This is a genomic window from Legionella drozanskii LLAP-1 (assembly GCF_001467585.1).
Taxonomy (GTDB): Bacteria; Pseudomonadota; Gammaproteobacteria; order Legionellales; family Legionellaceae; genus Tatlockia; species Tatlockia drozanskii.
In genome coordinates this window covers 288358-346028 of the sequence record NZ_LNXY01000003.1, presented here as the reverse complement: position 1 = coordinate 346028, position 57671 = coordinate 288358, and the positions used below count along the sequence as shown (strand labels likewise).

The following is a 57671-nucleotide window of genomic DNA, read 5'->3' as shown; positions in this document are numbered from 1 at the left end:
ATTCGCAACAGCGATTGATTAAACATATTTTCTAGGCGATGGACATTAAAAATAACTTTTTGGCTATTTGCGGTTGTCATAGAATGTTTACGCATAAATACAACGACGTAAAACAGGCGATAAAATTCAAGACGTAATTTTGCTTTTTTATCCAATTTCAAAGCTTCAGCCCAGTAATCAGTGTATAAAGTGTCATGTCCATCATTTTCTAAAGCTGAATAGGTGAGGCCCAAAACAAATAAGGGGTCCCCAAAACAAACTTCATCCACATCAACAATACCTGAAATTTTTCCTTTATAAACAAGTACATTTCTCTCGCTGGCATCCCACAAAAATGGTGTGGCTTTAATAGCAAGAAAATCTTCTTTCATATCAGTGGCAATAGAAATAGCTTTTGATATCTTAGTTGCATCAAAAATATTGGTTTTATTTATAATATCCCAAAATAAATGTAATCGCTGTATCAAAAAGTCATACCATGATTTAAATTCTGGTATATCTTCATAGCTGCTAGTTATGCCAAAGCCTAAACCTTCAGGTAGTGCCTTTGTGCTACTCTGTATTGTTACCATTTCCTCAGCTAAGTTTTTCTTGTCTGAATTGGTTAAGTTTGAATATACATTGCATAAATCATCGCCAGGCAAGCGCATCATGAGCAAAGCAGGAAATTGAGAATATTTTCCATATAAATCTGATCTGATAAATTTAGCTAGAGGGACACCTAAAGGAATTAATTTTGCTTGCCAGTAGAGTGCTGAAATAAAATAGTTTCTATTGGTTTCCTTAGTCATTCGCAGGACATATTCTGCGTTTGAAGTCTTAACAGCAAAAACAAAATGTTGATCTCCGGTTGCCAATCTACTCGAAAATAACACTTTTTCATTCGTCATTGATGCGACTACACTAGCCGCTATATTCTCACTGGGTAAGATTAAGGAGGTACTCATATAATTAACCTATATACCTTCTAAACGCCCAATTTTTGGCTTGTAAGTAGCTGGTATAATGCCAAAATAGGGTTATATTGGCTAGTGCTTTGTAATTGCGTAGTTTTACGTATTGATACATATTTTTATCTGATTGTATAATTATTGAATATCGATGGTTAGGAGAAAATAGAATGACGCAAGCTCAACGAGTTTTTATTGTGGGACATCATGGCGCTGGCAAAGGATTGCTTGCAAAAACAGTAGCACAATCATTAGGCTGGCAATTTGTCGATGCAGATTTAGGACTCGAGTCTCATGTAGGACGGCACTTACATGAGATACTAGGTGAGCAAGGCCAAATTGCTTTCTATAATTGTCAATTCGATATATTAACTTCACTTTGCACTCAAGAGCGCATTGTTGTAACAACCGACTCTAGCGTAGCCTGTGCTGAAAAAAACCGCCAATTGTTAAAAAATGAAATGACTGTTTGGTTAGACGTAACTACACCTATTCAAATTGAACGCAGTTTACGTAATCCTGCAAATTTATTGCCTACACCAAGCTTGGAGGATTTTTTTGATCAATTACATGAGGAGCGAGATAGTTTATACAAGGAAGTAGCCAAACTGACTGTTCAGGGTGATGATGGAAAATTAGAAGAGCACACAAATTATATTGTTAAGACTATTTTTGGAACTGAAATGCCTTTGACAGCCGTAAAACCAATACTTGAGGAAAAAGACTTTATTTTATTTCATAGGCAATTCCATACCCCCGTACATTTATCTGAACAACAAGCTCTACATCTTAAGCTGTTGGCACAAGGAAAAGCAGCAAAAGAAATTGCCCGTGAAATAGATGTTTCCTATCGAACAGTGGAAGGGACTATTGCTAAACTGATGGAATCTTTAGGATGTACTTCCAGTAAGGAGTTAATTGCTCTTTATCATGAGAAGCCTTAAGTGGCAATGGTTGGAGAGTATTAACAATGAACTTTCCTATCTGAGGTTAATGTGGGTATTCATCTATCTCGTGGTGGCAATAGTACTCCAAACCATATTCTATGACTGCTAATAGCAGCAGGTCCTCTAATCTGAACTAAACTTTTATTAATAATAATTATTTTTACCAGTTTGAAAAGGCATTAGGGATAGGGACTTTATGAAAAAAATTACTCCAGAATTAACGTATGACAATATTTTTGAGCAAACACCCAGCGCGATTTTTGTTTGCGATTCGAAGGGTCAATTTATTTTAACAAACAATATCTTCTGCAAGATGTTTGGATATCAACAAAATGAAATTTACAAGTTGAATATCAAAGATATCTATGCAATAGAAAATTTAGATCCTTATATGCATCAAACTGTAAAATTTGGTGAAGGAAAAATTACTGTTTACCATCGCGCCTTACAAGGAAAAAATAAAAATGTCTTTTATGGGCAAGTCACTCTAATTAATATAGGAAATAATCTAACTCAAGGTTTTATAACTACTGCCTCCGTAGATAAAAATATATTAGATAAACTGATCGAAAGTGAACAGCGGTTTAAACAAATTACTGACCATATTCGTGACGTTTTCTTTTTGTTTGACTTGGGCAGCAAAAAATTTATTTATGTAAGTCCAGGTTATATAAAAATTTCTGAGAGAAGTGTTGATAGTCTTTATGCCGACACAAATTCTTGGATGGAAAGAATCCACCCCGAGGACCAAGAACATATACAACAACAGTTTCGTCAACATTTTAAAACCGGCACGTTTGAAGAAACTTTCCGTGTTATCAAGAAAAATGGAAAGATAATCTGGCTCCATGCGCGCGCTTATCCTGTGCGTGACGCACAGAATAAACTATACCGCAGTACAGGATTTGTTGAGGATATTACAGCGCAGATAGCTAGAGTACAGGATAAATTGGCTTATGCCGAGAAGCTAGATAAAAGTTTTAGTGAGATGCTAGCTGCATTTTCTATCGCAATGGAACAAAGAGACCCTTACACCGTAGGGCATCAAAAAAACGTAGCTTATTTGTCGGTTGCCATCGCTCGCGAGTTAGGTCTTTCAGAAGAAGAAATCAGGTGCTTAGAATCCGCAGCATTGACGCATGATATTGGAAAAATTGGCATTCCCAGCGAAATTCTTAACAAACCGAGCAGTTTAACTCCTCTAGAGTATGAAATGATAAAAACCCATGCCCAGGCGGGTTACGATATATTAAAACCAGTTCATTTTCCTGGCCCTGTTGCTGATATTGTTTTGGAACATCATGAAAGATTAAACGGCAGTGGTTACCCCAGAGGACTTAAAGGTAAACAAATAAAATTGGAAACTAGAATTTTATCGGTGGCTGACGTGGTTGATGCAATGACATCACTCAGACCTTATCGAGCCTCACTGGGCCTAGAGGCAGCATTGGCTGAAATCTCCAAGGGGCGTGATACTCTTTTTGATGGACATGTAATTGATGTTTGTATAAAACTTTTTAAGGATAAAAAGGTACCTTTATATAATAAAGAAAGCCATTGAAGTTTCACTGCCAATTAGAGAAGATATGATTGCAACAATTCTGCCGTTGCTATTTAAAATTCTTTTCGCGCTTAAAGATTGAAAGATTGTGTTTTGCGCAAGTTCAATTGTTAATTACTGGTTTTTATCAAAATACTCTCCGATACTTAAAATAGATTCTTTTATTAATCTGATTATTTATGCCGGATGAAATTGATGGAAAAAATACCCTTTAAATCTGTTCTTGATCAGACTGATGATGTTGTCATTATCACTGGAGTAGAGCCTATTGATGACCCATTTGGTCCAAAAATACTTTATGTAAATCAATCATTTACAAAGATTACCGGTTATAAGCAGGAAGAAGTTTTAGGTAAAACACCACGAATTCTACAAGGAGAAAAAACGGATAAACCCACCCTCCAACGTATTCGGAGCGCTTTGGAAAAAAAAGAAGCTATACATGTAGAATTATTAAATTATACCAAAGATCAAACAGAATATTGGCTTGATTTTACTATTGTCCCTATTAAAGATAGCAAGGGAGATATTAAGTATTTTGCTGCGATTGAACATGATATTACTGAGCGAAAAAAACTGGAAGATGCCCAGGCAATGCTTTCTAGTCTTGTCGAGTTTTCCGGGGAAGCAATTATAGGAAAAAACTTGGAAGGGACCATACAAAGCTGGAATAAAGCGGCCGGAAATCTTTATGGCTACTCTGAAAAGGAAGCCATTGGTGCCAATATAAAAATGTTATTCCCGAAAGGAAGACTGGAAGAATTTCAAAATATCATTCATAAAATCGCCAAAGGTGAACACATTAAGAACTTTGAAACACTCAGAATACATAAAGATGGTCATTCTATCCCGGTTTCTATCACGATAGGTCCAATAAAAAATACGCAAGGAAAGGTGATTGGAGCATCAACAACGGCTCGGGATATTACACAACAAAAAATAATCGAAGAAAAATTAAAACACCTAGCGGAACATGACGTTTTGACAGGATTAATCAATCGTCCACTATTTGAAGATCGCCTGGTACAAGCCCTTGCAGTTGCAAAAAGAATGAAATGTTATATGGCCGTGTGTTTTTTGGATATAGATGGTTTTAAAAATATTAATGATAGTTATGGTCATCATATAGGGGATTTATTATTGTGCGCCGCTGCCAAATGTATGCAAAAATGCATACGTGAGGTGGATACTTTAGCACGATTTGGGGGAGACGAATTTGCATTAATATTATCCTATCTTAAGGAAGAAAATGAAGTTATTAAAATAATGAAAGAATTAATTCGTTTGTTCTCAAAAGGATTTTTGATTGAAAACCATAATCTGAGAGTTACTTTAAGTATTGGTATTTCATTATATCCTAAAGATGGCATGCATGATCTTCTTAAGAAAGCTGATGCCGCGATGTATTACGTGAAAAAACACGGCAAGAATAGTTATAACTTTTGGTCTCCTATAGGTTGTTAAATCGTCTTTGGACAAACATAAAAAAATCAATTCTTGGTGTTTCGTTCACGACTCCAGAAAAATTTGTTCTGACAGTATACACTCTCACGTAGCAGTGATAATGTGTTATAAAATATTAGGTTAACGAGGCCTATAAAATGAAAGCAGTAATTTATCAGGGGCCAGGAAAGAAAGCGTTAGAACAGCGTCCCAAACCCATTATTAAAAACCCTTCTGATGCAGTGATAAAACTAAAAAAAACGACTATTTGTGGAACAGATCTGCATATTTTAAAAGGGGATGTAACCACATGTACTCCTGGTCGTATCTTAGGTCATGAAGGTGTTGGAATTGTAGAGAGCATAGGTTCAGGAGTAACAGAATTTTGCCCTGGAGATAAAGTAATTATTTCCTGCATTACATCTTGTGGAAAATGTGAAGCTTGCCGTAAAGGAATGTATTCTCACTGTATTAAAGGTGGATGGATTTTGGGGAATACAATTGATGGTACGCAAGCCGAATATGTGCTGATTCCTCAGGCTGATACAAGTCTGTATAAAATTCCTGAAGGAGTAGATGAAGAGGTTTTAGTGTTGCTTAGTGATATTTTACCAACTGCTTTTGAATGTGGCGTATTGAACGGCAAAGTACAACCAGGAAGCACAATAGCTATTGTAGGAGCTGGCCCTATTGGCTTGGCCACATTAGTCACAGCTCAATTTTATTCACCTGCTGAAATTATTATTATTGATGTCGATGATAATCGTTTAAGCATCGCAAAACATTTAGGCGCAACTCAGATTATAAATAATAATGATGGTAAAGCAGCAACTAAAGTCATGGAGATAACGAATAACCGTGGTGTAGATACAGCTATAGAGGCTGTGGGTATCCCTGCTACTTTTGTTCTTTGTGAAGATCTTGTAGCGGCTGGTGGTATTATTGCGAATATTGGGGTACATGGAACAAAAGCAGATCTCCATTTGGAACGTTTATGGTCACAAAATATCAGCATTACTACCCGATTAGTAGATACTGTGTCCACGCCAATGCTATTAAAAACCTTGTGTGCTCATAAAATGGATCCCCAGCAGTTAATCAGTCATCGTTTTAATTTTGAAAACATTCTTGAAGCTTACGATACTTTTGAACAAGCAGAAAAGACAAAAGCACTTAAGGTTATTATTGATGTTTCTTAGGGAAGCTAAATACAATTGTTGAATCATAATTTCCATTATTGCTATAATTTAGAAAAAGCAAGGAGCTGATTATGCAAAATCCGGAGCTAATAAAACGTTATAAAATAGATGTAATAGATGCTCTATATAATCGCAGAGCTGTACGTAATTATTTGCCCAAAGAAGTTGATTCTGAAATTATCAATCAGCTCCTTGATGCGGCTACACATGCTCCTTCAGCACTTCATGAAGAATCCAGAGGATTTGTAGTGATTCAAAATAAGATTTTATTAAATCGTATTTCAGAAAGCGCTAAATTGTTAACCTTGAATAATAAAAAGAAAAACATAGACTTGCAAGAAGAGCACGTTTTAAAAGTTCTCCAGCAAAAAGAATTTAATGTATTTTATAATGCTCATACTCTGATTGTGATATACAGTCTCTTTAAAGGAAATTTTGTTGGTGCTGACTGCTGGTTAGCTGCTGAAAATTTAATGCTTGCTGCCCTTACTTATGGTCTTGCTTCTTGTGTTATTGGTTTTGCAGTTCCAGCGCTGAATTTACCAGAATGGAAAAAAGAGTTTGGAATACCTAAAAAAATGACCGCCGTAGTGCCAATTATTCTGGGTTGGCCATCAGAACCTACCTTAGCCACTTCTCATAATCCACCACTAATTCTAAACTGGAAAACTTAAGCTGTCGTGTTAGTTTAATTTTAATTATATGGGAAATTATATTGAGGCTATCATAAGAGGATTTTAGGTAAATGTCTTAAAGAAATGTGAATCTATTCTCAATATACAAAGGAAAAAAGCCTTTACTTTCTAATTATATCAACGGGACTGTTCCAATTACCGCTGAGCTATGAAAATCCTAAAATAAAAAAAGCGCCTAGAGTGGTAGCGATAGTCAATACCACGATGATCGGTGATACTTGTTCTTTAAGATGAAAAAGGGAAAGAAGAAGGACGAAAATTATCGATGTGGAACGCAAAGCCAGGACAATGGGAGTTGCTGCATGATTAAAAGCCCAAATCGCCACCCCATAGCCAAATCCAGCTAATAAACCGGCGAAAAAATAATTGTTACTTTCAACAGCCATTGTACGCATTGAGATTGGATGTAAGCATAACATGGGTATAAATAAGATTAAGGCTTTGATAAAAAACAACCAGCTAATATAAGTCAACGGCTTGGTTGCAGTATGAATACCGAAAGTATCAATAAGCGAATAGGAAAAGATAAAGCAACTACATGCAAAGGCATAAACCATGCCTTTGACGCTTAGGTGCTCATTATTTCGTTTTCCTATAAAAGCAAAGCATATAATGCCAAAAGAGAGAAGTAATACTCCAAACTCCTTATAGAAGGATAAAGGAGTCGCTAAAAAAAAATGCCAAAAGAAGAGTGACAACAGAGTTGCTGTGCCCACGGCTAAAGGATAAACTCGGCTCACTAATCCATGCTTGTAAGCAGTGCTAAGAAAAACTATATAGCCCGTTTGTACAAAGGCACTCGCCAAAATATAGTATAAATTAATTAAAGAAGGCATTGGATTCAAGAACATTAAAGGCAAAGAGACTAAAAATTGGGGAATGACCATCAAGGTCACAAAAACCAATCCGTTGTCTGATTTTTTAACATTAATATTCCAAATAGCGCTGCCAAAGGCAGCAACCAAAACCATAAACAGGGTAATTGACTGGATATCCATGCCGTTACTTTAATTCCAAAAGGTAGTATTCAGCATACATTGGCTCCATTGATTAATGGAAGTGGAAGTTTAATAAAGATAGAGAATTTATTGGCTCTGTACCTGCCTATCTAATTTTTTCATATTTGAGTACGGAGCAAGTAGGTTATCTATTTCACCATGAATGGACTAGGCAAAAGCCTACAATTCTAGTGGATGCTTTAATTTTATAGGCTTGTGGATAAAGAGGGAGTCTCTCATACCTAAAAGCAGATCTTAAAAACAGCTTTTAAGTCATTACGAAGCGCAAGCCAAAGCGCTAGGCATTAATAAATTGCATGGTCTAAGACACATACCTATTTATTTAACCTATATTCAGCACAAGGATTCAGCTTTACCGTATTAATACGGTAAAAATAATGACAAAAGCCTAATATAATAAATCTGAATTTTAATCTCTTTGGTGTTGAAAATGAAAAAAATACATAACTTAACCTTTTTAGAAGCTAAGGAAGAAATCAGTTACTCTGACATTAACGGTCTCGCTGAAAGCGTGGGGTGGGGTAACCATTTCTATCCAAGTGAAGAGCAGTGGAAAGCTACCCTCGCCTCATCTTCCTATATCGCTTATGTTAAAGCATTAGACCAGTTAATCTGCTTTGGGCGTATCTTAGAGGATGGTCAAATGTGCATGTTTTACGATATTTGTGTACATCCTGATTACCAAAGGCAATATATCGGTAGCTCCTTGATGAAACATTTAATAAGTAAAATTAAAGATAAAAGTTTAGTTTCTATAGGTTTATTTGTATGGCAAGGCAACTCAAAGGCGACGGAATTTTATCGCAAATTTGGTTTTGAAACCTCAACAGCTATGGAATTAAAAAAATACATGAGGAATGTTTAAGAGATGACTAACATTTTTCCAATCATCAATAACCTGCATGATTTATCTCAAGAAGTAATTTATCAATTTATAGTGGTTGGATTTTGTTATGTCAGACTGCCAGAAATTGGCTCTATTGGGATTATTTAGAGCATAAAAGCGTAAGTTGACTCTCACTACCCCAAGAGTGGAGTAATTTAATGCCTTTTCCTCCCAATTGTGTATTGAAGAATTTAAAAACAAAAGCCCACATAATTTTTTGGTTTAACCTCGAATGCCCCAACTACGTATAGGAAAATAGAAGCTAAGAGTGCTGAATTTACCTGTACTATAATTAAATAGAGTTGCCGAAATGAGCTTTTAAGGAAATATTATGAATGCTATTGAGTTTCTTCTTAAAGAACATAATAAAGTTGAAAAACAACTTATAGAAATTTGTGATAAATCTCATCGCGAAAAAACAAAGAAAAAGATGTTCGATGCCCTGAGCCAAGACTTGATACGCCATGAAATTATGGAAGAGAAGCTATGGTATCCCCATTTCAAAAATAACAAAAAAATTGATGACACAATAAAACATTTGATGTCTCAAGAACATTTTGCTGAGATTGCAATAAAAAAATTTGAAAAAGTTAAAACGGAAAGTGAATGGAATAAAAAATTTTTAAAATTCAAAAAAAATGTAATGCATCATGCCTCTGAAGAAGAACTGAAATTATTTCCCACAGTAGAAAAGATTTTAACTGAAGAAGAATTATTAGCGATTGGCAAAGAAATGCAGAAATTTAAAAATGAGTATGATTCTCATTAACCTTGGCAAGCAGCCTTGAGGGGCTCAGCTTGATGAAGGAAGACTGCATTAGAAGCATTGAATTATATTCAGGCTCTTATCTTGGCTGCCGCAGGTTTGTAATAAACAATAAATGGGGTATACCTTCCTTCATTTTTTTGGTTACCACTTAATGAATAAAAAATAATCAAACTGGATTTATTTAATAATCCCTTAAGAACTTTTTTTTATAATAAAAACCTGATTTGAATATTTCATTAGGTTTTAACTATGCAAGATAAACGTGATGGCAGTTTACTGCCTGAGGTTCAGGAGTGGGAAGACAAACTCAAATATATTATAGCTCAATGTGATCTAATGGCGCAGAGAGGTAAAGTTTCAAAAGAAAAAGAACAGAAACTGAAGAGGGTAGATTTCCAAGGCATTGTTAGAGAAAAGGTTTCTGAATTAGAAACTAATTTAGGTCAAGCAAAACAAGAAGTAAAAGACAGGATATGGGAAGTAGTCGAAGATAAAATGGTAGAAAAGGTGCAAGATATCGTTGTAGGAAGGATAACTGATACACTTTTTTCTCCCATTGAAGAGTTCACAGGGGTTTTAGATGGAAGGATCAAGGCCACTCAAAATGGTTTAGAAACCTTGACATCAATATTAGATACACAAGATAAAGGTATTTTTGAACGAACTATGGAAAATACCACGAAGTTTATTTATGGACAAAAAAGGTCTGTGGTACAAATGTATGAGCAACTTAGGGAAACAGGTTCTATTAGGACAAATTTTCAGCAATTGAAGACGAGCATACCCGAAGCAAAAGAAAATGCTCACTCTTTCCTTAGTCATCCTAGTCAGGAAAAGTTAGATAGTACCTTAACCTCTGTTAATAATACAGCAAGCTTTTTTGTACGTTATTTAGACGATAAATCTGAAGAAACCTTGGATGTTTTGGAGGAGGGGGAGAGAACGTTTGAAAAAAGCATAGAGAAGAGTGGGGGCGTTATCAAATATTCCCAGAGCCTTGTAGAAAAGGCTGATAGAGCTTTAGAGAGAGAAGCTCACAAGATAGAGCGATTAGATAACTTATATTGCTTTTATCAAAATGTGAAGGAGCAAGTACGCGCCGCGTTTACATGCGTATCAGCAGAGGATGATGAGCTAGAAGTTGTTCCTTCCAGTCAATAAAAATGAAATCATGGAAGAGTGTGATGAATTCATCCCTTACAGCATTTAAAGCTAGCCTTGATATGAGCATCTCCATCAAGGCTGCTGTCACTTAGTTAAGCAAAATCTTTCTTCGCTATAATCAAATAAAGTCAAAACCATCACGTTGGTCGTATAGAATAATGTCTAGTAACATCGACAGGTAGGATAAATTCTTCATGCCTAAATCGATTTAAAGCAATTTCTGTCTAATTGAATGACTCCATTGTTGGCCAGATTGCAACAAGCGATTATTCTTAAGCTAGCAGCTGTGGATCTGAGCAAATATAATTCTTACGAGCCATTTTTAGCTGATATCAACAGTGACCATATTATCGTCAATACGTACAGGATAGATCTTTAAGTTTTTAGGTTTGCTAATCTTTCCCAGAACTGTACCAACTGCTGGTGGCCAAGGTGACCAACTTTCGGGCTTGCCTGTTTCAAGATTAAAGGCGCTTTTGTGAAAAGGGCATACAATAGTGTTTTCATCTGTAATCGCGCCTTTGCTCAAAGGTAGTTTGAAATGTGGGCATTGGGAGGCAATGGCATGGACCGAGTTATTATTCCAGATCAATAAAATTTTATGGCCATCGATATTTTCGCAGTGACGTCCTTTTTGTTGGAGTTGACTTAGCGTAATGGTTTGTTTCCAAGACATAATAATTATTCCTTCAGTTTTTTTAGTATTACTCAGGACTTGAGATTTACTATCGGCTATACAATAGTTTTTAACTAGATTTAATACAAGAGGTTTAAAGTAACCTTTAATAGGAGACGTCTCTATCAAGGCTACTCGCTTGCTATTCTTTAAGTGTCAGGGTAGTACATCCTTGACTAGGTTTCTACTAACCAACTCCTTCGATGACGCTTGAGTTTATCTATAACTTTATCGAAACCTATATTTGTCCGCAATATCAATATCGTATTGTCGATCCTGAGGTAAGCAATCTCTCAGCAATTCGCTGCCTAGCATCAGCACAGATCGCTTCGAGCGCAATGATAGATGAGGTTTGAATTCCAAACATACGAGTAAATCTATCTTGTCCTGTAGCAAGTATTTTATATTCATCTGTTAGATCATCATCTACAGTTTTTTTAAAGGCCTCAATTCTTTGCTCAAGTTCCTGAGAGTCATTAATTTTGCTTAATGATTCTTTAAAATCGCAAAGTATGGCAGTTTTTAGTGCATCGCCTCTCAGCTTTTGATACTTAAGATCCATATCAAGAGACGCTTTTGCTTCATGGCTATGCTCCCGAGATATTGAAGGCGTGGCAAAATCATAATGCAAGCCTTGGAACTGTTTAAATAAAGTTAAATGCTTTCTAAACAGTTGAGATAAATAACTAAATAATTCATTTGCTTTTAAAGCGGTACGGGCCAGATTTTGTCTGTCTTCCGTTTCATTTATGTCTATTCTATCTTTGCCGTGTCTAGTCTCAAAATATACCAGCTGCATATTGATTTGGGGTGTTATCCATTCCGCTATATCACTCTTAGTTCCGCTGTCAATAATTTGATGAGTAGCCATATAAGAGGCTAGTTGCTTGCAGAGTTCGTTTATTTGGGATTTTGAATAATTTTTAGGAACATAAAGGGTAAACTGATCGCCGTTTTTGATTCTTTCAACAGCTTCCACCATTTTAAATGCAGCGATGGTACCTAATTCCCTATGTTCTTTAATAAGATCTCTTATTTTATCGTTATGAATCTTATAATCTTCATAACTTAGGGAAATATGAATGATGATGTTGCTCAGTTCTAAATCTTCAGGAGGAGGCACTTGCTCCTGGATTTTTTGCGCTCTTTCTTCATTAAAAGATCCCGATGAGCTACAGAGTGGACTATGAATTTGCATACCCAAAAAACGACATAACTCCTGCTCACGAACTAAGTTCCAGTTTATATTATCGCGTTCTTTTGGGGGTATTTCTTGCTTTATTGCCTCGATTAGCTCCTCATTGGCTAGCTGCCAACTTAGTTGACCATCCTCTGTTTCATCGAAGGTATTGCGATTTTGTACAAGCTCATGAATCAGTTCTGGAGTTATCTTAATCGCGGGATCTTTATCCTTGGCTTTGCCTTTTTCATGCGCAACGCTTGGTTCTATTTGAGTTGCGTGATAGACATTCTTTAGGGGGTGTTCAGGGAAAAAATAAGTAATGATTGCTGTTTTTGTCCTTCTAACATTTGCTTTTTCAGTTATATGGTCAGTCATTTCATCAATTGATTGAGTGTAGGATAACTCTCCGGTCAATGAATCATAGCTAAAATAAAAACCGTTTCGTTTCGTAAGAGATATCGTATGCCCATCCATTCGAATGGTTATTCCTTGATTATTTTCTAATCGATTAACGACATCTAAAAAATGACCTCGTAAGGAAGATTTTTCTCCTTCGCGGAGGTTGAGCATAGCTAATAACTCTTTTTCGCTAATAGTAGACCAATCAATGGTTTTATCAGCTTCTTTCTCAATAGCTTCTATCGCATCAAAATTAAAAACAAAGAAATCGGTTTCTAGTTGACCTGAGGCATCAAGATAACCCGCCCGATTAGCTAATACCTCTCTAACCTGCTCTAAAGTAACGGCTGCGGTTAATTGCTCTTGTCGGGGTTCAGCAAAAAAATGGGCAAAATAGTGTTGATAGGCAACTTGCTCTAAGAGGCCTTCTCCATCTTTAGCCAGGTTAGGAAAATCTATTTTGTATTTTTTTTGATACTTTTGATGACTGTCTTTTATTTTCGAAGAAAGTTCATCGGGGTTAACTGCCACTAAAATTGCTTCAATCACAGCGACACTAATAGCTGTGCATGCATTAACAGTTTGAGCATTATTAAGCTTCTTTGTAAACATTTGAGAAATTCTCTGCTTCTTAATTGTCACTAAATTGCCTTTTTGTGCGAATAAAGTCCAGAGAATGTTTGGGTTTTTTTAATTCCGAAATGGAATGGCTATGCTAAAGCGGGCAAGGCTCTGCATTTTCTCATTTTTCCGTATCTTGACTTAGGACTTCTATTTTTGATAAATAAATGAGAGGGTGATCTGTTCTATTAGGGATGGTTTGGTAAGTTGCAAATTTAACCTCCTGGGCAAACGCGTCCTTGCGTATGATCCATCTGAGAACAAATCCTTGTTCCGCTCTAAATTTGCAACTTCCCAATATCTATACTTTAGCGAATTTAAATTAGAAACACATTAGGTGATTTGCGCGCTAGACTCCAAGAGATTTCTTATAACCCATAAAGAATAATCTTTTGACAAAAGATTTTTTGATTATTTAAACCGATTATTAATAAAGCAATATGTTGTTATCTTATTAGCAGGGCCACAAAACTTAGAGTTGGTATTATGCAAAATGATCTTCCAACCAACCATTAGTGTAACCCGTTGACTTTATGTTGAAAATTTGGGTTAATTAAGGCCCCATTAATTTTTAAAAGGATTTTATAATGAAACAAAAGTTGTCTCAATTTTGGCAGCCTTTGACGATAGCAACACCTTCTTCATCGGAAGCACACTTTAATACCCAGCTCACAAATGGAGCAATAGTAATAGCAGGGCAGACTGCCCAAAGCTTCGTCGGATCAGTAAATCCTTGGGCTAATATTGGCCCTGCATTTGCACAGGGATTCATATCATTTTTTTCAATTTTTCGTTCTGGTACTCTTCCCTATGAAAAACTGATTCTGCTGTGGCAAACTGGGCTAGCAATTACGGAAGCTGGTTTGTCTATCTATTTAGTGTATGGAGGCGAAGCTTGCGGTGCTGATTTTACCAATGATGTTTGTACTAGCCTCGCTATAATGAAAGTCCTAGGTGATACCACAATAGTCGTATCTGCTACTGTTGCTAAGCTCTTAAATCCAAGTTCAACCTCCTCATCCGCTACTCCGGCAACAGCTAGAGCAACAGCTCAAATCCAAAGTCATGAACATGAGGAGGATGAAGAGAAAGAGGAGGAAGATGAAGATGAAGATGAAGATGAAGATGAAGATGAAGAAAAGGGGACGAGACTTAGAAAGATGTAATATAGAACCTCTGATCCACACCGAGAGACTTTATCCTGGATGGTTCGCTTAGCGACATCCAGGTTTAATGAAATCCCAATTAGTTAAACGCAACGCCAGCAGAAATAGGCTCCTCGTTTAGCAAATTTTCAAATTCACCAACACTGTGCGGTTCCGCCCAAAAATGGAAAAAATTTCTTCTTCTTGTGCAAACTTCTCGAATTTCTTGAATATATCGCTGCCGAGCTTCTTCAGTTAGTTCAGTTTCTTCTTTCAGACGATCGGATATCGATTGAAGTAAATCTGTCTTCCAGTCGCTGTACCGTACTGTTTCGCGTCCATTTTTTTGCTGGCTTATATTATCAGTCAGTTGTTCTATTATTCCTATTAATCGACAGGATGAGGATCGAGCTTTGTGCTTGGCTCTTCTTTGGTTCAATTGTTCTTCCTGAGATAACTTTGCTGCTAAAATTTGATCTTCGTTTTGCGGTGCTGACTCTTTTTTCTGCGTTTTCTTTTTTTTCAATGGCTGAAGTCTTAAGGGTTTATTTTCTGCGAACGTAGGCGTTAAGAAGTTCATCGTTCCAAGATTTGGAGGGGATATAGAAGCACTAGCATCTACCCTAGACGTTAAAAGTGCAACTATCGCTTTATTGCCTGTATGATTTGCAAGCTCAAGTGTACTAAGCATTTTATCACTGCTACTATAAACACCCGATTGAATGATTGCACCATAATCAAGAAGCATTTTTACAAGCGTTATATCTTGCGCTATCACTGCTAGATGTAACGGTGTTCGGCCCCTGTTGTCATAAGTGATATTCGGCTCTGCTCCTGATTCTAGAAGAATAGATACCATATCAAGATCTTTATTTTCGACTGCAATGCTCAGTGGAGTTTTTAAATTTTTACAAGGCAGATTGGGCAAAACATCTTTGTAATCGAGTAATTGCTGTACAACTCCATCTTTTCCTTCTTCTACTGCGATTGCCAGTGGGGTATAACCGTCCTCATCGTATTGATTAATAATATTGCTTAAATCTACCCCACGTGCCTCATCGATTAACAATGCTAAAATGTCGTTTTGCCCATAAGCTGCTGCAAGATGAAAAGGATTTCTTCCCTCATAAATACACTTAACAGATACGCCTTTTTCCAGTAGTTTGATGACAAAATCAATTTTATTTTCTCTAATTGCTAAATGAAGAATAGCAGGGAAAAGATGGTTATATTCACCCCAATTATCAATATGACCTAGAAGCTCTATAACTTTTTCTATGTCTTCTGCCTTAACGGCCATACCTAGCCATGACAAGGTTCTTCTACCACAGTCGATAACTTTAAAATTTGCTGTTTCATAAGTCGATAGACTTGATCTTTGCCTTGTTAAATTTTGACGCCAAATCGCAAGACAGTTCGCAACTTTCTTGGCCTGTTCGGTAGGCGCATAAAAGTGACAAGAAAAAAGAATCTGTGATCCTTGGCGACTGTCGGGTAATGAGTCAATGATATTCTTCCCGATTTGCTGATCATTATAATAGCGAGCTTTACCTCGATTAATATTAGCTAATTCCCATCCCTTATCCGGAGAAAATCGAATATTTATCATATGAGTCTGATCAAAAAAACAGATAGAAACATTATCTTGTGAACTGATCTTTGCTTCCTCCAATGCCTCAGTTAGCGTGCTAAAAAAAGTACTTAATTCTTGAGCGGGAAGCACATGAGCGTAAGAGGCAACTTGTTTAGTTTGTCCTACTAATTCAGGATTGAATAAATACATTATTTCTTGATGAATATCCCGTTTTTTATTGCGTGGGAGTAGAAGCGCCTCCCTGATTGTCTTGGAGGCTTGATGAAGGGAAATTTTATCTATAATATCAACGAGTTCGTGTAACGATTCAACTGAAAGCCCATGAACTGGCTCTGTAAATGGAAAGGGAAGCTCTTGACTTACCCTAGCCCTAAGCCGTCGATAGAAATTGGTTTTATCAGCAATATCAGTTCGATTAATCGGTTTCATTTCACGAAGAAGTTTTGCTTTTGCATTTATGAATGCTTGGCGGCGTTCTTCTAGATAATTCTTAATAACATCAAAAATGGGATCATTTTCGTGTATTGAATTAATTTTTTCTAAGAGAGCGTAGTATAATTTTGAATCGCCATGTTGAAAATTGTAATCGACTTTAGTGTAACTTGCGCCAGTACACAAACCATTTAGCGAACTTCGAAACCGACTTAATAGCCATCTTTGTCCAGAGGGTAACATAATAATCCCAAAAAGATTAACAATTGAGCAAATTATAAGCTAGTACTGCATTTTCTCAAAGATTTTTTTAGAACTATGAAGCTGGAAATGAGTGCAAATATTAACCAATAAGTTTAATATTTAGTTAATATTTAAATGATACTATATATTTATGTGGCAACTTGAGAAAAATATTTACTCCTTAGGTTAAAAATCACTTATATTTTTGTCGGTTGCTACACTATTTTTAAACTATTAGGACCGCCATGTTAACCAATAAGTTGAGAGCGCTTCAATATCTCCAGAGCACATAAGTCCCATCACTGGTGTTAAACGTTCAATAGGCCAATCCCACCAGGCCATTTCAAGCAAATTTTGAATCTCCCTTTCAGTAAAACGCTTACGCACGACTTTGGCCGGATTTCCAACGACAATCGAATAAGGTTCAACGTCTTTGCTAATCACGGCTCGAGAACCAATGATTGCTCCGTGACCTATATGGATGCCTGGCATGATGACAGCTTCTGTACCAATCCAAACATCAGAACCAATAATGGTGTCCCCGGCAGCCTTATAACCATCTTCAGCTCCGGCAAATTCAGGTTCACCCGCATAGAAGAAGGGAAAGGTAGATATCCATTCTATGCGATGCCCTTGATTTCCCGCCATTAAAAAAGCAACTCCGCTGCCGATGGAGCAAAAACTACCAATAATCAGTTTATCAACTTCTGGGGAATCAGGAATGAGATAGCGAGCACAGTCATCAAAACTATGGCCGTGATAATAACCTGAATAATAACTATAAGGGCCTACGATAATATTGGGATTGCTTGTTTGATCTGCGAGTGGAATGCCTTTGAAGGGATTTTCGAAGTAATTTTTAAACATTTTTTTATTCTTATTTCTGATTTACTGAGACGAAATCTAGCAAAATTATAAACTAATCAGAGTCTATTGTAATGAGAAGTCATGCCATAAAGCCAAATTATCTGAAAATAATATAAAATTAATAGAACAGTAACACTCTTTGGCTGGCCTGGACACAGGCAATAATGAAGAACCTCAAACTCTATTTGAACACGATCGCATGCTGATGCGTGCCCACTCTACATTAAACGACATCCGCAAGACACTAACAGTACTGCAAAATCTACCCGTTGAGTCACCCTGTTCTCCAGTACATATTGAAGCCACAGTTAAAAAACAGTTGAATTTATTGAGGTGTATTACAGAGATTATGGCCTATTAGGCTCCGGGCCTGCTCGTTGGTTCATCCCACTCATCAGGCTCTTCTTCCCAGTTGTCTTCAGATTCTTCCCAGTTGTCTTCTTGCTGGTTTATGAGCCATTTTTTATTTGCTTTTAAATTCAATTCAATCCCCATAGACGGGAAAAAAAGATGATTCGATTTATTTGAAAGTGTGCTGGCAAAATGGTCCACTTCTGGAGTGGAAGTATGTTTTATATGAGTAACCAAAGATGGAGCAGGAAGGGAAGCATCTTTTTGTAAGTTTTGGGCTTCTATTTGGCTTTTTTCTATTTCGCTTTGTTCCTCAAGTTTGGGCTCTTTTGTCGCTTGTCCTAATTGTCCAAATTTATTATTACCCATCCCAAATAATATATTAGCATTATCTCTCTGTAGATAAAGAGTATGTCTGTCATTAGCATCAAAATTGGCTACATCTGATGCAACGGTTTGAAATTGATAAAGTATTTCACTTGAAGGGGCAAATTGATTTGCGGAATTGATTCCTGTGGCCTTTAATTCATGTGCCTCCGTCAAAATAAGACTCCCTGAAGCAGTTGCTTTGATTTTGCTTACTTTTTCTTCAACTAATTGAGTCCACTGATCACATGAGGGAATTTCATTACCTAATCCTAATTCACCTGATTGATTAGTACCAAATCCATATACCTTACCTCGTTTGTCAAGAAGAAGTGCATGTTCTTTTCCAACTGAGATATCAGCCACATCTATATCAGCATTGGGGAGAGGAACCCAATCAGGCAATAACCTCATTTCGTCACCGAAAAAGTGAGTTGTCATCCCCTCCGTTACACCTACTCTATGTACTCTCCCAGTTTCATCTAAAATAGCAGTTATAAAATCTGAGGTTGTCATTGCTTTTACATTTTGGATTTTTGACAGTTTTTGCAGGGCTATTGTTGTTTCTTCTTCAGGTTGAAATGCGAGTTGCTGGCTGGAGTTATCTCCCATAATCCATATTGTTTTTTTAGCTAATAGGACTGAATGATTAAAACCAGCGCTGATAGATTCTATTCGATCTATGCCAATAATTTCGGTAGGTAAGGTCCGATTATTTGTATCAATAAACCCTGATTGTTTTTTTTGGTTTGAACCCATCGAAAATACACGTCCCCGTTCCAATAAAATCAGGGTATGGTTTTGCCCACAAGCTATTTGTTTTACCCTTAGCTCACGTAAAAGATAATGATCTGCAAATGCTTTTAAATTTTGGTTAACTTTGCGAAGTTGAACGATTGAACTTATGGGAAGTTTATCAAACATTTCATAATAAATTTCCAAAGAAAATTGCATCAAAGGACTTTCAAAATTATCTTGATTATTATCAATGTCCTCTTTTCTATCCTTAGTTTTCCTTCCCATATTAACCTACACTTTTTAGAAAAATAACTTCCAATTATAATCTAATTTGTAAGTCTAGTTCAACTTATGTTCCTGAGGGCTATTGGGTGTAAATTCACGCTCCTCTGTTTTGTTCAATGTATCGACTATTTTTTCCAGCATAGCGTGGTCTATATTTTTAACCTCTTCTTTTGAGCCGCCAATAGATTCTGGAATGTATGCTTTCCAAAATTTCATTATAGATTCAGTGTTAAGTATAGGTAAAATCGAATCATCTATTGGCATTTTGCCTTTCCAAGTGAAGCCTGTTTCCGTTTTTTCTATTGATCGGGCATGGATAGCAAGAGTAGCTTGTTTTATCGCTGTTTTTGCAGTACAGCTCTCATTCATAACTGCATCAATAAGCGTGTTCATTAAGTCTCTTTTAGTCCCATTTTGTAGGGTGTTCTCAGCATATTTCATTAATTCCGTTAAATATTGAATGGCAATTCGTTGCTGGGGAGTTAATTTTACTTCGGTTTGATTTCTTGAATTGGAGGCTGAAAAAAAACCACCTCTTGAGAGACTACGATTTAGTTCTTGAGCAAGAGAATTTCCTTGTTTGGTCGATACAATGGGTGCTTGATTATCGTAAGAACATTCTAAATTGGTTGTCATACCTGGGTAGGGGTAGTTTGCTGTAGTAAAAATTCCGTAAGTGTTTCTATATCCCATAGCGACAGCCCAAGGATCAACAAATAGACATCCTGACAGGTCGGTTAAGTCGTCAGAATTATGATTAATTAACAGAAATGTGTGTGATCCTAATCCTCCTTTATGACTAACCAATTTAATGTGCATAGGGTTTAATTGTCTTTTTTCAATTGAAGTGAGCAGTTGGTCAGCAGCCAATTGAGCAAAGGTATGACATGCACCTATTTGCATTTTTTTGACTTGAGATGCTGTTTTAGCAATGGATTGTCGATCGTAACTTGATTGTACTCCCATCCCTATTACTTGAGGTCCATGATAAGTTTTTTTGGATTTTTCTATGATATCTTCTTTGAAATCAGGATTGATACAATGATCAAATCTTAAGGCATCCATAGATCCATAATTATCAAGTCCTAATTGAGCCATATGAGCGGTCAATGGAGTATAGATAAAGGTGTTAGAGGGTACTACACGATTAATAGAAGGTAGACGATTGAATACAGGGTCATTAGCAACAAATTGTAAAACTTGTAGTTGATGAGCTGTTAAATTTGGATGGCTATTTATATATTTTTGTGGATTTTCGATAAAAGAAAGAAGTTCACTATCGGTATAAATAATTCCTAAAAATTCTCTGAAATGCTCTACAGAAACATGAGATGGAATTTCGACTTTTTTTGCTAGAAACCTTGCTAGTCTTCTTGCCTTTTGTTCTAGGGTAAGTGAGTCTTTGCTCTCGGTTGAAAGTATCCATGCCTTGTCTTTTTCCAATTCTGCACTCGCCGCGATTTTTATAAAGGTGGAATGGAGTAATTCGGCGTTAAGGCCTGATTTATCTGAAGATGCTGCTTTAATTTTTTTTAAATACATCTCAGCAACTAATTTCTCTTCAAATTTGATTAGCCTATCAAGGTCATTAATAAATTGATCAACACGCGGGATCATTGGCGTTGTCTTTTCTGGAGCTTTTGCTTGCGATTTTTCAACTTTAGCTTTCATATTAAATCTCTTTCATGGGCTGATTATTTCAGTATATAGAAAGAAAATTAAGCAATGATTACCTGTTTATTAAGGAAAAATTAAATGAGTAATAAGCGTGAAATAATTCCATTAAAAATAGAAGCCTATGTTAGCAAATTAACGCATTATTAAAGCGTATATTTGCTAACATTTAAAAGAAGTTAAATAATTACCTGTGAGTCGACGTTGAGCTAGTGGTTTTTTCTGGCGGATTGGCGGTTTTAGAGGGAGAAGTTGAGTTCTCAGTGTCAATTTTTTGGGTAAAAAAGTTCTGCGAATTAGTGAGATGTTTTTTGACTGCTTTAAGAGGCTCGGGGCCCATCGTTTCGCCGACAATTGCTATAACTGAAAAAATACCTCCGGTGAGGCCTGCACGAAGAGGGGCTTGTTTTAATGTGTTGACTAAGAATGTTTTTCCCATTTCCCTTGGGCTCTGGAAGAAGGCTTTCCCTAATTCGCCTAACACTTTAAATGTGCTTTTATTTACTAACAGGTTTTGCTCATTCACTTTTGCTTGGATAACAACATAGTCTTTGAGGACGGCAAAAGGATAAGAGGCAAGTCCTGCCGCGATTCCACTGAGTGCCCCTGCGGTTAAATGTCGCCATTTGCTGTCTTTAAAGGGTACTTTTTTTGCAATTTCATCTTCAAGAATACATAAGGCACCGAAATTGACAAGTCCTGAAGCGTATCTTGGTAGGAGACCATTGGTCATTAGCTGAGGAATATTTTTGTACCACAAAAAGCCTTCGGGTAAAAGTCCATTTACTTTTCTTAAGGTTGAAAGTGTCTCTGAGACTTGTGTAATAACAATATCCCCCCATGCTGCATAAAAAACATAAGGGCCTGGGTTTTGCAAATTGCCTGTTCCTGGTTTTTCTTCATGAAGAGATGATTCTTTTGCTTCGGCTGGTTTACCTGTTTTAGCAGCCGTGACATAAGCTGTTCTAGCTGTAGAGCTGGCTAGGGACGCTATAGTACCCGCATACAGCGCACGGAAAAATCCCAACGTTCCAATAGAAGAATAACTAGGCATGCCCGCGCCGTTAGTTAAATGAATTAGTGCGGTTTTAATAGGACTTTGAACTACTACCACCGCGCAAGCTGTGACTACGGTTGTTGTCAAGGAATTGGCTGCTCTGTAAGCTAATTCGGACAATTTATAATTTGAATCGGAGAAAGTCTGGGGTTGACCCGAGGGTTTTTCTGAAGGTTTTTCAGTTTGACTTACTGATTCATCATTTTTTGTTTTCATAAAATGCTACCATTATGTTAATTCTAGGCGAATATAGTCACCAAATATTAACAAAATATTAACATATCACTATTTTTAAAAAAGCTGTGTAAAATTTGATCCCAAAAGGGTGGGTAGACTTTTTACAAAAATAAGATAGTATGACGAAAGCATAAATTTAAAAGGAATATCTCATGCTTCGAGCTGCTCTCAATCAACTGAAAGAAGTTGGAACTACTGCTGCCGCTACCGCAGGTTCTAGTCTAGTAGCCTACTCTACATATTGCGTAGGCTCGTCATTGTATGAGTTTTTTAAGAGCCCATCTAAAGAAAACTCATCTGCTACAGAGCAAGAGGAAAAAAAAGATAATAACTTGGGATACTAAAGTGCCCCGTTACGAAGAAAAGCACAAGGTGTTTAGCTTAATCACTCTCCTGCCTGCCGACATTCGTGCTTAGCGTTTTCTTCGCAGGCAAGAGAACAATTATTATCTTTTGTTTTTTCACAAACCTTCAGGCACTGACTAACACGCTGTTGAAAGCAAAGTCCTTGATCATATTTCTGACCTTTAATCTCTCCCTGAGTTGGTGGTTCTGCTGCTTGAACGGGAAGAAAAAATAATAGAAGCACGCATAGCGGGATTTTGGTCATGAGTAAATTCCTTATCAATGTTCGCTCTGACTCGTATAGTCAAAAGTAAAGACCCCATCTTTATCACTCGGACGCTGAAAGATTTGGGGGTGTTTTAAAGTATGTAAAACATCATAATAACCCGCTTTCCAATGTTCATTCATGGTTAGACGAGAAAATTCATAATCTTTGGAGTAACTTTCGTATTGTTGGGATCGGTAAACCAATTGAACAATATTATATACTTTATGGTCAGCTATTTGTCTCAGAATTTTAGCTTCCTCAATTTCTTGAAATTCTCGAGGTAATTTTTTGAGAAGTTTAGACAAGATATAACGAGCTTGTTGTAGACGTTTAAATTGAGTCGTTGCGGCGCGAGTTCGACTAGAATATTGAATTTCTTTCTGACGGGTCATGGCTCCCCGTAGATTACGCGGTATTGTACCTCGAGCACTCCATAGGTCAACTTGAAACACTAATGTATCTTGGCGCGTATCCCCATCAACAATCCACTGCAGAGGGGTATTGGAAATCAATCCGCCATCCCAGTAAAATTCTCCATCAATTTCGGTTGCAGCAAATCCCGGCGGTAAGGAGCCGCTTGCCATGACATGTTCGGGGCGAATGATATCTTTATAATTGTCAAAATAAACAAAATTCCCTGAGCAGATGTTAACGGCCCCTACACTGAATCGAGTTCCTTCTTGATTAATGCGGTCAAAGTCAATAAAGCGCTCAAGAGTTGTTTTAAGCGCTTTAGTATCGTAAAAACTGGTGGCCTCAATGGTTCCATCGGGTTGGAAGAAGGGAGTAGGGACACGCGGAGCAAAAAAATCAGTAGTCCCATTCATTAGCGTATAGATTGCACTCATATTATTAAAGAAGCCCCGAGCCAAATCACCTCTAGGAGTTAGTTGCGACGAAAGGGTAGTCCAGTCAAGTAAGGGGTTAGCTGTAATGGATTCCCAAAAACCTTTTAGCTTGTCAGCTCGTTCTTTTGGTGGATTGCCAGCGATAATTGCTGCATTGATGGCACCAATTGAGATTCCAGCAACCCAATCGGGATGCAATTCAGCCTCTGCAAGCGCTTCATAGACCCCTCCTTGATAAGAGCCAAGTGCACCACCTCCTTGTAGTACAAGAGCAATACATTCAAAAGGAGGACGATTTTTTCCTGTGAATGTTTGTTTTTTACGCGGCGAAGATTTAGGCTTCTTATCCTTCATTTTGGATTCTCCCTTTCCAGTAAATATAAGTATAAACCGCTTGTTTTAAAACTGAAATAAATCTAAGGGAACCTAGCTCTGCCGTATTAATGGATTTTGGCGATAAAATTGCGACAATAATGTAAAGACTTCAGGATAATATTCATTGAGAATAAATGGGTTTTTAAAAAACAATTCACTGAAAACCGCAAAAAATTCACTCGGAGAGGTAGCAGCATAAGCATCAATAGGAGTAGGAAAATTCTGTTCTAGTCGCATTTCTAAATCGAGGTAGGCTTGATTGAACACCTCAGACCATCGCTTTGCCGACATTTCTTTGTGCAGAGGCGGAAAGCCGTTGGCACTACCATTTAACATGTCCAATTTATGTGCAAACTCATGAATTACGACATTACGCCCGCCATTTTCTTCTTGAGACAGACAAACTTCGTCCCAGGAGAGAATGACTGGTCCTCGCTGCCACGATTCTCCACTGAGGTTTGCTCGGCTTAAATGGACTATTCCGTATTCGTCAATTTCTTTTTGAGTATAGGAAAAATCACCGGGGTAAACAATGACAGATACCCAGCCTGCATACCAATCTAAGTCAAGATTCAGAATAAGGAGACAGGCTTGTAAGGCAATATTCAACCGTAGGCCGGTTGTTATTTCTAATTCACCGATTCCCTCAATCGATTTGTAATGGAGAAATAAGGTAGCTAGGCGTCTAAGTTTTTCTATTTCCTCGGTATTTAAGCGTTGCAGAATGGTCAAAGACTGAATAGCATCTCGCCACTCAGTCTTTGAAATTACTGAGTTCTGCACGATTCGGTTACGGTGCCATTCTTTTAGCCAGTGAAACATGACGCTTCCTGCATGGTATTCAATTTATTTTCCGATAAACAGAAAGTCTATATTAAAAATGGCGTTGTTGTAAAAATCCTAAGTTATCTAGTTTAATTCGTTCTCATCGACCTCGTTTGGCGGTTTTAGTCTAAGCGCTTTGTTTGAATTTAGATCTATTGTATAGTCGAAATAAAAAAGGGATTTTTCAAAAGATGAAAGAAATCATTCAACAAACGACTTGGTCTTTAAACCAGGAAACCAGCGACAAGGTCGGCTCCCTAGGAATGGCTAAATTTACTGAAACAGTATTTATTTATGGAGAAAAGGAGGGAGAAACGATAAGTTATTCTGTTAGTCAGCAGTCCGCCTGGGCGCAAGAATTTCTAGCCAATTTATTTATCGGCAATATCTATTCACTCTATGGCCATTACGACAATCGTCTAGAGTATTCTAAGTATGATTTAATTATTGATTTGTCTGAATTTAGTGAATCGCATCCGTTTATTGAGCGTGCCAAGAATCATCACACTATTCCTGTAGAGGATAGTGGTAGAAATTTTTCACAAATTTTAGCCCATATTCATGCAGAAAAACTCTTTGAAAAGATAACTAAGGCGAGAAAAGACAATAAAAAAGTTTTAATTAACTGTCAAATGGGAATGTCGAGAAGTGCGACAGTAGCCATTCTATACATGATGGAAACTTATGGGGTAAGCCTAGTCCAAGCCTATCATCACTTGCAAAAAACCCGGCCCATCGTTGAGCCTAATCCTGGTTATTTTTCCGCACTCTATTATCATCAGATGACATTAATCGTTGAAGCAGCTCCCTGGGCTGCCGCAGAAACTTGGCTTAATGAATTTTTTATGAATCAAGATGAGGTAAATATCACTGGAGAGGGGGAGCAAGTTATCCTCACGCTAAAGAGAGATATGAATGATTTTGGAAGCGTTTTTATTGATTTTGTTTCTTTTTTAGAAATGTTGCACATCCCTTTTAATTTGCTAAATTGCGATTCAAGAAGAGGGGATATCCAAATTAGTTTGGAGGATTCCCAGCAAATTACTTATCTTTTAAAAAATAAAACACTTCATAAACTGGATGATACAAACTGTAATCAACTCGCTATGGCTATGGAAGACGCACTCAATAGTTTAGATTCTACGATTGATAATAATGAACAAAAAAGAAGAGAATTAACCAACTTATTGGGCCAGTTCCGTCAATATTATGCGAAAAAACAATGGAACGATGCTTTCGACTGTGTGATTCAGTTTATAAATTATGCTTCTACCCCCGTTTCAGCAAATAAAAATTTTTACAAAACGGAGTTTGGGCAAACTTCGCCTGCCATTGCATTCAACCAATCCCTGGAAAGAGCAGATTTAACCCATTTGGCCACCCTAATAAAAGACAGAATCCAAGCCAACGACGTTATTAGCGCCGCCACGTGTTGAGAATGCCTAACCTTTGCAAATAAGTAGACTAAAAAAGTCCGCGTTCAATATAGTTTTTTGCTAATTGAATAGCTTGATTTTCAGCTTCTTCTTTAGTTTTTGCGATTTCATTTACTGATTTTTTAATGACATAACTGTATTGATTATTATGGAAAACAAAGGCACAAAATCCTCGGTACATTCCATTGCTTTCTAACGCTGAACACTCAAATGCAATTCCATGATAAATTTTCTTCATAGACTTCCCTATCTATGCACTAAAACAATTTTAATATTATAGTTTAAATGAATTAATTTCATTTATAAATTTTTTGTAAATAAACAAACCAAAATTAAATTGGGATTTTTATTAAAAAATTTGAAAGAAGTTAATCGTTAAACTAGTATAATAGCAAGGCTAATATTTAATCGATCTGCCAATGAGTTAGGTTCATAGATAGAGCCATGAATAAGGAGGTGGATATGGGTTATATTTTCGGCTGGTTATTAGGTGTACCTATAAGTATATTATTATTAATTTGGCTAGTATCTCATCTCTAATCCGATTTGATAGACAATATAAGGATATTTATCATGCTAAATGAAACTGTTAATGAAACGCCTAATGTCACGAATTTACATTCTTGTAAACGCTTATCTTGGACTGCAGTTTTTGTTGGTGCCATAGTGGGGGTTGGACTAAGTTTTCTACTAGGACTTTTTGGCGCAGCAATAGGTTTGAGTATTTTTAGTATGGGGGCCAATGGAGTTACCACGCTTGCTGTGGGAGGATTAATTGGTATTGTCCTCAGTATCATTGTTTCTATGTTAGTCGCAGGCTACACAGCGGGTTATTTAGGTCGTTTGTATTGCCCTAGACGTAATTTAGGCGTGCTGTATGGCTTCACTGCTTGGTCGGTTGCATTGATGCTATCTGCTTTACTTACTACGCATATGAGCGCCTATCTCTCACCTTATAGCGCAGGACCCGCTGCACAAGTCAACGTAGGTTCTCCACAAGCGTTGCCCTCTTCACAAGCACCAACAACTGTAGCTCCTACTAAGGGAACTAATGCGACAAGTACTACTACAGAAAATACAAGTTCTCCATTAACCGTTCAGACAAGCGCTTCACAATCATCTAATGGTAATCAGGTTATTACTGTGCAAGCCTCACCTAATGCCTTGGCTTGGGGTGCTTTCATCTTTTTTGGTTTGTTCTTTATCGGTGCCTTTTTTTGCTGCATAGGTGCTTGCTGGGGAATGAACTGCAGACGTGAAGATTAAAATGATGGAATTACCCCGGATTACAGGATTCCGGGGTAATTCGATTTAATGACTTACCCGAGGCTTACCATTACGTTTCATTTTCTTAATGGCGTCTTCTGTAATAGACTTCGGGGTTTCTGATTTATTAGCTGACTCTGACATAGACAGGACAGTTGATTTTAGAATATCAAGTGGATCTGTATCGACAGCTGGTGAGAAAAGGGACTTGGTTATATTGCCGATTAAGACATCAGGTGTTGTCAAGAATGAGCTTGCTACTTTCAAAAAATTAGTCCTTTGTTGAATATCAGATGTCGCTGAACTGGGTTCCGGGATCATACGAGCAAAAATTTCCCAAGATTGTTTCATATACTCTAAAAACAATATACTGTTACTAATCGCAATTTTAATTTGATTTTCCAATAATTTATCAGGTTTGTTAACAAAATCAGTAATTTCAATTTGAGATAGATTTTTTATTATTTGAAGATTCAGATTAAGCAACGAATTTAATGGTGATGATTCGGATTTTTTACCAATATTTCCTTTGGTTGGCATAAGGTGTCCTTAGATAATAATGGGTAATTAAACTATAGATTATAATGAATAAATAACCAATAACTTTTCTAATTAATTGCATTTTTTTGTGTTGAAAAATTTAATCATTAATTGCAAATTTAATTAAAAGAAAAATTATTTAAAATTATCTGTTATATTTATAAGTATATTATTAATATTTTACCTTCATATTTTGGATTATTTATTTCTCAAGGAGAGCCATAATGAATGAACTAAAGGGACTTAAAGTGGCGATTTTAGCGGCAGATGGCTTCGAAGAAGTTGAATTAGAAAAGCCACGTAAAGCTTTAGAGAGAGAAGGAGCAAAAACTTATCTAATTTCTCCTGAAAATGAGTTTGTTCAAGGGTGGAATCATCTCGAAGTAGGCGATACTTTTACCGTTGACGTGCCACTTAATCAAGCTAATGCAGCTGATTATGATGCTTTATTATTACCGGGTGGTGTAGTAAATCCAGATAAATTAAGGATAATTCCCGAAGCAATTAATTTTATAAAAGCAATCAATAAACAAAAAAAGCCTATTGCTGCCATATGTCACGGTCCTTCGTTATTAATTAATGCTGGGGTAGCAAAAGACCATAAAGTCACCTCCTGGTCATCTATTAAGTTAGATTTGATCAACGCAGGTGCGAATTGGGTCGATGAACCTGTTGTATTCGATGATAATTTAGTAACAAGTAGAAATCCGCAAGATATTCCTTTATTTAATGAAGGAATGATAAGGCTGTTTAAATTATGGAAAAAAAATCATAATTTATAAAGTGAATAGCTGCATAACAATGCAGCTCACCAATCCGTTGCTTCCGAAGAGTTGATATATAATTTATCGATAAGTTCTGTTTTCAAAGAGGCAGGGCCACGAGCTCGTGTGGATACGGAACCAACGCAATTTCCATAAAATTCTATGGCGGAGCGGGCTGCAGTAAATCGATCCTTTTCAACGGTGTGAAAACCACCAATAATTGCTGAAAGAAGACTATCTATACCAGCGACCTTTTGCAAAAGAGTTGAGTCAAAATTAAATTTGTCTATTTTATTTGAATCAAGCACTGTATTGAATTTACCACTGACTACTATCGCGAGGTCATATTTTTCTGATAATTTTTTTGCATGTTCAAGCACTTGCTCATCCAATGGATTATGACTATTCGGTATAGTGATTTTTTCGGTCAATAAACTTTCAAGCTCATTTGAATAACCTCGAACAACAGAAATTTTATGATTTTTGAGAAAACTAAGCGCAGTTTCTGTCCTGTAACGACTTATACCTGTGCCGACTGGATCCAAAACAATGGGTTTATTATTTGCATTTGCCGAATGGCAAATGTGATAACATAGATTAATAAATTTATCGTCTAATTTACCCAAATTAATCACGACTGCACTAGCTAAATTAAGTAACTCATCAACTTCCTGCTCTGCGTTACTCATGAGAGGATAGATACCAATACTCCTTAATCCACTGGCGATAAGCTCCATTGGATAATAATTAAGAATATTAAACACAAAGGGCTTTTTTTTGCGAATTTCCCTCAATATTCTTTTAACATCGCTCGCCATAATTATAATCCTAACCAACGGATAAATTCATTAGTTGATCTAAGTGTGATTGAAGGTTTAGCTTCAAAATCAATGGTATAACTTTTAGCTACTTGATGGGTACTAGAAGACGTGTCCGAAGTAAGTCGAACATCCTTAATTTTCCCTAAATCAACAATATGCATTTCTGTTGCATAATAACCGCGTTCCATTTTTACTACTGGGATAACAAAATTTACGGTGTTTAATGCATTTTTATTATTGATAATTAAGTTTTCAAATTCTGCATTAGATAATGCAATATATTCTATGTTGTTGATTTGTCGGCGCAGCATACGTTCCAAAGGCGCTTTAGCATGAAATATTTGTTCATAATTATCAGCCGTTATAACTAAAATTGGTTCATTTCCTAGATTTTTACGGTTGATATTAGCAAAAAGAACTGGTTCTCTGTGTTCATTTTCTGATTTGATTTCTGTATCTTGTGTTGACGCGTAACGTGTCGGAGAAACGTTATCGCAATTAAGAAATTTGGATTTAACAAACCAATTATCGCTTGGATAATAGATTACAAATAATGATCGATCTTTTATAGTATTTATAATATCTGAAGTGATATTTTCTGGTAGTGCAGGGCAGCCCCAACTCCGGCCGGCTCTTCCATATTTTTTAATAAAACTTTCATCGACATACCATCCTCCGTGCATCACCACGGAGCGATTAGAGGCATTATCATTAAAACCGGGATCGAGGCCATCTAATTTCAAAGAAAGACCATGTCGGCCATAGTAAGTATCTTCAGTTTTATATACGCCAATACTGCTCGATTTACTGTTATATTTGTTTGAAAAACTAGTAGATAATAGAGTGCCGGATTTAATACCGTGCGATACATAAGTGTGATATAGCAATTTTTTTGCATACAGATCAAATACCCATAGGCGTTTTTCGCTCGAAGGTAATGAATAATCGATAATTGTTAAAATATTATTGTGGTCGACATTATATTCGCCTGCACATTTTAAGGTTTTTAATACCTTATCGACGACGAGCTTATTTAAGCTGCTCGTTACGAGCATATTTTCAATTTCTTTTAATGAGGTATTAGTCGCTTTGGGGGAAATAAGATCAGGACTGATCAGCGCTATGATCTGTAAAATTTGATTATCGTCCTTTTTTTTCACTACTTTTTCATGCACATGTTTATGAGAGGACTGGGAAAAACAACAAGTCGAAGTGACTGCTAACATCCATAGCAGAGTTTTTCTCATGGCATTTCCTCGATTATTCTTATTTAATTGCCCTATATAAGGTATAGCTCAAATTTAGATAAATGATATATATATAATCATGATGTGCAAATATTGATATATCCTGCGGATCCTTTATTAGTGGTCTTCACATTTATATATAATATTTGCTCGACAGGCATAGAAGAGAAAATCTAGACTGCTACGTATAATGCCTACTCATGCTATTCAAGCATGAGTAGGAGAGGAGAGTTAATTATCTTTATCAGATTCTTCGATTACTTGGCTGAAGTATTTATATTTTATAGAAGAAATTTCTTGTTCTATAGCTAGGTCTATTTTATAGATTGCATCATTAACGGCTTCTACCATAAGAGCGCAAGTTCTTTTTTGATTGTCCCAATCTGCATAAGAAGGATCAAAACTAAGTTCGAGCAGTTGATGATTGCCATCTACTTTTGCTTTAGCAAGCCTGTCAGTTGAGAAGCCTTCTTTCACCAAGAATTCAAGATCTTCTATTTTGGAGGCAAGTTCTGCTTCCATTTGAGCACTTTTTACTCGTACCGCTTTAGCTGTGCGAGCACCTAGTGCTTTTAAAATATCCTCGTTAACTACAACTCCACTTGATGGTTTCATTAGAATATCTCCTATGAAATTTAGTATGGATAAATCACAGATTATTACTCGATGATGGAGGTGATGATTCTTCTTTTTTAGCTTCTAGAGCTTTCAATATGCCTCTATCCTTTAGAATTTGAGGTATTTCAATATTCAGCTTATCGCTGACTACTGAATTATTACTAACTCCGCGTCCATAGTTGTCCGTAACAACTCTTGAAAGTACATTAGCTACAGCTTGGATTTCTTTATCGACCTTATCTTGATTACTACTCCCTTTGCTGTCCTTATGAAGGATCTTGATTAATTCTCCTACTCCATAAATTGAGGCTGAATAGCAATTAGAACCATAAAGAGTACAGTGCTGTGGTTCACAAATAGTTGTATTAATTCCTTCAAAAAGCTGTTTAGCTTGTTTTCCAGTAATCACAACTGCATCCGGACTTGCTGGCCTGTCTTCACTTACACGCCTAAATGCCAACGAAGAGTGAAAGAAAGGGGAGCCTTGCGTAACATCAGCAAAAGCTTGTTTTCTTGCAAAACATACCTCAAATTTTGCATCGTCATCTATTTCATTTGGTTCCATACTGAGCATTTTTTCAGGTTTAATAAGAACCCTAGGTGCGGTTTTATCGTTTGTAAAAGGTTCCGTAATAAAATCACTGCCTATAAGTAAGTCATAGTGTTTTTCATTATCCAAATGAGTTCCAAGCGACTTAACTAGCAAAGGACTTTGCCTTATTTTGTTTAAGACATTGTGTTTAGGATTTTTATCAGCATCTCGTACATAGCCGGGGCTTTGTCTTCCAATGACTAACCATTCTTTCTTATTTGCCTCAACCAGGGATCTTTTAGGAGCTGCTTGTTCTTCGGGTTCAGAGATACTCTTCATCGTATCTTTTAATGTTTTGTATTTACTAGTTTCATCCCATAAATAATATCCACTAGCTCCTATGGCAGAACCTACTAGAGAAGGATTTTTAAAAAAATTAGATACTGTAGATCTCCAAGCCATTGTTTTACCCTCACAACTTTAATATTAATTTAAATTAAGTATATCGCTTAAACATTAAGGATTTATTATGGTCATACTATTATTAAATTAAGCCAACTGAATCAATAATCATTATCATTTTTTGGCTTAAGCTTTCTAATATCTACAGTTATCTAACAACGATAAATTAGGTTTTATGGTTTTTCGGATTGAAATGAGGATATTTCCTTTTCTTTTCTCTCAGCATTTGATAAACCTCGTTCAACTAGAATTTGTTTTATCTTAGAGTTCAGCTCATCGCTTACAACTGGATTATTACTAACTCCACGACCCAAATTGTCCAAGGAAACTTTTGCAAGCACATTGGCAACTGCTTGAATATCTTTATTATCCTTATCAGTTGCTTTGGGTTTTTCCTGGTCCTCTTCTAATTTAAGTCCTGTTCTTTTATCAATGAGTTCAATTAATTTCCCTGTTCCGTAAATCGTAGCCGAATAGCAATTAGAGCCATAAAGAGTGCAATGTTGAGGTTCGCAAATGGTAGAATTAATATCATCTAAAAGCGCTTTAGCCTCTTTACCCGTTATCACCACAGAGTCAGGATTCGCTGGCCTTTCCTCACTAATAACCCTAAATGCCAATGAGGAGTGATAGAAAGGTGATTTTTGTTTTGTTAGATCAGAAAACGCTTGTTTTCTTGCAAAGCTTACCTCAAGCTCTTCTTCATCATCTATTTCATGAGGCTCTTTATTAACCATTTGTGCAGGTTTAATGAGAACCCTAGGTGCGGTTTTATCGTTTGTAAAAGGTTCTGTAATAAAATCACTACCTGGTAGTAGTTCATAATGGGATTCATTATCTAAATGAGTCCCCAGGCCTTTAAAAATCAAAGGGCTTAAGCTTATTCTGCTGAGAAGATGGTGTTTGGGATTTTTCTCAGGATCTCGTACATAGTATGGGCTTTGCCGTCCAATAACTAGCCATTCTTTATGCTCTGCTTCCACGACTTCTCTTTGAGGAGCGTCTTCTTCTTCAGGTTCAGACATGCTTTCTAAATTACTCTTTAATGTTGAATATTTAGAAACTTCTTGCGCTAAATAATAGGAGCCAGCTCCCATGGTGGTACCACCTGCTGCATATTTAAAAAAACCACGTCTCCACGCCATGATAAACCCCATAAAATAGTAGATTTAAATAAAGTATATAACTTAAACATTAAGGCATTATTATGCGCATCAAACTTGAAAAAAACTGTGTAATGGAATATGCAATAACGAAGAAGGGCCATGTGAAAAAGGATTAATTTAATACAGTTAGTAAGCGAGAATTAGAGTGATTACTAAACAGAGAGGGAACAAACCTCTTTTTTTTGGCTTAACGCCTGCTATTCTCTATTAACAACCTCTGTATTCTGAAAGAGGTTGATGAAATTCGGCTTTTATGTAAAAATAACGAACACTAAGGTCAGTTTATTAATTGCTAAGAAGAGGTTTGAAACCGCTTTAGCTTAATTTAAAAAGACCATATTCTAATAAATGGCGTTGTTATGACGCAGTGAAATATGGAATCTGCAAGCAACAACCTATATTAAGGAGCAGGAAAGTGCCATTAGAAAGATTTTTTGGACGCAGGGCAGTCGGGATAGTTGGGAATCAATCGATGAAATTATCTACTAAACTTGGACCCTCTTTTTTTAGTCGTTCTTTATATTTTGCAACCAACCCAACGAGTATAGAATCTAAGACCTTAAGCTCAGACCCAGTAGAAATACCGCCAGAAAAAATGAAATCCTTAGATGAGATGCAAGATAATGAACATTATGAGTTAATGTTTGCTACTAAATCAGGCCTTCCCATTCCAAAGCTTCCTATTAGCCATTCAGCGATTGCATTTAAAGATCCAGAGACTGAAACCTTCTTTGTCTATGGTCGCCAAAGTCCCTGGGATTTTTCCAATTGGCTACGTGAGGGAATTAATTTCCGTACTGAAATGGATAACGAAGGTAAATATCTTAATAAAAACTACCCCTTCACAGCTCACCCTACCGGCGCATTATTTACTAAGGAAGAAATTGAAGAGTTTCTCAATAAAACGGATAAACTGATTAATAAACCACAATTTTGTAATATGGTTAACTCTAATTGCTATTCTGCTTCTACTACAATAATGGGGCTAGCAGTTGAAACTTTAGTTAAAAGACAAAAATTTGATGCTGAAGAGATATCTAAGGTTCTAAAAGTATTGGAAGAGCACCCCCTACAAGATCATTTTTCTTTGGGAGTGATGAATAATCCCGTAGTTCAAAGCACTTTGAAATCAGCTATTTCTTCAGTGCAAGAACGAGTAACTGCGATAAAAAAACCCAATGCAGCAGAACAGGAATTGCAACAGCAAACTGAAGATTTACTTAAAGCATTGGGGCATGAAGGGATTGAAACGTTAATCAGAGATTGTCTGTCAATTTAATTTCTGCATATGCCCTTGATCGCATTCCTTAATCAAGGGCAGGTTTAAGTATCGATTAATGCTGATTTTGCACAAAAATCTGTTCATTTAGCCATGAGTGCAATTTTTTTACTATATATGTTGCTACCTCAGCTTCGGGCATTTTATGGCTGAGTTGCTCACAAATTTCCATAAAAGTCGCTTGAGACTTGATTGCTTGCAATAAATTTTGCTCTAGGTGATCCAGTTTACAATAGCGCACTTCAAGTTGACGGCGCCAAACGAGTACAAATTGCGGGCTCTTAAGTTTTCTAGGGTGAGGTATTGATAGGCCTCGTCGCGGAGCTTCAATTAGCGCCAAGCTGTTCCAATGCATGCAAAGAATTTGGCAGGAAGGGTGGAGGTATAATTTAAGCTTAGGCCATGCTTTTGGAGGTAAATCTCGTAGATCGGATTCAGAAAGCAGTTCGGCATTACGGCTAATAATCGCGTCGGATTCAGCCCATTCAAAGGCAGCAATTTCACTTAAATAAGTTTTTTTGCTATAAGCTACTGTTTCCAAGAGAAATTGGCTGAGATGTTGGCCGAATGAATTGAGTGAATAGTGGTAAGAAGGGTAAGCGTCGATGTATTTTCGACACAGTGTATTAAATTTTGATTCCCCTAACATTTCAGCCAAGGTTGAGTAGTCATTCGCGAGTGTTTCCTCAAGTCGACCGTAAAATCCTTCAGCATAAATAGCTACGCGCTCATCTATTGATCCGCGTGGCGGTGGGCAGAGATAAGGCTTAATAATGGGGTCCAAAGTCAACATCGACTTTTGTAATAGACTATGTAGTTCATTGAGTTTCATGTTCTAAGCTCGCTTCCAGGGTTGATAAACAATTTTGTTGAATCGTTCTTGCATAATCTAATTCTTGCCATAATTCTTCGAAAGCGGGGATGTGATCATCCCGCTCTATCATCGTTGATATATTGCCGAAGCGTTTGACCGCCTTAGCATAGAGTTCCCAGACCTCAGTGATAATGGGGTGGTCATGAGTATCAATAATGTAGTTTTCACAATTTAAATGACCGGCTAAATGAAATTGTTGGACGCGATTGACAGGTATAGAATCAATATAGACAAGTGGATCAAAGCCATGATTGAATGCACTGACATAAATATTATTTATATCTAATAAGATTAAACAATCAGCACGATTCGCGATTTCACTAAGAAATTCCCATTCCGTCATCTCCGAGGCTTTATAAGTAATATAACTGGATACATTTTCTAAAAGGATTTGACGTTGATAAAAATCTTGTACGAATTTCACACGCTCTACAACATGCTCAATTGCTTTTTCGGTGTAGGCTAATGGTAACAAGTCATGCATATTCCGTTGATGAACCCCAGTCCAACAGAGATGATCAGAAATCCATTGCGGCTGAATACGATCGGCTAATTGTTTGACCTGTTTTAAATAATCAACATTGAGCGGATCTGTGCTGCCAATCGATAAAGACACGCCATGCATGACAAGTGGGTAGTTCTCACGAATTTTGTTTAGATAATAAAGTGGATTTCCTCCATCAACCAGGTAATTTTCTGTAAGGATTTCAAACCAATCGATTGTTGGAGAGTGCTCTAAAATATGTTGATAATGCTCTGCCCGTAGACCTAATCCCATACCTAAAGATTTTTTTTCTTTAATTTGATAATTGTTTTTCATCAATTGTTGATTCCTAGAAAGGATAAGTGGGAGCATAAAACAGATGCCCCATTTGGGGCATCTGCAGTACATCAATATGAGCTGTTGGAGCTTTTACAGCTGTTATAACTTTTGCAATTGTTTTTGCTCTTACTCTTGCAGTTGTTATAACTTTTGCAGTTGTTTTTGCTCTTGCTCTTGCAATTGTTATAACTTTTGCAGTTGCTCTTGCTCTTGCAGCTATGATTACTCTTGCAACTATGATTGCTCTTACAACTATTATTGCTCTTGCAACTATGATTGCTCTTACAACTATGATTGCTCTTGCATTTGCTGTGACTCTTGCACGAGTTTTTAGAGCCCCCAGAATCGGAACCTCCGTAACCACTGTCGGAGTTAGAGTTTCCTCCGTAACCACTATCGGGGTTAGATTTTCCGCCATAACCACTATCGGAGTTAGAGTTTCCTCCATAACCACTATTGGAGTTGGAGTTAGACTTTCCTCCAGAATTTCCGCCGGTAGGCGTTCCACCGTAACTACCACCTGAAGGGCTTGTTCCCCATCCACCTGATGATTTTCCTCCAGAGTTATCATTGGAGCCCCCATATCCGGAATTAGAGCTTGAGGCATAAAGACCGGATGCAAATAGGGCCGCTGCTGCGGTTGCGATGATGCGACTTTTTTTATCCATTTCAATCTCCATTTGTAATAGGCAAAAATCTTATTTAAGAATAGATTAAGGATTAACCATCTTCAAGTTGTACAAAATTTGACCTGAAAATTGTGCTATAAGCCAGATGCCCCATTTGAGGTATCTTTATCCTATTAGTTCTTGCAATGGCAGCCGCTAGCGCTTTTGCAATGGTTGCTGCTTTTACATTTATTGTGACTCTTACAATGGTTAGAGCTTTTGCATTGATTGTGACTCTTACAATGGTTGGCGCTTTTGCATTGATTGTGACTCTTACAATGGTTGGCGCTTTTGCATTGATTGTGACTCTTGCAATGGTTAGTGCTTTTGCATTGATTGTGACTCTTGCAATGGTTAGTGCTTTTGCATTGATTCTGACTCTTACAAGAGTTTTTAGCGTAATCGGAACCAGGACTATTTGTTACTTGAGAGTTAGAACCTCCGTTTCCGGAATTAGAACTTGAGGCATAAAGACCAGATGCGAAGAGGGCTGCTGCTGCGGTTGCGATGATGCGATTTTTCTTATCCATTTCAATCTCCATTTGTAATAGACGAAAATCTTAATTAAGAATAGATGAATGATTAATTATCTTCAAGTTGTATAAAATTTGAAATGCTTGGGTGTTTGCTAGAAGTTTAAATAGAGCGAAGCCCATCAAGTAAGAACCTCTTGATAAACCTCGCATTTGTCTTGGGTGCTTCACATTACACTGTTTGCAGTGAAGGGGATTTTAGCCCGCTCTTGGTAAGAAAATACAAAAAGGCCCATCACAGCAAGGGCTAAAGTCAATGGAATTACGCTTAAACCATAAATGAAAGCACTTGATACATTAGGACCACCAAAGGTATTAATCAAAAGACCTATTGTGGTGTGAAAAGCGTAACCAAAGCTCATGATGATCATATTTGCAATGGCAGTGGTGATTCCAGCAACACTCTCTGGCAAATAGGTGGATGCTTTATAAATAGCCAAAATCTGATACGCACAACAAACACCAACCAAAATAAAACCAATTGCCATTGTATTGACAGTCAATTGTTGCGAAATTAAAGCGAGAAATACAAGCATCATAGCTATCCCTGCGCCTATAATAACCGCAAGATAGTTATTCGCTTTTTCTGCAATGAAACTAAGTACGGGTGCACCAAAACACATTCCGATAAAGATCATTGACGGTAAATAACTGGCAAGGGTTGGATCAAAACCATAAACATGTTTAATAAACGCTGAACCCCAGACATCAGCAAAGCCTTCCAAAGGTCCAACCATTAGACCTGATAAAAAGCATAAAGCAATGATTTGCCGATTCGTTAGTACGCGTTTGATATCCGCCATAATCGAGTTAGATTGATTAGACCTGTCTATCTCTGGCACGATGAAATAGGTGAGAACCGCTAATAAAACCCCAAAGACAGCAAAGATTTGCACAACGGTCTTATAGCCTAAAGTGCTGGAAAGATAGCTAACTGGTCCACCACCATAGATCGCTCCGATTAAACCTATAGTGACTGAAAAACTGAGCATCCGCGTAAAAAGTTGTTCTTTAAATGCCATGCGAATTATTTTGAAAGTACCTAAAATTGCCGCGGAAGACCCAACCCCAATTAAAGCACGGCCAATCATTGGATAGACCCATTGTTCAGCGAAAAGAATAGGTAAAAGACCAACGACAGTCAGCAAAATGCAGCCGGTCATTACTTTTTTGGGACCAAAACGATCAAGCATAATACCGATAGGCAAATGCATTAAAGAATAGCCTAGATAATAAATGCCCGAAAATTGACCAAATACAGCCGTGTCGATATGAAATTGCTGAATAAAATTATCTAGCATGATGTTAGGCATGACGCGTAAAATGTATTGATAAGCATAGAATAATGAAGCAATGATCCATATTCCCCATGCCGCAATGCGTGTAATTGATTTATTCATAAGTTATCACTTTCTGTTTTTTTTAAAAATTAACTCTAAAACTGTGTTTTTTTTAAAGAGTTAGGGAATTAAATTGTGGATGACAGATAGTACTCCGCTCAGCGGAGAAGATTGTTTAGAAGTGACATAATAAAATGTTCGCGAGTAGGCATCTTTGTTTTCTCACAAAGAATAAAAATCATTGGCGTAATAACCATAGTATGTTCATTGTAAAAATATGTCAATACTCAAAGAGTATGCTTCTGAAGTAAATCAAAATTATTCTATTAAATTTGACTTTATTATTGTCATAAATAGAAATAAAGCATAAATTATTTTTGCATTTTGTAAGTATATTTGTCAATTAAACGGGAAATTGTTATCATAAGCTAAGTCGGACTTCAGTTTTTCCCTCGTATCGGTCAAACTTCTTTTTCTGTGAGAATTATTATGGTCTCTAAAACAGCACTAACCGAACAATATGACAACATAAATGCTTTGTTAGATAATTTAGATGAATCCAAGACTTTTAAAGGCTCGCGTGAATTTATTATTGAGCGTTGTATAGAGCACGATATTGAATTATTTAATTTATGCGCACTGCCCACTTTTATTGGCAGAGATTTATTAAGTCGATTTATTATAATTATCTCAAGTCTTTTATTAGCGCAAAAAAATGCCCATAAAAATGAAGTTGCAATATGGACTTCCCATTTAAAAAAATGGCACGCTGAATTTAAAATGGAGCTTCAGCGCGCCCCAAACGACCGTGAAAACCATGCGAGCGCCTTTCTCTCTGTGGGAGATCAACAAGAAAGATCCGGCAAAGTCACCAGCGATACTTTATTAGCCCTTAATGACATGTTCTATCTTTTTAACGATGATAGTTTTATGTCTCCTGATATACTTAAATCCGACCCTTTCGAGCTGCCTAATTTTTCCGCCGAAGAATCGGATTTATCTAGTGCATTTTTGAAGGATGAAGGAGCAGCGGCTAGACTCCTGAGTGAAGGGATGGGCGAATTAGTTAAAGAATTAACGCAAGGCATTGAAAAATCAATTAGAGAGCTGATTAACCAAGAGAAGGATATCTATTTACCTATTGCACATCAGGGTCATTGGGTTAGCCTGGTTAGGGAGCAGGGCGTTTGGACTCTTTTTGATCCACAGCCCTTTAACGACAGAATAGCTCGTCAAAATTTTATCCGAATTAATTGCAGTATATTATTAACAAAGTATGACGATAATTTTAAGGAATTAGAATATACGAACGGAAAGCAGACCGCTTTTTATGATTGTGGTACTCATGTCGTTAATCATTGGCGAAAAACGGTTAATAATGATTATGTTGCGCTATCTCATGAGGAAATGCTTCGAGAAGTGGGAGCTAAACAAGGTGTCGAAATAGTAATTGTCCCTCCACCTCCCGTACCCAGCGCTTCTACATCGACATCTACCCGCCGTCAAGCATCGTTTAGACTCTCTGAAGACGGATCCTTCTATGAGAAGGAAAAAGGAAAAAGGAATGAGAAAGAGAAAGAGAAAGAGCGAGTTTATGATTCAGCATTTTGGGAAGAAAATGGTTTTTCGCGGCCTCATACTTTAGGTGGCTCAGATCTTTTAGGCTCATTTGAGCCTTTAGACCAGCCTGATCTTCTAGGTACTACTGCAGACAGTCAAGAACCGATAAGCTTTAGTTTGCGTTACCAAAGAAGAGACAAGGCGCGTAACCAAAGACTTAGTGCAGAGCCTGCTGCTTTAGTGCCAGGTGACGACCGTTCTTCCAATTCGTCCGTTCCTGTTGATTCCTATGAAACTGAGGATTATGAACCAGTCCCTGAGAAAACCAAGCAAATTAATAATCAAATCCTAAAGATAGAACAAGTTTTAAAAACGCTTAAAGAGAAAGAGACTGAGTATAGAAACTTTCGTCAATCGGCTAAAAGAGAAGACTTTGATACTGACAAAGAATTCAATGAATATATTGAGAAGTATGAAGATGCTGAGAATCATGCAAAAGAGTTACATGAGGGAGTTCATAAGGCATTAGAAGCCTTTAAACAAAGTTCAAAAGACCTTAATGACTATAATGATTTCAGGTACGATACGGATGTTTTAATTAAAACTCATAAATCCTCTCTTAGCACTCATCGTGATCTAAGCAATATTGTCCTTTGTAATGTTCTTCTGGGCCTAGTTTTAGGGCTTGGTGTTATTTATGGACTGATCATAGGGGCGACTCTCTTAACTTCAAAGAGGACGCCTTATTTATGGCGGACTGATGGGCTGAGAAAAGTGTATGATTTAGAAGATGTTGTCGAAGAAATGGAGTCACTCTGCCAGCCTGGATAAATCGAAAAGGTTTATCTAGGTACGGAGATTAATAACTCATTGGGCTTTAGGTTCGCATTGGGTTATTATTTTTTGGATTTCTTCTAATCCTAATTGCCGCATAGATTCTATATTAATCGTAGGAATTTTTTCCGTATCCCCATAAAAAGCAAGGGCTTTTTCGACAGAGTCTTCACGTAAAAGATGAATCATGGGATAGGGCGAACGGTTGGTATAATTCGAAACATCTTCAAATTCAACCTCTGCAAAACAATAATCAGGGTGAAACGTCGCCAATTGATAAATTCCTTCGTAGCCTTGTTCATACATGAGCGCCTCTGCTAAATCGACAAAATCTAAATAATGAAAAAAATCCTTAAACAAAGAAGGAAAAATGAGAAAAGTTGTTTCGACGCTAGGTTGATTGTCTAAGGAATGGATTTCTACCATGAATTCTTCAAGTGCTAACTCTATTTTTTTTGCATGACTAACCTGAAATTTCACTGCTCCTCTATTGATTTCACGTTTGGCAAAGGGACAAATATTTAATTTGATAATAAAAGAGTGAATCCAATTTTGCGTGTGTTGAATGATAAACTTATCGGACTGAGACATAACTAATTTTATTGGCGACAGATGGAGCCTATGTTAAGGCCATTTTAACTATAATAAAAGAGCATCCTATCAAGAAAGGAACAAAATGATCATTCAACGATTGAGCTTCTTCTTTTTTTTCTTAGGACTCTCTATCAGAGCTTTTTGCTTAACAGCAGGTTCGGTAGAAGGTGCACAATATTTTAAAGGCGAACCGTTCACTTTAAATCAGATGGCAAATAAAAACTTATTGCCGTCACCTTATCCGGTCTACGTGATAGAAAATAGAGGGGTTATTAACCACTTTTACCCCGGTGCAGTCAAGTTAATGTTACCAACAGACAACAGCTATACAGCAGCCCCGGGATGCTATATTGCTTGCTATTCGCATAAACCTGGCATTTATGCTGTCTCTCCAACAATCAATGTAATGGGACAAATTCGCGTTGAAGGATCCTATAATGCCCGCATTTGCCAACCAAAAGGATTCGAAAACATAGATATCAGTGCGGATAATTCTTTTAAGAGACTTTGCTCAAAAAAGCTAGACTCTTGTAAAAGTATCGAGTGTTGGGCGGGGGGTGATACGGGTGGTTGGTTTGGTATTCAATAGTTGTTTGAATCAACTTAGATCAGTAGTTTCGCTGGTGTTTTTTTATAGACAGCACTTATTTTTTCACCTGTCCAAACATAACTATAGTGAGCACTTTGAATGCAACGGTGAATGGTTTTGGGTTTGAAGAGAGCAAAGTTTCTGTCATTATCGCCTGCAGCCCGAACAGAATGGTACACCAAGCCTTCGGTTTCTCGCTGTTTGGCTTCAGCTCCCAAAGCTTGGCTTACTCTGTAATCAGTCAATGCGTAAAATGGATGTTCAGATTTTTTAAAACCTAATAAATCATATAAACTAGCACTGAACTCTGCGATCAAAGTTCGCATATCAATTTCTTGTGCAGGTTCATTGGTATAACTGAGAAATCGTTCACGATGATAAACTGTTTCAGCAATCGCAGTATTTAAGGATTCCGAAGCATAGTAAACTCCAAAATCCCCATTCGAAAATCGACTGCCATCCGGGTTAACATGAGTAAAAGCTGCCATAACATAGCCCGAGCCGGGTGCTGAATAGAGACGCTCCCCCTCAGGTACTAACGAAATTTCACCAATTTCATCTTGAATTCTGGGATTGGTCAGCACTTGTATTGCATACAAGTGCTCAAAATCTTCTGCGTCCGCCACGTCTTCAAATAAATGAATGGGAGGAAATTTAGAAGGAATGAGGCGATAGCATCGTTGGTTAGTAAAAATTCGTTTGTCTAATTCATTGCAAGAAGTCATTATGATTTGCCGCCTCGTTCTGCATTGAGGCGACTAGCAACAGCCCAAAGATCCACAACTCGTCCTTGTAACATAATGTCCATCGCCGATTTGCCATTAAAAAATGGCGCATAGTTAGGTTTTCTAACCCAGCCATACACTGAATCTGGATTCGAGAAAAGAATTCTTAGTGCAGCATGGATATTTAATAGATAGGATAATCTTTCAGTTAAATCCGGGCTTATAGAAGCTTTCTCAGGCATACTTTTATATTTAAATAAAGTAGAGCGCTTTAGTCCAAGTAAAGTTTGCATTTCTTCGGTGCTGCAACGCCATTTATGCAAAATATTAAGTACGGCTTTGAAGGCTGCATGAACTTGGTCAGTATTGATTTCTGTTGTTTTAGCGTGGATCATTATTGTTCTCCCGCTCTTTTCTGTAATCTAAATATAGACTAAAAAAATCAAAAAGTCTAGATCTAGACTGTACGGGAACTGTGTTACTTTTCCGTATAAAATTTAATTTCATCAATCATTGCATTAATTCTTGCTTGCAGATAGGCATCATTTTTAGCCAGAGTTTTGGCTTGTTTTAATTGACGAACCGCATCTCGGTGTCGCCCTTGCAACAATTGACATTGGGCCTGGGTAAAATAAGCATAACTTTTGCGATGAGAGGCTGCTTGAGCGCGAGCTAGTTCTTCACATAAAGGTAAATCTCGTTTAAATACTCTAGATCCTTTAAGTAAGACAGAGGCTGCACGTTCTGCCTGTCCTGCAGCCAATAATACTTGTGCATAAGCCATAAGTGCTGCATAGTTTTCAGGATAATTTGCCTGTAAAGCGCTTAATCTATTGAGTGCGGAGTTATATTGTTTAGTGCCTGTTTCCGCTAGTGCCATAGCAATTTGATAAAAAAGATTATCATGATCCTGGCTAAGCAAAGGACTTAAATGCGTTTCTGCTTGTTGAAATTGATTAATACTCATGAGACTAAGTGCATATCCGTATTCACAAATGGAATCATTTTTCTTTGGGCATTGATATCGATAATAATCAAGTAATTGCTTGCTATCATTAGTTACGGAGACGCGAATCAACTCTTTAAACAGACGATAATTTAAATTGTCAGGATACTGCTTTTTAGCAATGCGATCGCTGCGGTTCTCTGCCTCGGCAATACGATCATCATCCAAGGGGTGTGTCCGTAAGATTGCCGGAATATTTGCAGTATAATAATAACGCGAATTTTCCTGCATTTTTCTAAAAAAACTCGCCATAGCTCGCGGGTCTAAACCCGACTTAATGAGCATATTTATACCGATGCGATCGGCCTCTTTTTCATTTGCGCGAGTGAAATTAATACTGTCCTGAGCAAATCCACTCATTGTAGCCATCAATGCACCCGAACCTAGCGTAGGATTAATAACACCTAAAGCAATAGCAGCTAGCATAGAGGCTATCATTGGAATGCGCATCTGCTTTTGGTGTTCAATCATATTGTAGAGATGATGAAGACGGACGTGGGCAATTTCATGCGCCATTACTGCGGCAAGTTCGCTTTCGTTTTCAGTAGCAAGGATAAGTCGAGTATTAATGCCTATATATCCGCCAGGCCCCGCAAAGGCATTAATTTCATTCGATTTTACTATAAAAAAATAAGGAGTAGGGATGTGAGCGAAACGTGCTAATTGCTTGCCTAAATGGTTGATATATTGAGTTGCAAGTGGATTACGTTCTAGGCTATCAGATTGATTAATAAGTTGAACAAATTCTTTTTCTAACTCTTCAAGTTCACGCGTCGAATAGGGAGAAAATGAAAACGCATAAGGAGAGAAAATTTGCAAAATAATGAGCAAAAGCCCCATACTTTTTTTAAGAAACCATTGGCGTGGCAATAGGCTCATAATTAACTCAATTCGTTGTATCTTTTGTAAAAACTCTATCAGTATAACATAGACGCGTATTCGTATATATCCGATTGCTTAGGTAACAGAGTAACGCATATTTTGTTGAAAGCAAACTAAGGTATGTTGGCTCAAGGTGCGAAGTTTAGCTTGTCCATTAGTTGCATTCGCTGATAAAGCCCCTCTAGATTTATCAAAATTTAAAGTTTGCCTAAAAATTATTTTATTTACCTTGAGTTGTTGAGTAAGATAGCATTCTTGGATTACAGGCTACTCATAAATTGAATAATTTGTTATCATATTTGCATTTTAACCAGTGATTTAACTATGCACAAATACTTTATGCTGGCTGCTCTTGAACAAGCCTGGCTCGGACGAGGTAGTTGTGCACCAAATCCAAGTGTTGGCGCTATCGCTGTTCATAAGGGTGAAATTATAGCGCGGGCCTGGCATCAAGGGGCTGGAACGGCGCATGCGGAACAATTAGTCCTACAACAAATTCCAAGCGGTATGAAGGATGTGAGGCTATATGTGACCTTAGAGCCTTGTAATCATTGGGGAAGAACACCGCCATGTATTACAGCAATTATCCAATATGGAATTTCTCAAGTTGTTTATGGCTATAAAGATCCTAATCCACTTGTTGCTGCGAATAACACGACTGAGCTTTTGGAAGCAAAAGGAATTGAGGTATTGTATTATCCACTGGAAGAAATAGATGCTTTTTACCAAAGTTATCACCATTGGACCTTAACAAAAACACCTTGGGTTACTGCTAAATTGGCGCAATCTTTAGATGGTAAAATAGCTGGTATAAATGGGCGGCGTTGCTATTTATCGAATGCGGAATGTGCTGAGTTTACTCATCTGAATCGCTTGCATGCCGATGTGATTTTAACAACTGCCCAAACAATTAAGCTGGATGATCCCTTATTAAATGTGCGTTTGAAGGACAGAGAGGAAGCTAAGTTTTTGGCAATTATTGATAGTCGTTTATCCATCGATAGTAAGGCAAAACTATTTACTACAGCGAAACATTGTCATATCTATCATGATGAAGTGTACAAGGTAGATAATCCTTATCCAAATTGTTCTTATCATGCGGTGCCTAGTCAAAATGGTTTATTGGATTTAGCAAAGATAATTAATCATCTGGGCTACCTTGGATTTCATGATGTTTGGGTTGAGGCAGGTGGCCAACTTTTTTCAGCGATGCATCGCGAAAATTTAGTTAAGAGAACTTATCTTTATGTGGTTCCTACGCTTTTAGGTAATGAGGCAATCCCTGCATTTACAAATGAAGAAATTTTTAAGTATAAACCGAAAGTAACCTGGCAAATAAAAACCGACAACGTAATAGCATGCCTCGATTGGCAGGAGAATTGATGTTTACGGGAATAGTAGAACAGCAGGCGGTAGTTCTCGCTAATAGCCCAAGTAAGGGGGCGAATCGCTTAGAAATTAAATCGCCTTATCGGGATTTAATTATGGGTGAAAGCATTGCTGTCAATGGCGTATGTTTAACCTTAGTTCCAGAGCATGGTGAAAATCTTGTTTTCGATGTTTCCCCAGAAACTTTGAGTTTGACGACCTTGGGTCAATTAAGAGTAGGTGATAAAGTTAATTTAGAGCGTGCCATGCAGGCCACCGCACGCTTTGGTGGTCATTATGTCAGTGGCCATGTCGATACAACAGCCTGCCTTAAGGCAAGGAACCTATTAGGTGAGTTTGTAGAGCTTATCATTGGTGATTTTGCAGTATGTGCTAGCATGTACCTTTTGCCTAAGGGCAGCATTACTCTTGAAGGGGTAAGTTTGACAATTAATGCGGTAACTGAAGCTGATATTAAACTGATGCTAATTCCGCACACTTTGGCGCAGACAACATTAGGCCAATTAACAGTTGGTCAACGTTTAAATGTAGAGTTTGATTATTTGACCCGAATCGTTGCGCATCAGCTCAAGATTGCGGGACAGTTGAAAAATGAGGTTGAAATTGCATGACAAAGCCTTTTGCAACAATTGAGCAAGCGATTGCAGCATTAAAAGCTGGTCGCATGATCATATTATTAGATGATGAAGAACGCGAAAATGAAGGCGATTTAGTCATCGCTGCAGAATACACCACTCCCGAAGCGATCAATTTTATGGCTCGTTTTGGCAGAGGATTAATCTGTTTACCTATGGCAAGCCAATATATTGATAAATTAGATTTGCCTATGATGGCAAAAAACAATCGCTCGCCTTACGGTACTGCTTTTACAGTTTCAATAGAAGCTGCAAGCGGAGTATCAACGGGGATTTCGGCTCGAGATCGAGCGCACACCATTGCCGTAGCGATTTCTGCAGACAGTCAACCCAATGATCTCATATCTCCCGGACATGTTTTTCCTTTGCGGGCAAGAGATCAAGGGGTACTCGAGCGACCAGGCCAAACAGAGGGTTCTGTTGATTTAGCACGTCTTGCTGGTCTTAAACCGGCGGCAGTAATTTGTGAAATCATTAATGAAGATGGCACAATGAGTCGACGCGATGAGCTTGCTCTATTTTCGCAAGAACATAATTTACCCATGGTTACCATTAAGGATCTCATCGAATACCGTATTCGACATGAGAATTTAGTGGAAGAAGTAGCAACCACGCGGATTCCTTTGCATGATCACGGTGATTTTACGATGACGGTTTTCCACAATAAGCTGGATTCAGCCGAGCATTTTGCACTCATTAAAGAACCAAGGTATAAGAATCAAGTTCCCATGGTTCGCATTCATTCAGAATGCATAACCGGTGATGTTTTTGGATCTTGTAAATGTGATTGCGGCAAGCAATTACAACAATCTTTGGCTCAGATTGGCAAAGAAGGGGGTATTCTTGTTTATCTACGGCAAGAAGGGCGCGGGATAGGACTTGCTAATAAATTAAAGGCTTATGCTTTACAAGAAAAAGGTTACGATACGGTGGATGCTAATTTGCAATTAGGTTTTCCTGCCGATAGTCGTGATTACTCTGTGGCTTTTCAAATTTTAAAATATTTGGGGATCGAATCATTAAGACTTTTGACGAATAACCCTAAGAAAGTAGAATCTCTTGAAAAATATGGCTTGAAAGTCACTGAGCGGTTAGCCTTGTCGGTTCATCCTACCCCTGAAAATAGAGATTATTTAAAAACCAAGCAGCAAAAACTTGGGCATTTATTGGCGATAGAATAGAGCATTGGTCATGAGCAGTTCTCTGGACTGCTTATTGATGATTTAATTTGCTCGTATAGAGACGCTTTTATCCCGATATGGAAAAATCCATCAAACAGATGCAAGGGTATATTCATGACTTGAGCAAAGGTGTGATAGATGGAGTTGCTATTGATTGTGGCCAATAAGGGAACTCTAAATCCGCCTCGGGGATAATCAAGGTTCAAATGATTGATTGCCTTGACAGCTTCGATGGCTCGCATCCATTGTTGCACAGAGTCTTCTTCCTCATATACCGTGTGGTAAGCGTGGATGGGTAAGGCATACGTACCGACTGGTAAGCGATATTGATAAGCAAACTGGGGATCATAGACTATGCAATGCGCCCTTAAGCTATGATCGCTTCTATAACCAATTGGTACAACTTGACCACTCTTTCTCGAAGTCGCAAGCCCATGTAATTGCGCTATCATTTTATTCGTTTTAATTTCTCTTAAAACCCAAAAATCATGGGTAAAGCGGCCAAAAAAAAGAGGCAATTTAAACATTGCTGCTTGAATACAATATTCTGTCATAACTCTCCCAGTCAAATTAACTACAGCTTATTGCCAATCTATTATTCAGTATAGTTCTTAGTTGATTTAAATAGTCTAATATTAATGAAAGCGATAGAGAAACGAAACCACATGGAGACCTATTATGCCCAAAGAAGTGATAGAGGTGCCTGAGTTGCTTTCCTATGATAAATATGGATTTACTCAATGCGTTCGATATAACGATTTAATTTTCGTCACAGGGCAAGCTGGCGAAGATAAAAATGGCAATTTAGTGGGAAAGGATATTGAATCGCAAACACGCCAATTATTTAAAAACATAGAACATGCGCTCCGTGCAGCAAATTCTGATTTATCACAAGTTCTCGCCATGACCTCTTATATCGTTGATATGGAAAAAAATGGCTTGGCGTATTTTACCACTCGAAAACAATGCATGCCGGTTTCGTCTTATACAAGCACCTCCGTGGGTGTTGCGGCATTAGCAAATCCCGGTCTGCTGATTGAAGTCACTTGCATTGCAGCCTTAGCGAGATAGACAGTTTACTATTAGTGAGCTTAGGTTAGAAGTAGGGGGTATTTTTTACAAAAATCTTTCCAGCTATACCATTCAATTTTGTCTGTTAGACAGTGTTCATCTGCGACTTCTTTTTGTATTGGTAACCCCAAAGCGGCTGCATCAAAGGCTGTTTGTGAGGGATGTACTATCCATTGCGCTTTTTGTTTTTGATATTTCTCAATTAGTAAGCGAGCACAATAATAACTATTAGAAAATAATCCCGGCCAGATATAATCGAAATTATCAAAATTTAAATTATCGGTATAATAATCATTTAACTTTTTGAAATCATTAATAGTTTTAAATTCTTCACTATCAATAGGATAATCAATCTTAGGGCCTGTATAGTAACCAAATTCAAAATTACCGCTTTCAAGCTTTAACTTAGGGTATAGAGCTTTCAATTGGGTAATACATCGTTTGACTAAGAGTGGATCATCAGCTAATTCTTCGTCTAAGGGCACGGAGCTTCGGGTTACTTCTAACCCTTTGAGATAACTCATAATAGTGTAGACCTCTCCCTTACTCTTTCTTGAAGCCATTGTGATATCGTAGGGTAGGTAAGCACCTGTGAGAATAGGCGTATTACCTTTAAAGACCAACATTGGAATGAGTCTGACACTATTTTGGGGACAGACACCTTTCAATTGATTATCTTTATACAGATTTTCTAAAAGAGCTTGTGTGTTTCTGCCGGTACAAAGGAAATACTGCTTAGCTGTAAATTCAATCGGTCCTTCTTGAGTCTCTATTTCTACCTTTTTAATCGCGGTGTTAGATTCATTACAAATTAATTTGCGCAAGGAACCGTGAATTAATTGATTGTAATTATTTTTAGCGAGTGCTGTGATAATCCCATGCCCATTAATATGACCTTCAGTAACAGTGAATAATTTTTCATTTGCCCTGAGTCTATAGCCTAGACGCACTAAATCAGAAGGTGGTTCTTTTACCTCCTGATAGGCTAAGTCTCTTAATTGCCAGGATTGGAGTAATAATTGCGCATCTGATTCATTGGCAAGTGCATAGGTTTGATCAATTGATCCGCATTCTCTGCCATGAAGTTTGAAAAATTTATCCCACCATCCATTACTTTCAATTGTCGCATCAAGGCTATTAAAACAGCCTCTGTTGTAGTAGCCATGACTGTGTGTTGTTTCACCTTCACCCAATTGTTTATCAGTAACCAAAGCAAGCGATTGAACACCTATTTGTTTGAGAAGATAAAAAAGAACAAAACCTTGGACTCCACCACCAATAATTAAGCAATCACAGGTAAATTTTTTCATATATTCTCCAACTTGATCCTACCCGTGGATTTGAATTTTCATTAAATCTTTATTTTTACTTTTCATATTTTTAATAAGTTAACTGCATGGGTTGTTTATATATATCTATAGTATAAATTTTACACTATTGATAAGTAAAAATTATGAAGAAAAAATAAATAAATTCATTGATTGGTATTATCCAGACATGAAAAACGAATTAGATAAAACGAGCTCTGAACTCGCTCATTTTACAAAATACCATTGAACGAACATTATTATGAGTCAACGGAGTGAAATCCTTGATTTCGCTTCGCTACATTAAGGCTACGATGTACGCTGCTCGATTCCGTGGAACCTAGAGGTTCTTACAATACTCAACAATTTAAGTATTAATTTTCCTCCAATTTTGTTAAAATTAAATCCCGTTCACATGCGTTGCTTTTTTTTTACCGCTTGGCGGCGGTTTAGCATTTCAAACGGGACTCATTTATGACGAATTATATTTTTATCACTGGCGGAGTGGTCTCTTCGCTAGGTAAAGGCATTGCTTCTGCCTCCCTTGCTGCAATCTTAGAAGCGCGAGGTTTGCGCGTCACTCTAATTAAACTCGATCCTTACATTAATGTCGATCCTGGTACAATGAGCCCTTTTCAACATGGTGAAGTGTTTGTTACACATGATGGAGCGGAGACAGATCTTGATCTTGGTCACTACGAACGTTTTGTTCGTACAACCATGACTAAACGGAATAATTTTACCTCGGGTAAGATTTATGAAACCGTAATTAAGAAAGAACGTCGCGGAGATTATTTAGGGGGCACAGTCCAAGTTATTCCGCATATCACGAATGAAATTAAGCGTTCGATTAAGCAGGGTGCCGATGGATATGATGTCGCAATGATTGAGATTGGTGGCACGGTGGGTGACATTGAATCATTGCCTTTCCTTGAAGCCATTCGTCAAATGCGCATTGAGTTTGGTGTTCAACGTTCTTTGTTTATTCATTTAACCTTAGTTCCTTATATCGCGACTTCGGGTGAAACTAAAACCAAGCCTACGCAACATTCTGTAAAAGAATTACGCTCGATCGGTATTCAGCCCGATATCCTAATTTGTCGCTCAGAAAAACCTTTATCCTTGGGTGATAGAGCTAAAATTGCTTTATTCACTAACGTAGAGAAAGAGGGCGTTATTCCTCTAGAAGATGCAAAGAGTATTTACCAAATCCCTATGATTCTTCATGAACAGGGATTGGATGAAATTGTAGTGAAAAAATTAGGATTAAATTTAAAACCTGCTGATCTGAGTGAATGGCAACAGGTGGTTGATGCGCAAGCAATCCAAACAATGACGATAAAGGTAGGCATGGTAGGTAAATATACCGAATTAAATGATGCCTATAAGTCAATTAACGAGGCCTTGATTCATGGCGGAATTCATAGCCAAACTAAGGTTGAAATTGTTTACATCGATGCTGAGCTAATTGAAAAACATGGCGTAGAGTTACTGGGATCTATTGATGCACTATTAATACCCGGCGGTTTTGGTGAGCGTGGAATTGAGGGTAAAATTAGAGCCATTCAGCATGCGCGCGAAAATAAAATTCCTTTCTTAGGGATTTGCCTAGGTATGCAAACTGCAGTCATTGAGTTTGCCCGCAATGTGGTTGGGCTAACTGGTGCAAACTCGACTGAATTTGATAAAACAACACCTTATCCGGTCATTGCATTGATTAGCGAATGGTTGGAAGAGGATGGTAGCGTTAACTTACGCGATGAAAATTCAGACCTCGGCGGCACCATGCGTTTAGGCGGGCAACTTTGCCGAGTCGATAAAGATTCCTTGGCCTATAAAATTTACAACAACACTGAGATTGTTGAGCGTCATCGCCACCGCTATGAAGTGAATAATCACTTCCTAGAGGCTTTAGTGGAACATGGTTTGGTGCTTTCTGGGCGTTCCTCAGATAACACTTTAGTTGAAATGGTTGAGCTTCAGGATCATCCTTGGTTTATCGCTTGTCAGTTTCATCCTGAGTTTACTTCTACTCCGCGTGATGGCCATCCCTTATTTAAACAATTCGTTATAGCTGCGCGTGAGTATCATCAAAAAAAGGATAAATCATGAAGTTATGTGGTTTTGAAGTTGGAATCGAATCCCCGTTATTTTTAATTGCAGGGCCTTGCGTCATTGAAAGCGAGACTTTGGCTATTGAAACGGCAGGATATCTTAAAGAAATTTGTTCACAGCTCAAATTGCCTTTTATCTATAAGTCTTCATTCGATAAAGCGAATCGCTCATCCATTAATAGTTATCGTGGTCCTGGTTTCGAAAAGGGGTTGACTATTTTAGAGAAAGTGAGGTCGCAAGTGGGTGTCCCGGTATTAACCGATGTGCATGAAGATACCCCTTTATTAGAAGTCGCTTCGGTGGTTGACGTACTGCAAACGCCTGCATTTTTATGTCGTCAAACCAATTTTATTCAGCGAGTTGCAGCAATGAATAAGCCGGTTAACATTAAAAAAGGCCAATTCTTAGCGCCTTGGGATATGAAGCATGTGGTGGCCAAAGCAAAAGCTTGTGGCAATGAGCAAATCATGGTTTGTGAGCGAGGGGTAAGTTTTGGCTACAACAATTTAGTTTCCGATATGCGTTCTTTGCAGATCATGCGCGAAACTGAATGCCCAGTGATTTACGATGCAACACACTCTGTGCAACTACCTGGCGGCAATAACGGCGTTTCTGGCGGACAGCGTGAGTTTGTCCCTGCTTTAGCAAGAGCAGCAGTTGCTACAGGAATAGCAGGTATCTTTATGGAAACCCATCCGCAACCAGAAAAAGCGCTGAGCGATGGACCCAATAGTTGGCCTTTGGCGCAGATGAAACCATTGTTAGAAAGTTTAATGGCGATTGATAAAGTGTTTAAAACAAGTATGCTTTTTTAAGCAGCTTATTGAGCCTTGTAGGTTGGGCCTTGGCCTGAGGTATCGTCACTTTTTTTTGAATAATATTTCGAGCCAAATCCAGTGTTTTACTGAACCGTTCAGCCTGAGGAGGAGCGCCAGCGACGTCTCGAAGGCCTGTCCTGAGGCACTCGAAGGGTGCGGCTTTGCACCAAGGCTTCGAGACAGCGCTACGCGCTTCCTCAGCCCGAACGTAGCTACTGATTGGAGCAACACCTATTTTTGTTCAAAAAAAAGTGATGATACCCCAGGGCCTTGGCCAACATTCCTTTACGTCCTAAATTCGACTAAGACCCAACCCACATTAATGTGAATTAATATCAATCAGCTTGAGCCAATGAATTTATTCTAGAAAGATTAGGTAATACTTGATGAATGGAAGATTGAGGAAAAGATTTTTTGGCGGAGAGGCAGGGATTCGAACCCTGGGAAGGTTGCCCTTCAACGGTTTTCAAGACCGCCGCTTTCGACCGCTCAGCCACCTCTCCGACAGAGCTGAATACTATCTCAAGGTTTCATTCTTTGCAAATAATTTTTATTAGAAATTTATCCTTAGCTTTTTATTAGCAAAATTTTAACGGATGAGTATAATGAGCGGCATTTGCAAATAGTTGTTTGGCCATGGGTGTTGATATGAAACGAATTCAAATGCTAGTCCTATCGGGTTTTTTGCTTTCTCTAACGGCATGCAATAGTTGGTGGAGTAAAAATGATGATGATAACAGCCCATACCAGGGGGTACCTGCTAAGCAGTTATTTACTGAAGCAGAGCAGTCTATGTCAAAAGGACAATATGATAGTGCAGCAAAGCGCTTAGAAGCTTTGGAGTCTTTGTATCCTTTCAGTGATTTTGCTGAGAAGGCACAAATGGATTTAATTTATGCTTATTACAAAAAAGGTGATTACCCTTCGTCAGCGGCAACAGCGGAGCGATTTATCCATCTTTATCCGCGAGCTAAGAATGTAGATTATGCTTATTACATGAAAGGGTTAGCAAATTTCCAACAAACTCGGGGTACCATGGCAAGTAGTTTACCTATCGATGAGTCTTGGCGTGATCCAGGTTCGCAATCGCAGGCTTATTCTGATTTCGCCACGCTAGTGCAAAAATTCCCAGATAGTCGATATAAGCCCAATGCATTACAGCGTATGATTTACTTACGCAACATGTTTGCTAAGCGTGAACTTAATACTTCTAAATATTATTATGATCGTAAAATGTATGTGGCTGCAGTCGAACGGGCAAGTTTCTTGATTGAGAATTACCCACAGGCTCCAAGTGCTCGAGAAGCGTTAGCAATTCTATACAGCGCCAACAATATTCTAGGGTTGAAAAAAGCCGCTGACGACGCTTTAAAAGTTTATCAAGCCACTTATCATAGTTATCCACCTAGTGTCTCTGTGTCATAAAGGATTAATAGTGGTGTTGAACCAGCAACGAAAATTAATTCGTTGTATTAGTAAAGGGCTTTTCGTCGATTGACTGACGTAGAGTTGGTGCTCGGGTGTAGGTTGGGCCAAGGCCCAACATTCCCACTGAAGTGAACTAAGGATTTTTTGGTTTGAGGCCAACAAATTTGTTGGGCCAAGGCTCATAACGTTTTAATGCCTTCTTCTAAGCGGGAGAAAGCGCTTCTTCCTCCAGTACTTTCGTCTCTTTCTGCTCTGCACTCAAGCCGGCGAGTAAATCATTGGTTAGACCACGCAACTCTCCGCATAGCAGAGTAAGTTCGGCATCTCGTTGCTGATATTCTTCTTCGAGTTCACGAATTTCATTAAATTCATCGATTAAATACTCGAGGCTTTTTAAGCGCTTGAAAGTCAGATCGTGAGTGAGAGTAAATTGAATACGCTCATTCCAAATGAGTGAAACTTCGGCTGCGGCTAGACCTTGGGATAAAAGAGTTAATATCTCTTCGGCAGGGAGCTCATAACCTTTACAATTGACTCTTTTCTTATCGTCATCGAGAGAAAACAATAGGCAATCGGAGGCGAGTTGAAAATTGGGTGGCAGAAGGGAGGGATCACTCAGCCATTGTGCAAATCTCAGAGCTAGATTCTCATTGCAGGCAAGAGGCTCGATTTGGATTCCAGGAATTGATTTTCGCAATAAAGAGGTAAGCTGCGATGCTTGATTATTACTGGAAGCGTTAACGATTAAGCGCTTGGTCATACTATCTAATAAAGCAGGTAATCGTTTTTGTACACAAAACGATTTTGGTAAAAGTTCAAACTCTAGATCTTCGGCCATTTGAGCTTTCTCGGCTCGTTTAACGGTTCTTCCTTGTTGTGCTTCAATAGTTTGGATACGTTCGGCAAGCAAGCGTTTGATAACCCCGCTTGGTAGAATTTTCTCTTCTTTTCCAAGGCAAATTAAAGAACAACCGGCGACTTCTTGTATTAACTCATCCGCATAAGCAGGCAGCCAGCCGTAAATGAATCTTGCATGAGGCGGGCAGGGTTTGAGTTTTTCTTCGGCGAGTAATTGACTAAAATCGACCGATTCGTTGAGTTCATATTGATAAATAAGTGCATTGTTAAACCACATGTTTCATCCTTTTTTTAAAAAACAGATGCTAACATGTTTCTTATAGGGTTGCGATTGCTTAAGAAAGATGAATATTTTTGCGTTCTGGTGTAGATTAGCCAACTTTGTGCTTGAGAAAAACTAAAATTATGAAGGCCGCTGTCTATTTACATAAAACCAAACAGAATGCTGTCCGACGAGGGCATCCTTGGATTTTTCCAAAAGCAATTACTAAAACCTCCGGGAAATTGGTGACCGGTGCATTAGTGGATATTTTTGATGCCGAAGGAACGCTACTTGGAGTTGGAGTTTTTAATGAGCATTCGCTTTATCGTGTTCGTGTTTTAGCTTTACAGCATGAAACAATGGTTAGTAAGCCGCTCTCAACCATTGTTGCTCACCGCTTAAATCAAGCTTTAAGGATTAGACAGGCTTTGAACCTTCCTAATGAAAGCACGACTGCTTATCGTTTGTTTAATAGTGAAGCCGATGGTTTATCTGGCTTAACTATCGATCGCTTTAATCAGTTTTCAGTGGTTGCGAGTTCTGCCTATTGGGTAGAAGCAAACAAGACGATGATTCAGCAAGCTGTTCAGGATCTATTACCCCACGAAGAAATTATTTGGTTACCGCAAGTGAAGCCGCTTGCCCAGGATGGTTGGAAAAAAGAGGCAGAGCCTGTTGCCGCCAGGAATGCGCAAGTATGCGAAGCAGGGATTATATATCAAGTTGATTTCTCCCAGGCTCAGAAAACGGGATTATTTCTTGATCAGCGCGAAAATCATCAACGCATTGCTGCCCTCGCGAAAGGGAAACGAGTATTGGACCTTTATTCCTATACCGGCGGTTTTGCCTTACATGCGGCTAAAGCAGGGGCGAGTAAAATTACTGC

Annotated in this window: 57 protein-coding genes and 1 tRNA gene (2 of these 58 only partly in view); 27 read left to right on the top strand and 31 right to left on the bottom strand. The window is 37.8% G+C overall.

Annotation, left to right across the window (positions count from 1 at the left end):
- A protein-coding gene (locus Ldro_RS02675; protein ID WP_058494881.1) for an aminoglycoside phosphotransferase family protein crosses the window boundary here: on the bottom strand, positions 1–947 show its 5' portion. 10 nt of this gene lie to the left of the window's left edge; 947 of the gene's 957 nt are visible here — the first part of the coding sequence; its start codon is at positions 945–947; its stop codon lies beyond the left edge, outside the window.
- Positions 948–1120: 173 nt separating this feature from the next.
- Between Ldro_RS02675 and Ldro_RS02670 the strand changes: the two genes are divergently transcribed.
- The 5 genes from Ldro_RS02670 to Ldro_RS02650 all read left to right on the top strand — a co-directional run bounded on the left by Ldro_RS02670 (position 1121) and on the right by Ldro_RS02650 (position 6774).
- Complete coding sequence (locus tag Ldro_RS02670; RefSeq protein ID WP_058494880.1) at positions 1121–1894, top strand: shikimate kinase; 774 nt, start codon at positions 1121–1123, stop codon at positions 1892–1894.
- Positions 1895–2093: 199 nt separating this feature from the next.
- Positions 2094–3458 carry an HD domain-containing phosphohydrolase gene (locus Ldro_RS02665; protein ID WP_058494879.1) on the top strand — a complete coding sequence of 455 codons (1365 nt, stop codon included), beginning with the start codon at positions 2094–2096 and terminating at the stop codon, positions 3456–3458.
- 195 nt (positions 3459–3653) lie between these two features.
- Positions 3654–4922, top strand: a complete 1269-nt coding sequence (locus Ldro_RS02660) for a sensor domain-containing protein (RefSeq protein ID WP_058494878.1) — start codon at positions 3654–3656, stop codon at positions 4920–4922.
- 137 nt (positions 4923–5059) lie between these two features.
- Entirely contained in the window at positions 5060–6100 is a 1041-nt protein-coding gene (locus Ldro_RS02655; RefSeq protein ID WP_058494877.1) for a zinc-dependent alcohol dehydrogenase family protein, read from the top strand.
- Between the two features lie 71 nt (positions 6101–6171).
- Complete coding sequence (locus tag Ldro_RS02650) at positions 6172–6774, top strand: nitroreductase family protein (RefSeq protein ID WP_058494876.1); 603 nt, start codon at positions 6172–6174, stop codon at positions 6772–6774.
- Between the two features lie 167 nt (positions 6775–6941).
- Here the strand turns inward: Ldro_RS02650 and Ldro_RS02645 are convergent, their stop codons facing one another.
- Complete coding sequence (locus tag Ldro_RS02645) at positions 6942–7793, bottom strand: EamA family transporter (RefSeq protein WP_131764272.1); 852 nt, start codon at positions 7791–7793, stop codon at positions 6942–6944.
- Positions 7794–8244: 451 nt separating this feature from the next.
- Between Ldro_RS02645 and Ldro_RS02640 the strand changes: the two genes are divergently transcribed.
- The 4 genes from Ldro_RS02640 to Ldro_RS02630 all read left to right on the top strand — a co-directional run bounded on the left by Ldro_RS02640 (position 8245) and on the right by Ldro_RS02630 (position 10630).
- On the top strand, positions 8245–8679 hold the full coding sequence (locus tag Ldro_RS02640) for a GNAT family N-acetyltransferase (RefSeq protein ID WP_058494874.1): 435 nt from the start codon (positions 8245–8247) through the stop codon (positions 8677–8679).
- Positions 8680–8682: 3 nt separating this feature from the next.
- Positions 8683–8808, top strand: a complete 126-nt coding sequence (locus Ldro_RS16880) for a hypothetical protein (protein WP_274519103.1) — start codon at positions 8683–8685, stop codon at positions 8806–8808.
- Between the two features lie 223 nt (positions 8809–9031).
- Entirely contained in the window at positions 9032–9469 is a 438-nt protein-coding gene (locus tag Ldro_RS02635) for a hemerythrin domain-containing protein (protein ID WP_058494873.1), read from the top strand.
- 249 nt (positions 9470–9718) lie between these two features.
- A complete protein-coding gene (locus tag Ldro_RS02630) occupies positions 9719–10630 on the top strand; it encodes a hypothetical protein (protein ID WP_058494872.1) in 912 nt (303 codons plus the stop codon).
- Positions 10631–10955: 325 nt separating this feature from the next.
- Here Ldro_RS02630 and Ldro_RS02625 read toward each other — a convergent pair whose 3' ends face one another.
- Positions 10956–11309, bottom strand: coding sequence for a Rieske (2Fe-2S) protein (locus Ldro_RS02625; RefSeq protein WP_058494871.1), 354 nt, complete (start codon positions 11307–11309; stop codon positions 10956–10958).
- Positions 11310–11565: 256 nt separating this feature from the next.
- Positions 11566–13503 carry a hypothetical protein gene (locus Ldro_RS02620; RefSeq protein WP_058494870.1) on the bottom strand — a complete coding sequence of 646 codons (1938 nt, stop codon included), beginning with the start codon at positions 13501–13503 and terminating at the stop codon, positions 11566–11568.
- A gap of 596 nt (positions 13504–14099) precedes the next feature.
- On the opposite strand from Ldro_RS02620, the gene Ldro_RS02615 reads away from it, so the two are divergent.
- The gene (locus Ldro_RS02615; RefSeq protein WP_058494869.1) at positions 14100–14678 is read left to right on the top strand and encodes a hypothetical protein; all 579 of its coding nucleotides are present in this window, start codon (positions 14100–14102) and stop codon (positions 14676–14678) included.
- Positions 14679–14757: 79 nt separating this feature from the next.
- Here the strand turns inward: Ldro_RS02615 and Ldro_RS02610 are convergent, their stop codons facing one another.
- Together Ldro_RS02610 and catB are read right to left on the bottom strand one after the other, a co-directional pair.
- On the bottom strand, positions 14758–16926 hold the full coding sequence (locus Ldro_RS02610) for an ankyrin repeat domain-containing protein (protein ID WP_058494868.1): 2169 nt from the start codon (positions 16924–16926) through the stop codon (positions 14758–14760).
- 234 nt (positions 16927–17160) lie between these two features.
- Positions 17161–17793: a type B chloramphenicol O-acetyltransferase gene (gene catB, locus Ldro_RS02605; protein ID WP_058494867.1), complete on the bottom strand. Its 633-nt coding sequence runs from the start codon at positions 17791–17793 to the stop codon at positions 17161–17163.
- Positions 17794–17932: 139 nt separating this feature from the next.
- On the opposite strand from catB, the gene Ldro_RS16205 reads away from it, so the two are divergent.
- Complete coding sequence (locus Ldro_RS16205; protein WP_131764270.1) at positions 17933–18154, top strand: hypothetical protein; 222 nt, start codon at positions 17933–17935, stop codon at positions 18152–18154.
- Here Ldro_RS16205 and Ldro_RS02600 read toward each other — a convergent pair.
- The 3 genes from Ldro_RS02600 to Ldro_RS02590 all read right to left on the bottom strand — a co-directional run bounded on the left by Ldro_RS02600 (position 18151) and on the right by Ldro_RS02590 (position 22480).
- On the bottom strand, positions 18151–19533 hold the full coding sequence (locus Ldro_RS02600) for an RCC1 domain-containing protein (protein ID WP_058494866.1): 1383 nt from the start codon (positions 19531–19533) through the stop codon (positions 18151–18153). The genes Ldro_RS16205 and Ldro_RS02600 overlap by 4 nt on opposite strands.
- Positions 19534–19587: 54 nt before the next feature.
- Positions 19588–21204, bottom strand: coding sequence for a hypothetical protein (locus Ldro_RS02595; RefSeq protein WP_058494865.1), 1617 nt, complete (start codon positions 21202–21204; stop codon positions 19588–19590).
- A gap of 190 nt (positions 21205–21394) precedes the next feature.
- Positions 21395–22480, bottom strand: a complete 1086-nt coding sequence (locus Ldro_RS02590) for a hypothetical protein (RefSeq protein WP_058494864.1) — start codon at positions 22478–22480, stop codon at positions 21395–21397.
- 173 nt (positions 22481–22653) lie between these two features.
- Between Ldro_RS02590 and Ldro_RS02585 the strand changes: the two genes are divergently transcribed.
- On the top strand, positions 22654–22845 hold the full coding sequence (locus tag Ldro_RS02585; RefSeq protein WP_058494863.1) for a hypothetical protein: 192 nt from the start codon (positions 22654–22656) through the stop codon (positions 22843–22845).
- Positions 22846–22886: 41 nt separating this feature from the next.
- Here Ldro_RS02585 and Ldro_RS02580 read toward each other — a convergent pair whose 3' ends face one another.
- From Ldro_RS02580 to Ldro_RS02570, 3 genes are all read right to left on the bottom strand, one after another.
- The gene (locus Ldro_RS02580) at positions 22887–23111 is read right to left on the bottom strand and encodes a hypothetical protein (protein WP_058494862.1); all 225 of its coding nucleotides are present in this window, start codon (positions 23109–23111) and stop codon (positions 22887–22889) included.
- A gap of 14 nt (positions 23112–23125) precedes the next feature.
- A complete protein-coding gene (locus Ldro_RS02575; protein WP_058494861.1) occupies positions 23126–24316 on the bottom strand; it encodes a DUF3734 domain-containing protein in 1191 nt (396 codons plus the stop codon).
- Between the two features lie 72 nt (positions 24317–24388).
- Positions 24389–25159: a M90 family metallopeptidase gene (locus Ldro_RS02570; RefSeq protein WP_058494860.1), complete on the bottom strand. Its 771-nt coding sequence runs from the start codon at positions 25157–25159 to the stop codon at positions 24389–24391.
- Between the two features lie 194 nt (positions 25160–25353).
- Between Ldro_RS02570 and Ldro_RS02565 the strand changes: the two genes are divergently transcribed.
- Positions 25354–26598, top strand: coding sequence for a dual specificity protein phosphatase family protein (locus Ldro_RS02565; protein ID WP_058494859.1), 1245 nt, complete (start codon positions 25354–25356; stop codon positions 26596–26598).
- Positions 26599–26626: 28 nt separating this feature from the next.
- Here the strand turns inward: Ldro_RS02565 and Ldro_RS02560 are convergent, their stop codons facing one another.
- Positions 26627–26836, bottom strand: a complete 210-nt coding sequence (locus Ldro_RS02560; RefSeq protein WP_058494858.1) for a hypothetical protein — start codon at positions 26834–26836, stop codon at positions 26627–26629.
- 335 nt (positions 26837–27171) lie between these two features.
- Between Ldro_RS02560 and Ldro_RS02555 the strand changes: the two genes are divergently transcribed.
- A complete protein-coding gene (locus Ldro_RS02555; RefSeq protein ID WP_058494857.1) occupies positions 27172–27864 on the top strand; it encodes a hypothetical protein in 693 nt (230 codons plus the stop codon).
- A 45-nt stretch (positions 27865–27909) separates the two neighbouring features.
- Here the strand turns inward: Ldro_RS02555 and Ldro_RS02550 are convergent, their stop codons facing one another.
- A complete protein-coding gene (locus Ldro_RS02550; RefSeq protein WP_058494856.1) occupies positions 27910–28404 on the bottom strand; it encodes a hypothetical protein in 495 nt (164 codons plus the stop codon).
- A 224-nt stretch (positions 28405–28628) separates the two neighbouring features.
- Here Ldro_RS02550 and Ldro_RS02545 point away from each other — a divergent pair, with 224 nt between their 5' ends.
- Complete coding sequence (locus Ldro_RS02545; RefSeq protein WP_058494855.1) at positions 28629–29186, top strand: type 1 glutamine amidotransferase domain-containing protein; 558 nt, start codon at positions 28629–28631, stop codon at positions 29184–29186.
- Positions 29187–29212: 26 nt separating this feature from the next.
- Here the strand turns inward: Ldro_RS02545 and thiM are convergent, their stop codons facing one another.
- The 5 genes from thiM to Ldro_RS02520 form a co-directional block, all read right to left on the bottom strand.
- On the bottom strand, positions 29213–29986 hold the full coding sequence (gene thiM, locus Ldro_RS02540) for a hydroxyethylthiazole kinase (protein ID WP_058494854.1): 774 nt from the start codon (positions 29984–29986) through the stop codon (positions 29213–29215).
- Positions 29987–29988: 2 nt separating this feature from the next.
- Complete coding sequence (locus Ldro_RS02535) at positions 29989–31236, bottom strand: murein L,D-transpeptidase catalytic domain family protein (RefSeq protein WP_058494853.1); 1248 nt, start codon at positions 31234–31236, stop codon at positions 29989–29991.
- 231 nt (positions 31237–31467) lie between these two features.
- Entirely contained in the window at positions 31468–31851 is a 384-nt protein-coding gene (locus tag Ldro_RS02530) for a YbaB/EbfC family nucleoid-associated protein (protein WP_058494852.1), read from the bottom strand.
- A gap of 34 nt (positions 31852–31885) precedes the next feature.
- Positions 31886–32848, bottom strand: a complete 963-nt coding sequence (locus Ldro_RS02525) for a hypothetical protein (protein WP_058494851.1) — start codon at positions 32846–32848, stop codon at positions 31886–31888.
- A gap of 173 nt (positions 32849–33021) precedes the next feature.
- Entirely contained in the window at positions 33022–33993 is a 972-nt protein-coding gene (locus tag Ldro_RS02520; protein ID WP_058494850.1) for a hypothetical protein, read from the bottom strand.
- 493 nt (positions 33994–34486) lie between these two features.
- Between Ldro_RS02520 and Ldro_RS02515 the strand changes: the two genes are divergently transcribed.
- Positions 34487–35293, top strand: a complete 807-nt coding sequence (locus tag Ldro_RS02515) for a hypothetical protein (RefSeq protein ID WP_131764269.1) — start codon at positions 34487–34489, stop codon at positions 35291–35293.
- A gap of 55 nt (positions 35294–35348) precedes the next feature.
- Here Ldro_RS02515 and Ldro_RS02510 read toward each other — a convergent pair whose 3' ends face one another.
- Genes Ldro_RS02510 through Ldro_RS02500 form a run of 3 tightly spaced genes read right to left on the bottom strand, consistent with a single transcriptional unit; the run spans position 35349 to position 37561 of the window.
- Complete coding sequence (locus Ldro_RS02510; protein WP_058494848.1) at positions 35349–36125, bottom strand: HvfC/BufC N-terminal domain-containing protein; 777 nt, start codon at positions 36123–36125, stop codon at positions 35349–35351.
- Entirely contained in the window at positions 36112–36987 is an 876-nt protein-coding gene (bufB, locus tag Ldro_RS02505) for an MNIO family bufferin maturase (protein WP_058494847.1), read from the bottom strand. Before bufB ends, Ldro_RS02510 begins: the two co-directional genes overlap by 14 nt.
- A gap of 13 nt (positions 36988–37000) precedes the next feature.
- Entirely contained in the window at positions 37001–37561 is a 561-nt protein-coding gene (locus Ldro_RS02500) for a hypothetical protein (RefSeq protein WP_157066448.1), read from the bottom strand.
- 243 nt (positions 37562–37804) lie between these two features.
- Here Ldro_RS02500 and Ldro_RS02495 point away from each other — a divergent pair, with 243 nt between their 5' ends.
- Positions 37805–38122: a hypothetical protein gene (locus Ldro_RS02495; protein WP_058494845.1), complete on the top strand. Its 318-nt coding sequence runs from the start codon at positions 37805–37807 to the stop codon at positions 38120–38122.
- Between the two features lie 236 nt (positions 38123–38358).
- Here Ldro_RS02495 and Ldro_RS02490 read toward each other — a convergent pair whose 3' ends face one another.
- Positions 38359–39591 carry an MFS transporter gene (locus Ldro_RS02490; protein ID WP_058494844.1) on the bottom strand — a complete coding sequence of 411 codons (1233 nt, stop codon included), beginning with the start codon at positions 39589–39591 and terminating at the stop codon, positions 38359–38361.
- Between the two features lie 429 nt (positions 39592–40020).
- On the opposite strand from Ldro_RS02490, the gene Ldro_RS02485 reads away from it, so the two are divergent.
- Entirely contained in the window at positions 40021–41922 is a 1902-nt protein-coding gene (locus tag Ldro_RS02485) for a hypothetical protein (protein ID WP_058494843.1), read from the top strand.
- Between the two features lie 36 nt (positions 41923–41958).
- On the opposite strand, the gene Ldro_RS02480 is transcribed toward Ldro_RS02485, so the two are convergent.
- Positions 41959–42516 (bottom strand): DUF1415 domain-containing protein, encoded by a 558-nt coding sequence (locus tag Ldro_RS02480; protein ID WP_058494842.1) that lies wholly within the window; start codon positions 42514–42516, stop codon positions 41959–41961.
- An 85-nt stretch (positions 42517–42601) separates the two neighbouring features.
- Between Ldro_RS02480 and Ldro_RS02475 the strand changes: the two genes are divergently transcribed.
- Positions 42602–43108 (top strand): hypothetical protein, encoded by a 507-nt coding sequence (locus Ldro_RS02475; protein ID WP_202972519.1) that lies wholly within the window; start codon positions 42602–42604, stop codon positions 43106–43108.
- 14 nt (positions 43109–43122) lie between these two features.
- Here Ldro_RS02475 and Ldro_RS02470 read toward each other — a convergent pair whose 3' ends face one another.
- From Ldro_RS02470 to Ldro_RS02460, 3 genes are all read right to left on the bottom strand, one after another.
- Positions 43123–43833 (bottom strand): RES family NAD+ phosphorylase, encoded by a 711-nt coding sequence (locus Ldro_RS02470; RefSeq protein ID WP_058494841.1) that lies wholly within the window; start codon positions 43831–43833, stop codon positions 43123–43125.
- Entirely contained in the window at positions 43833–44228 is a 396-nt protein-coding gene (locus tag Ldro_RS02465) for an MbcA/ParS/Xre antitoxin family protein (protein WP_058494840.1), read from the bottom strand. Before Ldro_RS02465 ends, Ldro_RS02470 begins: the two co-directional genes overlap by 1 nt.
- 83 nt (positions 44229–44311) lie before the next feature.
- Complete coding sequence (locus tag Ldro_RS02460) at positions 44312–45679, bottom strand: M48 family metalloprotease (RefSeq protein ID WP_238583945.1); 1368 nt, start codon at positions 45677–45679, stop codon at positions 44312–44314.
- Between the two features lie 366 nt (positions 45680–46045).
- On the opposite strand from Ldro_RS02460, the gene ribD reads away from it, so the two are divergent.
- Genes ribD through Ldro_RS02445 form a run of 3 tightly spaced genes read left to right on the top strand, consistent with a single transcriptional unit; the run spans position 46046 to position 48926 of the window.
- Complete coding sequence (gene ribD, locus Ldro_RS02455) at positions 46046–47104, top strand: bifunctional diaminohydroxyphosphoribosylaminopyrimidine deaminase/5-amino-6-(5-phosphoribosylamino)uracil reductase RibD (protein WP_058494838.1); 1059 nt, start codon at positions 46046–46048, stop codon at positions 47102–47104.
- A complete protein-coding gene (locus Ldro_RS02450) occupies positions 47104–47721 on the top strand; it encodes a riboflavin synthase (RefSeq protein WP_058494837.1) in 618 nt (205 codons plus the stop codon). Before ribD ends, Ldro_RS02450 begins: the two co-directional genes overlap by 1 nt.
- On the top strand, positions 47718–48926 hold the full coding sequence (locus tag Ldro_RS02445; protein WP_058494836.1) for a bifunctional 3,4-dihydroxy-2-butanone-4-phosphate synthase/GTP cyclohydrolase II: 1209 nt from the start codon (positions 47718–47720) through the stop codon (positions 48924–48926). The genes Ldro_RS02450 and Ldro_RS02445 overlap by 4 nt, the downstream gene beginning before the upstream one ends.
- 8 nt (positions 48927–48934) lie before the next feature.
- Here Ldro_RS02445 and Ldro_RS02440 read toward each other — a convergent pair whose 3' ends face one another.
- Positions 48935–49480 (bottom strand): hypothetical protein, encoded by a 546-nt coding sequence (locus tag Ldro_RS02440; protein WP_058494835.1) that lies wholly within the window; start codon positions 49478–49480, stop codon positions 48935–48937.
- 124 nt (positions 49481–49604) lie between these two features.
- Here Ldro_RS02440 and Ldro_RS02435 point away from each other — a divergent pair, with 124 nt between their 5' ends.
- A complete protein-coding gene (locus Ldro_RS02435) occupies positions 49605–49997 on the top strand; it encodes a RidA family protein (RefSeq protein WP_058494834.1) in 393 nt (130 codons plus the stop codon).
- 20 nt (positions 49998–50017) lie between these two features.
- Here the strand turns inward: Ldro_RS02435 and Ldro_RS02430 are convergent, their stop codons facing one another.
- Entirely contained in the window at positions 50018–51307 is a 1290-nt protein-coding gene (locus Ldro_RS02430; RefSeq protein WP_058494833.1) for an FAD-dependent oxidoreductase, read from the bottom strand.
- Positions 51308–51778: 471 nt separating this feature from the next.
- On the opposite strand from Ldro_RS02430, the gene Ldro_RS02425 reads away from it, so the two are divergent.
- A complete protein-coding gene (locus tag Ldro_RS02425; protein ID WP_058494832.1) occupies positions 51779–53416 on the top strand; it encodes a CTP synthase in 1638 nt (545 codons plus the stop codon).
- The gene (gene kdsA / locus Ldro_RS02420) at positions 53413–54234 is read left to right on the top strand and encodes a 3-deoxy-8-phosphooctulonate synthase (RefSeq protein ID WP_058494831.1); all 822 of its coding nucleotides are present in this window, start codon (positions 53413–53415) and stop codon (positions 54232–54234) included. Before Ldro_RS02425 ends, kdsA begins: the two co-directional genes overlap by 4 nt.
- A gap of 418 nt (positions 54235–54652) precedes the next feature.
- Here kdsA and Ldro_RS02415 read toward each other — a convergent pair.
- Positions 54653–54740, bottom strand: a tRNA-Ser gene (locus tag Ldro_RS02415).
- 145 nt (positions 54741–54885) lie between these two features.
- Between Ldro_RS02415 and Ldro_RS02410 the strand changes: the two genes are divergently transcribed.
- The gene (locus Ldro_RS02410) at positions 54886–55662 is read left to right on the top strand and encodes an outer membrane protein assembly factor BamD (RefSeq protein ID WP_058494909.1); all 777 of its coding nucleotides are present in this window, start codon (positions 54886–54888) and stop codon (positions 55660–55662) included.
- A 205-nt stretch (positions 55663–55867) separates the two neighbouring features.
- Here the strand turns inward: Ldro_RS02410 and Ldro_RS02400 are convergent, their stop codons facing one another.
- Positions 55868–56800: a recombination-associated protein RdgC gene (locus Ldro_RS02400; protein WP_058494829.1), complete on the bottom strand. Its 933-nt coding sequence runs from the start codon at positions 56798–56800 to the stop codon at positions 55868–55870.
- Between the two features lie 128 nt (positions 56801–56928).
- Here Ldro_RS02400 and Ldro_RS02395 point away from each other — a divergent pair, with 128 nt between their 5' ends.
- A protein-coding gene (locus Ldro_RS02395) for a class I SAM-dependent rRNA methyltransferase (protein WP_058494828.1) crosses the window boundary here: on the top strand, positions 56929–57671 show its 5' portion. 430 nt of this gene lie beyond the right edge of the window; 743 of the gene's 1173 nt are visible here — the first part of the coding sequence; it begins with the start codon at positions 56929–56931; the stop codon falls past the right edge of the window.

Bases quoted from the DNA above. Each gene is read 5' to 3' on its own strand.
- Ldro_RS02430 (WP_058494833.1), bottom strand. From the start codon at position 51,307: ATGAAAAAATTTACCTGTGATTGCTTAATTATTGGTGGTGGAGTCCAA.
- Ldro_RS02595 (WP_058494865.1), bottom strand. From the start codon at position 21,204: ATGAAAGCTAAAGTTGAAAAATCGCAAGCAAAAGCTCCAGAAAAGACA.
- bufB (WP_058494847.1), bottom strand. From the start codon at position 36,987: ATGAAAAACAATTATCAAATTAAAGAAAAAAAATCTTTAGGTATGGGA.
- Ldro_RS02620 (WP_058494870.1), bottom strand. From the start codon at position 13,503: ATGTTTACAAAGAAGCTTAATAATGCTCAAACTGTTAATGCATGCACA.
- Ldro_RS02625 (WP_058494871.1), bottom strand. From the start codon at position 11,309: ATGTCTTGGAAACAAACCATTACGCTAAGTCAACTCCAACAAAAAGGA.
- Ldro_RS02645 (WP_131764272.1), bottom strand. From the start codon at position 7,793: ATGGATATCCAGTCAATTACCCTGTTTATGGTTTTGGTTGCTGCCTTT.
- Ldro_RS02500 (WP_157066448.1), bottom strand. From the start codon at position 37,561: ATGATAACTCTGGAGGAAAATCATCAGGTGGATGGGGAACAAGCCCTT.
- Ldro_RS02425 (WP_058494832.1), top strand. From the start codon at position 51,779: ATGACGAATTATATTTTTATCACTGGCGGAGTGGTCTCTTCGCTAGGT.
- Ldro_RS02550 (WP_058494856.1), bottom strand. From the start codon at position 28,404: ATGCCAACCAAAGGAAATATTGGTAAAAAATCCGAATCATCACCATTA.
- Ldro_RS02475 (WP_202972519.1), top strand. From the start codon at position 42,602: ATGATCATTCAACGATTGAGCTTCTTCTTTTTTTTCTTAGGACTCTCT.
- Ldro_RS02545 (WP_058494855.1), top strand. From the start codon at position 28,629: ATGAATGAACTAAAGGGACTTAAAGTGGCGATTTTAGCGGCAGATGGC.
- Ldro_RS02555 (WP_058494857.1), top strand. From the start codon at position 27,172: ATGCTAAATGAAACTGTTAATGAAACGCCTAATGTCACGAATTTACAT.
- Ldro_RS02600 (WP_058494866.1), bottom strand. From the start codon at position 19,533: ATGGGAAGGAAAACTAAGGATAGAAAAGAGGACATTGATAATAATCAA.
- Ldro_RS02510 (WP_058494848.1), bottom strand. From the start codon at position 36,125: ATGAAACTCAATGAACTACATAGTCTATTACAAAAGTCGATGTTGACT.
- Ldro_RS02515 (WP_131764269.1), top strand. From the start codon at position 34,487: ATGAAATTATCTACTAAACTTGGACCCTCTTTTTTTAGTCGTTCTTTA.
- Ldro_RS02580 (WP_058494862.1), bottom strand. From the start codon at position 23,111: ATGACCAAAATCCCGCTATGCGTGCTTCTATTATTTTTTCTTCCCGTT.
- kdsA (WP_058494831.1), top strand. From the start codon at position 53,413: ATGAAGTTATGTGGTTTTGAAGTTGGAATCGAATCCCCGTTATTTTTA.
- Ldro_RS02400 (WP_058494829.1), bottom strand. From the start codon at position 56,800: ATGTGGTTTAACAATGCACTTATTTATCAATATGAACTCAACGAATCG.
- Ldro_RS02440 (WP_058494835.1), bottom strand. From the start codon at position 49,480: ATGACAGAATATTGTATTCAAGCAGCAATGTTTAAATTGCCTCTTTTT.
- Ldro_RS02670 (WP_058494880.1), top strand. From the start codon at position 1,121: ATGACGCAAGCTCAACGAGTTTTTATTGTGGGACATCATGGCGCTGGC.
- Ldro_RS02565 (WP_058494859.1), top strand. From the start codon at position 25,354: ATGAAAGAAATCATTCAACAAACGACTTGGTCTTTAAACCAGGAAACC.
- Ldro_RS02655 (WP_058494877.1), top strand. From the start codon at position 5,060: ATGAAAGCAGTAATTTATCAGGGGCCAGGAAAGAAAGCGTTAGAACAG.
- Ldro_RS02590 (WP_058494864.1), bottom strand. From the start codon at position 22,480: ATGAAAACAAAAAATGATGAATCAGTAAGTCAAACTGAAAAACCTTCA.
- Ldro_RS02665 (WP_058494879.1), top strand. From the start codon at position 2,094: ATGAAAAAAATTACTCCAGAATTAACGTATGACAATATTTTTGAGCAA.
- Ldro_RS16880 (WP_274519103.1), top strand. From the start codon at position 8,683: ATGACTAACATTTTTCCAATCATCAATAACCTGCATGATTTATCTCAA.
- ribD (WP_058494838.1), top strand. From the start codon at position 46,046: ATGCACAAATACTTTATGCTGGCTGCTCTTGAACAAGCCTGGCTCGGA.
- Ldro_RS02490 (WP_058494844.1), bottom strand. From the start codon at position 39,591: ATGAATAAATCAATTACACGCATTGCGGCATGGGGAATATGGATCATT.
- Ldro_RS02570 (WP_058494860.1), bottom strand. From the start codon at position 25,159: ATGTTTCACTGGCTAAAAGAATGGCACCGTAACCGAATCGTGCAGAAC.
- Ldro_RS02450 (WP_058494837.1), top strand. From the start codon at position 47,104: ATGTTTACGGGAATAGTAGAACAGCAGGCGGTAGTTCTCGCTAATAGC.
- Ldro_RS02585 (WP_058494863.1), top strand. From the start codon at position 22,654: ATGCTTCGAGCTGCTCTCAATCAACTGAAAGAAGTTGGAACTACTGCT.
- Ldro_RS02560 (WP_058494858.1), bottom strand. From the start codon at position 26,836: ATGAAGAAAATTTATCATGGAATTGCATTTGAGTGTTCAGCGTTAGAA.
- Ldro_RS02495 (WP_058494845.1), top strand. From the start codon at position 37,805: ATGGCAGCCGCTAGCGCTTTTGCAATGGTTGCTGCTTTTACATTTATT.
- catB (WP_058494867.1), bottom strand. From the start codon at position 17,793: ATGTTTAAAAATTACTTCGAAAATCCCTTCAAAGGCATTCCACTCGCA.
- Ldro_RS02465 (WP_058494840.1), bottom strand. From the start codon at position 44,228: ATGATCCACGCTAAAACAACAGAAATCAATACTGACCAAGTTCATGCA.
- Ldro_RS02650 (WP_058494876.1), top strand. From the start codon at position 6,172: ATGCAAAATCCGGAGCTAATAAAACGTTATAAAATAGATGTAATAGAT.
- Ldro_RS02485 (WP_058494843.1), top strand. From the start codon at position 40,021: ATGGTCTCTAAAACAGCACTAACCGAACAATATGACAACATAAATGCT.
- Ldro_RS02610 (WP_058494868.1), bottom strand. From the start codon at position 16,926: ATGTTACCCTCTGGACAAAGATGGCTATTAAGTCGGTTTCGAAGTTCG.
- Ldro_RS02520 (WP_058494850.1), bottom strand. From the start codon at position 33,993: ATGGCGTGGAGACGTGGTTTTTTTAAATATGCAGCAGGTGGTACCACC.
- Ldro_RS02640 (WP_058494874.1), top strand. From the start codon at position 8,245: ATGAAAAAAATACATAACTTAACCTTTTTAGAAGCTAAGGAAGAAATC.
- Ldro_RS02530 (WP_058494852.1), bottom strand. From the start codon at position 31,851: ATGAAACCATCAAGTGGAGTTGTAGTTAACGAGGATATTTTAAAAGCA.
- Ldro_RS02535 (WP_058494853.1), bottom strand. From the start codon at position 31,236: ATGAGAAAAACTCTGCTATGGATGTTAGCAGTCACTTCGACTTGTTGT.
- Ldro_RS02445 (WP_058494836.1), top strand. From the start codon at position 47,718: ATGACAAAGCCTTTTGCAACAATTGAGCAAGCGATTGCAGCATTAAAA.
- Ldro_RS02525 (WP_058494851.1), bottom strand. From the start codon at position 32,848: ATGGCTTGGAGATCTACAGTATCTAATTTTTTTAAAAATCCTTCTCTA.
- Ldro_RS02460 (WP_238583945.1), bottom strand. From the start codon at position 45,679: ATGGGGCTTTTGCTCATTATTTTGCAAATTTTCTCTCCTTATGCGTTT.
- Ldro_RS02435 (WP_058494834.1), top strand. From the start codon at position 49,605: ATGCCCAAAGAAGTGATAGAGGTGCCTGAGTTGCTTTCCTATGATAAA.
- Ldro_RS02630 (WP_058494872.1), top strand. From the start codon at position 9,719: ATGCAAGATAAACGTGATGGCAGTTTACTGCCTGAGGTTCAGGAGTGG.
- Ldro_RS02635 (WP_058494873.1), top strand. From the start codon at position 9,032: ATGAATGCTATTGAGTTTCTTCTTAAAGAACATAATAAAGTTGAAAAA.
- Ldro_RS02615 (WP_058494869.1), top strand. From the start codon at position 14,100: ATGAAACAAAAGTTGTCTCAATTTTGGCAGCCTTTGACGATAGCAACA.
- thiM (WP_058494854.1), bottom strand. From the start codon at position 29,986: ATGGCGAGCGATGTTAAAAGAATATTGAGGGAAATTCGCAAAAAAAAG.
- Ldro_RS02470 (WP_058494841.1), bottom strand. From the start codon at position 43,833: ATGACTTCTTGCAATGAATTAGACAAACGAATTTTTACTAACCAACGA.
- Ldro_RS02575 (WP_058494861.1), bottom strand. From the start codon at position 24,316: ATGAAGGATAAGAAGCCTAAATCTTCGCCGCGTAAAAAACAAACATTC.
- Ldro_RS02480 (WP_058494842.1), bottom strand. From the start codon at position 42,516: ATGTCTCAGTCCGATAAGTTTATCATTCAACACACGCAAAATTGGATT.
- Ldro_RS02660 (WP_058494878.1), top strand. From the start codon at position 3,654: ATGGAAAAAATACCCTTTAAATCTGTTCTTGATCAGACTGATGATGTT.
- Ldro_RS02410 (WP_058494909.1), top strand. From the start codon at position 54,886: ATGAAACGAATTCAAATGCTAGTCCTATCGGGTTTTTTGCTTTCTCTA.